Consider the following 57671-nt stretch of genomic DNA (forward strand, 5'->3'; position numbering starts at 1 on the left):
CACCCGCCGCGCAAAGGACCGCGCCACGACGGTACTCGCTGAGGCCTACACGGCCTACCAAAAGCGGCTCCATGAGGCCAACGCCATGGACTTCGATGACCTAATTATGCAGGCGGTTCTCCTACTCGAAAACCACCCCGATCTTGCGGAGCACTACCGGCGGCGCTTCCGTCATATTTTGGTGGACGAATATCAGGACACCAACACGGCCCAGTACCAACTGGTGAAGGTGCTCACCGGTAGTGGTGATCAAGGTGAGGATCCGTCGTCGGCGGTAGTACCTCAAGCTGATCTCATGGTTGTTGGGGACGCGGACCAGTCAATTTACGCGTTCCGTGGCGCAACAATCCGGAATATCGAGGATTTTGAGAACGATTTTCCGAACGCCACCAGTATCTTGCTGGAACAGAATTACCGTTCCACGCAATCCATCCTTTCGGCCGCGAACGCCGTGATTGCGAATAATCAGGGCAGGCGGCCAAAGAAGCTGTGGACTGATCAGGGCGGCGGCGAGAAGCTAGTCGGATACGTCGCGGATTCCGAGGCTGACGAATCGAACTTCGTGGTGGAGGAGATCGATCGGCTGCGCGAGACTTCAGGGTACCGATACGGCGATATTGCTGTGTTTTATCGGACGAATGCGCAGTCGCGTGCGGTTGAGGACATGTTTGTACGCTCCGGCATTCCGTATCGGGTGGTCGGCGGAACGCGGTTCTATGAGCGCCGCGAGATCAAGGACGCGATGGCTTACCTACATGCCGTCGCAAATCCGGACGATACGGTGTCAATTCGCCGCGTCATCAACATGCCCAAGCGCGGGCTTGGCCAGAAGGCCGAGGATCATGTGGCGCAGCAGGCCGCGCGTTACGGAATTTCGTTTGGGGCTGCGCTCGCTGATGTGGCTCATCCGGGCGTTTCCGGGCGCGAGGAGATAGAGGGGCTGACCGTCCGCGCGCGCAAGGCGATGGTTTCGTTCGTGGAAATCCTGGAGAATGCACGGGAAGTTGCGGCTTCCGGGGCGGGGCCCGCCGAGGTTTTGGACGAGGTTATGGACGGCGCCGGCTACCTCGCGATGCTTCGCGAATCGACCGATCCGCAGGACGAATCGCGCCTCGAAAACCTAGCCGAACTGCATTCTGTGGCTTCTGAGTTCCGGACGATCAACCCGGAGGGCACGCTGGAAGAGTGGCTGGATCAGGTTTCGCTGGTTGCCGATTCCGATCAGCTCCCCGACGAGGCCGCCGAAGCCGCTAACGAAGGCGAAGTCACCCTCATGACTATCCACACCGCGAAGGGACTGGAATTTCCCGTGGTGTTCGTGACCGGTCTCGAAGACGGCACCTTCCCTCACATGCGCTCGCTCGCCGACCCAAAGGAACTCGCCGAAGAACGCCGCCTCGCCTACGTTGCCCTCACGCGTGCACGGCAGCGCCTGTACCTCACGCGCGCGGCCACCCGGTCCGCATGGGGCGCCCCACAAGAATTCCCCGCCTCGCGCTTCCTCGAGGAAATTCCGCGGGAGTTGGTGGATTGGCGGCGGGAAGAATCCAGTCAAGACGTTGTGCGGTCCCGATACGGCGGGCAGGGCCGGTTTGGCCGACGCGGCGGGTTTTCCGATGATTTTGTGGACGACGACGGGCCCGTATTCGGGTCCCGTACTTCCTTTGTTCCTGGACGCCTTGGGGCAGGTTCGGGCGCTAGTGGTTCGGGTGACGCTGGCGATACGGCGACTAGTGGCGGCGCTGGGGGTTCCGGTGATTCGGGCGCTTCTGGAGCTGGTGCGGGCGGCTCGGTTGGAGGCACGCAGACCGGAGGCTTATCCGTCGGGGACACTGTGCGGCACAAGAGTTTCGGCACCGGGAGGGTTGTGGCCTTTGAGGGTTCCGGTAAATCCACGGTGGCCAAGGTGAACTTCCGCGGCGGAAACACCAAGCGGCTCATGCTGCGTTTCGCTCCGCTAGAGAAGGCTTAGTCGCCCGCGACTCTCTGTAGTTTGAGGGAACCGCGTTCCCCTCACGCACGCACCCACGTCAGCGAGCGCTCAGCTTGGTGCGTAGGTGCGGGGGGTGAGGCTTCGTCGTCGTTCTTAAAGGTTGCAACTGATCTCTGGCTTTCGCGGGTTTTCTATGGCTCTTAGGTCTATGTCCTACCTTAGTTGAAGTGTGAGTTAGATCATATTTTAGCAATTTGCGGCTTTTCGGGATCTGGTGGAAAAAGGTGTGGGAGGGGGTGGATAGGCTCGAGTAACGAAGAAGAAGTTCAGGGCCGGCCGATTGTCGCGAGGAGGTGAGCGGCGTGGACTCTCTCGATCAGTTCCGGGGTGCGGTGAAGCAGGTGTTCGGGCAGTGCGGATCGCTGGAGTTTGAGGGTGCCGGTGTGTCCGAATGTGTTGAGGTGATAGCTGAGTTGAAGGAGCTTCGCCTAGCCGTGGATGGTCTGGTGATCGCTCTCATGGGGCACGTGGACGCGGCGCAGGTCAAGGCTCGCGAGCGTGCCGCTGAATCAGAGGGTGGAGCCGAAGGAGACTCGGCCTCGGGATCGAAGGCAACGCTATTGCCGGGGCGGGATGCGACTTTGTCGGAGCTTATGGCCCGGACGGGTAAGAAGTCCAAGCGTGGTGCCGCCAATGAGGTCCGTGCCGCTCAAGCGGCAAATGAATCGTTCCCGCGTTTTGTGGATCTGATGCGGCGAGGCAAGATTTCGGAGGATCATATCGATATCCTTCGGGGCGCGGCGAAATCGCCGGGGATGGCCGAGGTTATTCAGTCCGACGAGGAGAGAATTCTGGCCCTCGCCGAGGAACAGAGCGTGGACGAGTTCCGGACCTCTATTCGTACATTGTTGTTCAAGCATGCACCCGCGGTTGCAGAGCGGGAAGTCCAGGCCGCTGAGCGCCGGGAGAAGCTCGCTCTGTATCCCGATGCTAATGGGTATCGCGTGCATGGCTGGTTTACGGCGTTAAACGGTGCGGTGCTGAAGAACGCGATCCGCCAGCAGGTTGGTGTTCCAGCCCAAGGGGACCGGCGCGATCAGGGCGAACGCAACGCTGAAGCCATTGTTCAGATGGCCCATATTGTGCAGGGTGCTAGTGATTCTCCCAGCCTTGGCGGCGGAAGTGCCGGTGGTTCTGGCGCAAGAGAGACCAGTGGTTTGGAAGGTGGTTCGGCGGACGGGTCCGGCGCGGGTGCTGGCGTGCTTCGGAAGAGCGGCAGTTCGGTGCGGCATCAGGTGCTCGTGCACGTTCCGCTATCAACGCTCATCCGAACTGAGGAAGCCATTGAGGTTGGGTGTCGAGTGATTTCTAGCGGCCGCGTAGGCGATGAGGGTTCTGCGGAGGTGGCGAACGGTCAGCGTGCTAGGGATGCTAGCGGAGGGCCCGAGGGGCATATCGCTGCGGATGGGAACGGTGACCCTTCCGGTTCGGGTGTTGCTCCCACGTACAGCATCGGTATTCGGGCGGACTCGAGTGGTGCTCGGGCAGAGTTTGGAGATTTTGGTCTAGATTCTGATGCTGCACCTCCTCAGGGTAGGGGATTCTCATCTCGAAGTGGGCGGCAGCGGCCAGCGCGTGCACCAGACCTGTTCGATACCGGCGGGCCGCCGCCTGATTGGGCGGTGGGACCAGACGAGCTGGCGGATTCTGGCCCGCCCGAGGACATCGGTTCCCGTGCGGGGCTACGGCCACCAAGCAACGCGATGCCGCCGCGTAGGATGCCGCCGCGTAATTCGACGGCAGCGGCTAGACCGACACGACCGCGCTGGCAGGATCCCTTGGAAGCTGGACTCGACTGTCCGGCGGACGGCGGTGGATTGGGGCAGCGGGGTGTGTGCCTCGATTCTCGGGAGGAGCTTGAGCATGACCTCGGCACAATGCTGGGAATGATTCGGTCCGGAATCGATATCTCGATGCTGGATGGGTTCGCGCCGGCACGGCTGTCGGATGGCTCACCGCTTGCTCCAACCCAGCTTGCTCAGATGCTGTGTGATTCCGATCTGGCAAGAATCGTCATGACGGCTTATGGTGAGCCGATCGATGTCTCGCGCAATCAGCGGTTGTATGGGGCACGGCAGACGAAGGCCGTAATCGCTCGGGATATGCACTGTCGGTTCCCGGGTTGCTCCCGTGGGCCCGAGTTGGGGCAGGTGCATCATGCACAGGAGTGGGAGAAGGGTGGGGCCACTGTTATAGACAACGCGGTTCTCCTGTGTTTTGCGCATCACCGGTACGTGCATGCAAAGCAGATCACGATCGCGCACCACGCCGGAGGGTTCCTGTTCACTGAGAGGGATGGATCGGTTGTGGGTATCACTCACCATGCAAAGCTGCTCGCGGCGTGACCACGCTCTTGTGCCGCTAGACCTGTTCTGGCGTCAGCAAGTAGTACGCATCCCGTGCCCATCCGGTACTTGGTCCCAGATTCGTTTCGAGGCGCGAGGGGAGTGTGAAGCTCTGCGAGCCCGCCCGCGGCTCCGGACCAGACTGAATGAATCCAACGAAACTGGGTGAAATCGAATAGGCTGAAAGTTGGGTACCCAGCGGTGATATTGGGTACACTCCAATTATCTTGACGTCGAGATTTTGGCAGGGGAAATCCGACCGAGGAAAGGACACCGCGAGTGGATCTCTACGAGTACCAAGCGCGTGACCTCTTTGAGCAGCACGGCGTACCCGTGCTTGCCGGGATGGTTGCGAGCACACCAGATGAGGCCGCCAAGGCAGCGGAACAGCTAGGCGGCCTCGTTGTTGTTAAAGCCCAAGTGAAGACAGGCGGGCGTGGCAAAGCCGGCGGCGTGAAGCTTGCCCACAACCCAGAGGAAGCCAAGCAGGCCGCCGAGGCTATTCTCGGCATGGATATTAAGGGGCACACCGTTCACCGCGTTCTCGTGGCGTCTGGGGCCGATATTGCTGAGGAGTATTACTTCTCCATCTTGCTTGACCGCTCTGAACGTCGCTATTTGGCGATGTGCTCAACAGAGGGCGGAATGGAGATCGAGCAGCTCGCTGTTGAACGGCCCGAGGCGCTGGCGCGCGTCCCAGTCAATCCGCTCGTCGGGATTGATGAGGAGAAGGCACGTGAGATTACCGCTCAGGCAGGGTTTAGTCCCGATGTAGCAGAGCACGTGATTCCCGCGATCCAGCGGTTGTGGGACGTGTACAAGGGCGAAGACGCCACTCTGGTGGAAGTGAATCCGCTAGTGAAAACAGCAGACGGCACAATCATCGCGTTGGACGGCAAGGTGACGCTGGATAACAACGCTGCCTTCCGTCACCCCGATCATGCAGGATTCGTGGATAAGGCCACTGAAGATCCACTCGAGGCGCGTGCCGCCGAACTTGGGTTGAACTACGTGAAACTCTCCGGCGAGGTTGGTGTAATCGGCAATGGTGCGGGCCTCGTGATGTCCACGCTGGACGTCGTGGCCTATGCGGGCGAGCAGTATGGCGTTGGCCCGGCCAACTTCCTTGACATTGGAGGAGGCGCATCTGCCGAGGTTATGTCCAACGGGTTGAGCGTTATTCTTTCGGATGAGGAGGTGCGATCAGTCCTCGTCAACGTATTCGGCGGAATCACCTCATGTGATGAAGTTGCCCGTGGAATCGTGGGAGCACTTGAACTACTCGGAGAAGAAGCCACGAAGCCCATCGTGGTACGCCTAGATGGAAACTCTGTTGAGGAGGGTCTGGCGATCCTTCGCCAAGCCCAGCATCCTCTGGTCAGCGTGATCGCCACCATGGATGAAGCTGCCGCTGAAGCTGCACGGCTTGCGGGTAAGGGAGCATAAGTATGTCGATCTTTCTCAACGCTCGGTCACGAGTGATCGTTCAGGGTATGACTGGCTCAGAAGGCCAAAAGCACACTCGTAGGATGCTTGGTTCTGGCACCACAATCGTTGGCGGCGTGAATCCCCGCAAGGCTGGCACGTCGGTTGATTTTGACGTGGAGCCCATCGGACCGGGAGCGAAGGAGCGCTCCGCCGGCACTGTGTCCGTTCCGGTTTTCGGGACCGTTGCCGAGGCCAAGGACGCAACTGGAGCGAATGTTTCAGTAATCTTCGTACCGCCGGCTCACGCTAAGGGTGCCGTCATTGAAGCTGTGGACGCCGCACTTGACCTCGTGGTGATCATTACCGAGGGAATTCCAGTAGCTGATTCCTCAGAGTTCTATGCTTACGCAGCTTCCAAGGGAGTTCGCCTCATCGGCCCGAACTGCCCCGGGATCATCACTCCGGGGGAATCGAACGTGGGTATTACCCCCGCTGACATTACGGGAACGGGCAGACTCGGTCTGGTGTCTAAGTCCGGCACGCTCACCTATCAGATGATGCACGAACTCTCCGATATTGGCTTTACCACCTGCATCGGTATCGGCGGTGATCCGGTTATTGGAACCACGCATATCGATGCGCTTGAGGCATTCGAAGCTGATCCAGACACCGAGCTCATTGTCATGATCGGGGAGATCGGGGGCGATGCCGAAGAGCGCGCGGCCGCCTACATCACCGATCACGTGACGAAGCCCGTTGTGGCCTACGTGGCTGGTTTCACCGCACCGGAAGGCAAGACAATGGGTCACGCCGGTGCCATCGTTTCCGGCTCGGCCGGTACGGCTGCCGCGAAGCAAGAGGCACTTGAGGCGGTGGGTGTGAAAGTGGGACGTACCCCTTCCCAGACCGCGCAGATTGCTAGAGAACTACTCCTTCGCGGATAACCTGAATGACTCGATAATCGGCGTCAAGCACCACAAAGTTGGGCTTGGCGCCGATTTCGTAATCGATCGTGATTCCGCGTGCTTCGCGTCCTTCCCTCAGAAGTGAAGCGGCACGCGCGGGCCCAGCTACGCACGCCTCAACGGTTTGACCGAGGCTCAGCAGCCCCCGCCCGGCCATCAGCTCAACCTGATCCGCCAGCATGGTGCAGCCACCAGCGATAGTATCCGAACCCGAGAGCCGGGCTGCGCCGTCCCGAACTTGCACGGATAGCCCGCCAAGCTGATACGAGCCTTCGGGCATTCCGGCCGCAGCCATCGCATCCGTTACAAACACTGCCGTGCCAGCCGAACCTACATAACTAACCACGTCCTCCACGAGTTCAGGCGCTAGATGCACCCCATCGGCGATGAGCTCTACGGCGATCTCACCCCGCCGGGCGGCTTGAATGTACTCCCGCACGGGGCCCGGAGCTCGGTGTCCAAGGGCAGGCATGGCATTGAAGAGGTGAGTGGCAGTTTGGCGGATACCTTGAAGGCGAACAGGTCCAGACGAAAGACCAGCCTGCAGTGCGCTTGCGGTGGGCTTCGCTGTGTGGGACTCCGCGGAGTTGTAGCTTGGGGAGTCGGAGCCTGCGGAGACCGGCTCCGCAAGGCCCAGAACGAACTCGATTGCCGCGGCCGCCTCAGGGCCGGTGGCGTTCGTATGCCCCCAGGAGGGCTTGGCGCCGTGGGCCAGAAGCATGGCCGCGACCTCGTGAGCCCGGGGGATCTCCGGGGCAATTGTCATGGTCCGGATCCAGCCCCGTCCAGCCCGTAACCATGCAGCGAGTTCCTCTAAATCGCCGGCTCGGATGGCCGCGGGGTTCTGTGCCCCCGCCTTGTGAGGTGAGACGAAGGGCCCCTCCATGTGGATCCCGGCAAGCTCACCGTTCTCGCAAAAGGGAACGAGCGCCTCAATCGCGGGCAGTGGATCAGCCATGGAGACGAGGGAGGCAATAACTGCGGTGGTTCCGCGCGCACGGTGGGCGCCAATGGCTAGCTCAATCGATTCGGGTTCCAGATCATCTGGGAAGGAGGCGCCTCCTCCTCCATGACAGTGGATGTCTACAAATCCAGGAACGATGTAAGGCGGACCGGCGCTTCCGGCCCCGCCCACTCCAATCCGCTCCAGTTGCCCTTCATCGTCCAGTGTGATGCCGCTGCCCACATACATGCCGTGTCCGTCTAGCACGCGGCCTTCGAAGTGCTTCATGCTTGTCAAGCCCGGCGTTCACTATGTAGAGCTGACCAGCGTTCGCGGTACAGATCGGCGTGCTCGAGTCCGACTGCGGCCTCCTCATCGGTGAGCACATATACCTCCGGGTGCATCTGCATGATAGTGCAGGGCCATGCGGCACTAACTGCGCCTTCCACCAGATGTGTCACCGCTTCTGCCTTGCCGGCTCCGAAGGCGAGAAGTAGAAGGACCTTGGCCTCCATGATTGTCCCAAGCCCTTGCGTGATACAGGTGGCGGGCACGGCCTCCGGATCATTCCCGAAGAAGCGCGCGTTATCGTGACGAGTGGTCGAAGCCAAGACCTCAACGTGCGTCCGCGAGACGAGCGAACCGCCCGGTTCATTAAACCCAATATGGCCGTCGGAACCAAGGCCCAGAATCTGCAAGTCAACGCCGGCCGCCCCGATTGCAAAATCGTAGGCCGCCGCAGCAGCAACGGGATCTTCGGCATTCCCGTCAGGTGTGTGCAGCGTTTCCCCGGTTAGCCCGGTTTGCCCCAAGAGCTCGCGCCGCAGAACGTTGCGATAGCCTTCCGGATGATCGGCATCAATGCCCACATACTCATCGAGCGCATAAGCCGAAGAGGCACTGAATCGGCCATCCTGCCACGCTTTGCGAAGTTCTGCGTATAACCCAAGGGGCGTTGACCCTGTTGCTACGCCAAGTGTGCTGTGTGGCTTCTCAATGACGATCTGTGCCGCGGCCCTCGCAGCCTCGTCACTGGTATGGAAGATGCCGATATCCATGCTTTACCTTCTCTTCGCTGAGTAGTGAACGCCCTCAACTATACGGGAAATACGCAGTATTCTGCGGACTGACGGGGTATGTGGCGTCGCTCGCCAGCGCGGGAACAGAGATTTGACGCAATCCCGATTTTCTAAGGAACCGGACCCTGCTGTATACGTCCAAAGGCGGCAAGGTAACACCAACAAGCCGAGTGGGCGACACGCCGCCGCCACATAGGCGGCCGCTACCCAGATGCAGGGAACCATTAGAAGCGATGGAAAATGAGTATGTGCGCCGAGCCGGTATGAGCGTCATCGCGGTAATCCAGCCGATCGTCTTCAGCTGGGTCATAGCCGTTATCCTTGCTGTGTTCTGCTTTACGATCACGGCATCGGCCCCCGTACTCAGCGAAGTTCATTGGCAGGATGCGGCCCGGGTAGGTACTTCGATCTGGATTCTTGCGTTCGGTGGCCCACTGAGTATTGCTGGCTCAACGATCGGCCTCATGCCGTTGTGCGTCACTGCGCTCCTGATCTGGTTCATTCACCGCTCGATGCGCAGGTATATGGTGACCGGGTGGGTGGCAATTGCTGCCGGTGCACTCGCCGCCTTCGCCGTCACGTCGCTGATCGGGATGCTTGCGCTCCCGGGGTCTATCCAGTGGCTGGGCGGCCTCGGTGCCGCGGTGATTGTGGTGTTCTGCGGGCTGCTCACCTTCGAACGTCCCGCATGGCTTCGTCAAGGTTGGCGCATAGCCTGGCCGGCGCTCGCGGCGCTCGCGATCCTTGCCGCCGTACTTCTTGTAGTCGGCTTAGTCACTGGCTGGAGCCGCGTCCAGGAGATTCAGAACTATTACCTCCTGAACGGCTTCTCCACGGTGATCTTCGCGCTAGCTCAACTGCTGTATCTCCCGAACGTCCTCATATGGGCTCTTGCCTACGTCTCGGGCATAGGGTTCGCGATCGGTGAGGGCACAGCGTTTTCTCCGTTTGGCATCGAATCGGCGCCGCTCCCAGCGGTCCCGATCTTGGGTACGCTTCCCGATCCAAACGTAAGCATGCCGTGGATTATCGCCGTCCCGATCGTCCTTGGTATCGCGGTGGGCCTTTGGCGTTCGGCCCCAACGCCCAAGGATATCGCCCTCCACGGTCTGCCTGCCTTCGGTATCATCCTGATCGCGGCGGCGCTCGCGGGTGCGCTAGCAAGCGGCGGTATCGGAACTGGGCGCATGAGTACGGTAGGCATTAATCCGCCGCTCTTCGCGATTGCCCTTGCGGGTGAAGTGGGCGGCGGCCTCCTCATTGGCCTTGGCGTCCCACATTTGATTGAGAAGATCCGCGCCTCACGCCGAAGCGATGATACTCTGCCGGAGTGAAGCAGCTCTTCTCCTCCTCGGATCCCGCCCGCATCGTCGTGATGGTTTCGGGCGCTGGCTCGAATATGCAGGCACTGCTTGATGCCTCGCGCGATCCCGCCTTCGGCGCCCAAATCGTGGCCGTTGGAGCGGACCGGGACGGCACCCGCGGCCTAGAGATCGCTCGCGAGGCGGGAATCCCCACCTTCGTGGAGAAATTGGGTGATTACCCGACCCGAGAGGTTTGGGACCGGGCGCTGACCACCGCCGTCACCACCTTCTCTCCGGATCTGGTTGTCTTGGCTGGCTTTCTCAAGTTGGTGGGCCCAGAGTTCCTTGGCGCGTTCCCCGGTCGCGTCATTAACACCCATAACGCCCTTCTCCCTTCCTTCCCCGGCATCCATGGCCCCGCGGACGCCCTCGCTTACGGCGTGAAGATCACCGGCGCCTCCCTGTTTATCGTGGATCCGGGAGTAGATACAGGTGCGATTCTTGCGCAGGTTACGTGCCCAGTTTTGGACGACGACGACGAAGCCTGCCTTCTCGACCGCATCAAATCTGTGGAACGCGATCAATTGGTTGATGTGGTGGGTGCCATGGCCCGTCAGGGCTGGTGGATGGATGGCCGCAGGGCTGGACTTTGCTAGACTGACTCTGGCCGCAACTGGCGTAGAAGATGGATACCATCGGGGAGCGGCATAACGAGCAAGCCGCGCGCCTGGGCATGAAAGGTAGATCATGCCAAAGGCACTCGTTTCCGTATATGACAAGACCGGCCTAGAAGAACTTGCTGTTGGCCTGAACTCCGCCGGATGGGACATCATCTCCACCGGCTCCACGGCAAAGACGATCTCCACCGCGGGCGTACCTGTGACCCCAGTTGAGGATGTTACCGGCTTCCCTGAGTGTTTCGAGGGCCGCGTTAAGACCCTTCACCCCAAGATTCACGGCGGTATCCTCGCTAAGCGGGCCGAGCACGCGGATCAGATGGCAGAACTCGGGATTGAACCCATCGATCTTGTGATCGTGAACCTCTATCCTTTCGAAGAAACGGTGGCTTCGGGGGCATCGCGAGCCGAGTGCATTGAGCAGATCGATATTGGCGGCCCGGCGATGGTTCGTGCGGCGGCGAAAAATCATGCGAGTGTTGCCGTCGTCGTTAATCCAAATCAGTACCCTGAGATTCTGGAAGCGGTAGCGGGGTCTGGATTCACGGACGAACTCCGAAGCGAGCTGGCCGCGAAGGCGTTCGCGCACACCGCGGCGTATGACATGGTGGTGGCCGGTTGGATGAGCGAACCGCTGCGATACGGCGAGAATCCCCACCAGGGTGCCGGTGTGTACTCCACGGGGAGCGCGGGCTTGGCCAACGCCACGCAGTTCGGCGGCAAGGAAATGAGCTTTAACAATTATCAAGACACGGATGCGGCGATTCGCGCGGCGTGGGATCACGAGGATCCTTGCGTGGCCGTGATTAAACACGCCAATCCGTGCGGCGTGGCGATCGGGAGCGATATTGCCGAAGCCCACCGCAAGGCTCACGCGTGCGATCCCGTGTCCGCATATGGCGGTGTTATCGCCACGAACCGTGAGGTGAGCCTTGAGCTTGCCCAGCAGGTTAAGCCGATCTTCACCGAGGTGATCGCGGCACCGTCTTTCGATCCGGAGGCGCTCGCCCTCCTTCAGACCAAGAAGAATCTGCGTATCCTACAGGTGGAGAATCAGCAGGCGGCCTTTGACTACAAGCCGATTTCTGGCGGCATGCTGGTCCAAGAACGCGATACGTTGCAGGCCGCGGGCGATGACCCGGCAAACTGGACGCTCGCGGTTGGGGAGCCGGCCGATGAGGCCACCCTCGCAGATCTTGAGTTTGCGTGGCGGACCGTGCGCGCCGTGAAGTCCAACGCCATCCTGCTGGCCCACGACGGGGCAACCGTTGGCGTTGGTATGGGGCAAGTGAACCGGGTGGATTCGTGCCACTTGGCCGTGGACAGGGCAGGGGACCGGGCGCCGGGGAGTGTGGCCGCATCAGACGCGTTCTTCCCGTTTGCTGATGGATTCGAGGTGCTGGCGCAGGCCGGGATCCGCGCTGTAGTGCAACCCGGTGGGTCAATCCGCGACTCCGAGGTTATTCAGGCCGCGCAGGCGGCTGGCATCACGATGTACCTGACGGGTTCGCGCCACTTCTTCCACTGAGATTTCGGGGACTTTTTTCGGCATTGTTGGTGGTGGTTCTCCGCTAGGGTAGGTGTAGCGAAAACAGAGAGGATCACCCAATGACGTCACCCTTGATCGACCGCTCCATTGAGCAGGCAAATGCTTGGATCGAAGCCTCACAGGCGTATCCCAATTCCCGTGCCGCAATCCTTCTTGCCGATGTGTTGCATCACGAGGATGGCTTGGACTACACGGTCTCCTTTGTGGATGGGGTGATCCGGCCTGAGGATCCGGGGGTGGCTTCTCACAACCTGAAGAAACTGGCCACGCGCGACGTCTCGTTCCTTCCCGGGTGGCTTGCTGCGCCCGCGAAGCTTGGCGGATCAATCGCGCCGGGCGCGCCCAAGCTTGCCGCTAACGCTGCCCAGAAAGTGTTCTCCGCGCTTGTGGGGGACCTCGTGGTGGACGCGACCCCGGAGAAGTTGGGGAGCGCGATCAGTAATCTGCGAGAGGACGGCTCGCGGCTCAACATCAATCTGTTGGGTGAGGCCGTAATGGGGGATCGCGAGGCAGATCGCCGCATGGCGGCCACTCGTGAGCTCATCGAGCGCGACGATGTCGATTACGTTTCGCTCAAGGTCTCTGCGGTGATCGGGCCGCACGCCGCGTACGGCCATCGGGAAGCCGTGGCGAATGCGGTGGAAAAGCTTGTGCCGGTGTTCCGGCTGGGGGCGGAGACTGGGACCTTCATCAACCTGGATATGGAGGAGTATAAGGATCTCGATCTCACCATCGATGTGTTCACCGCGATCTTGGATCGAGATGAATTCCTTACCTACCGCGCTGGTATCGTGCTCCAGGCATATCTGCCGGACGCGCGGGGCCGCCTCGCGGACCTGACAGAGTGGGCGCAGGAACGCAGGGAGCGCGGCGGAGCGCCCATTAAGGTGCGTCTGGTTAAGGGAGCTAACCTTGCCATGGAGCTCGTGGACGCCGCGATCCACGGGTGGGAGCTGACCGTTGAGCCGTCTAAGGTGGCAACAGACGCGAACTATATGGCAGTGCTGTCCGATGCACTTACTCCCGAACGGCTGGATTCGGTGAACATTGGCGTTGCCGGAATGAACCTGTATTCGCTGGCCTACGCGCTTACCCTCATGGAGGATCGCGGCATCGGGTTGGACGGGCGCGTGGACGTGGAGATGCTGGCCGGGATGGCTACGCCGCAATCTCGCGCCGTACGCGATTCGATTGGCCCGCTTCTGTACTACGTCCCCGTGGTGCGGCCCACCGAATACGATGTGGCTGTTGCCTATCTTGTACGCCGCCTCGAAGAGAATTCGGCTCCGGCGAACTTCATGTCCAACGTTTTCGATCTGGACAAGAGCGAGGTGCGGCGCCACGAGGCCGAATGCTTCAAGGCCGCCGCCGAGCTTATGGAATCGGGCGAACTACACTTCGGTCCGAATCGTCTTCAGGACCGCCACACTCCGGCCACGATCGCCGAGGGTTTCGCCAATGCCCCAGATACCGATCCCGCCCTCATGGCCAACATCGCGTGGGCTGAGGAGATCGCTGGGCGGATGAAGGAAAGCACGCTCGGCACGAACGTAGTGGACGTGATCTCCACACCCGAAGAGATCGAGGACGTGCTAGATCGCGTGAAGAAGGCCCAGGTCAAGTGGGCCAAGAAGTCCGGTAAGGAACGCGCCGCCGTTCTGCGCGCCATTGGTCAGGGCTTTGAGAACCACCGGGGCGAACTCATCGAGGTGGCCGGCTCGGAGGCAGGCAAGCTGTTCGATCAAGGAGACGTCGAGGTTTCTGAGGCAACCGATTTCGCGCTTTACTACGCGAGCTTGGCCGAGGAGCTCGACGATCTTGACGGGGCAACGTACAAGCCCGTCCAAACAACGCTCGTGACTCCGCCATGGAACTTCCCGATGGCAATTCCAGCGGGTGGTGCGCTGGCGGCGCTCGCGGCTGGCTCCGGTGTTCTATTCAAGCCCGCCTACCTGACCCGGCGCACTGGTGCGCTTTTGGCCAAGATCATGTGGGAAGCAGGAGTGCCTAAGGATCTTCTCGCGCTGATCGATCTTGATCGCGTTCACTCCAGCTCGCTTGGTGAGCAGCTAGTCCGTGAGGCTGATCAGGTGATCCTCACGGGAAGCATTGAGACGGCCGAGCGTTTCCGCTCGTGGCGGCCCGATCTCCGGCTCTTCGCCGAGACCTCGGGTAAGAATGCCATCATCGTGACTCCTCAGGCAGACATGGATCTGGCTGTGCGTGACGTAGTGACCAGCGCTTTTGGGCACGCGGGGCAGAAGTGTTCGGCATCTTCACTGGTGATCCTTGTAGGATCGGCGGGATTCTCCAAGCGTTTCCAGCGTCAGCTCGTTGATGCCGTCCGCTCGATGAAACCGGGATACCCGTGGGATCTTTCTACCCAGATGGGGCCGTGTGTTGAGGAGCCGCGCGGGAAGCTGCTGTCCGGCCTCACCCAGCTTGGGGCAGGGGAACGCTGGATCATCAAGCCGGAGCGTTTGGGCGATCGGCTCTGGAGCCCCGGTGTTCGCACCGGTGTGAAGCCCGGCAGCGAGTATCACCTCACCGAGTACTTCGGGCCGATCCTCGGCATCATGCGGGCAGACACTCTGGAAGAGGCCGTTGAATGGCAGAACGCCGTTGAATTCGGCCTAACCGCTGGAATTCACTCGCTCGACACTGATGAAATCGGATACTGGCTGGAGAACGTTCACGCCGGAAACGTCTACATCAATCGCACGATCACCGGCGCGATCGTTCGCCGCCAGCCGTTCGGCGGCTGGAAGCGTTCCAGCGTGGGTGCGGGAACCAAGGCGGGCGGCCCGAACTACCTCATCGGTCTGGGGCACGTTGAGCCGGACTTCAGTGGTGAACTGCCCAAGCAGGTCCATATCGCCAGCGATGTGCTCTGCAAGTCCCGCTCCGTTGCCTCGACGATGTCCTTCATCGATCAGGACCGCTACGTCCGGGTGATTCGCGGGATGGATGCGGCGCGCGAGGCTGAATTCTCTCAGGTGCACGATCCCTCCCAGCTGGGCGTGGAGAAGAACTGCTTCCGCTATCTGCCCGCCACGGGCGTCATCATTCGCTTGAGCGAAAATGGGAACCTTGGCGATCTGTTGGCCGTTGCCGCCGGGGCGCTCTCGGTTGGATGCCAGCCCCAGATCTCCAGCGCTGTGTCCCTTTCGCGCCAAGTTGCGGAGTTCTTGGGAAGCGTTCCCGTGACGATCGAATCGGATGCGGCCTTTGAGCAGTACATGAGCGGGCATCGCACCACAGCCGATGGCCTGCGAGTTCGCCTGCTTGGCGGCGACGCCGCGAGCTTGGCGAACGCCGTCCAGGGAAGCGTGGACGTGGCCATCTACAGTGAGCCGCTCACGGCCTCCGGCCGCGTGGAACTCCTTCCATTCGTGTTCGAGCAGGCGGTTTCGGCTACCAACCACCGGTTTGGAAACCCCACCAAGCTCCTTGAAGGAGTGCTCTAGGCGTTCAGCGCCTTACGGAGTGCCTTTCTGGCGCGTGACGTTTCGCGAGGAGCGTCGATGCCCAGGAAGGCACCCGTATCCCAACGGATGCTCAGGCCTTCGCGCACGCCCGGATCACCGGCCGGGACCTCGCCGATCAGCGTGATCTCATGGCCGAACTGGGTGGAAAACACCTCGGAGGGCTCCACCCTCGGGGCGTCCAAGCCAAGGATCGCCGCGGTAACCCACTTGGCATCACTGAGCGCCTGAGTCCAGTGCCCGCCCGGGCGCCCGTCCAACTCCCCGCAGTCTCCGGCCGCGTATAGGCCCTCGATGACCTCGCCGGACACGTTCAAGGCCCGCCCGAACTGGTCCGCCACGATGGCGCCCCTGCGCGAACGGGTGCCCCACTCCAAGAAATCCACATCGGGAAGCGCGCCGGTAGCCTGGACCACTGCATCCGCGGGCCCGCCCGGATACGGCTCGCCCAAATGAACGCGAACGCCGGCCTCTTCGCACCACTGGTTCCAGATATCGTCTACAGTCCCGTGGAACGTCCGGTTTAAGAAGTGCTCGCTTGCCTCCCACACGTCAACGCTGGCACCAATGGAACTGGCCGCGGAAGCCACCTCCATCCCGATCCAGCCAGCGCCAACAACGTGCACCGTGCTTCCGGGAGTGATGGACGTACGGAGGGCTTCGGCATCGTCGGCAAAATATAACGTCAGTGCCCCGGGAATGGAGCGAACGGGACGCGCCCCAGTAGCCACGATCACGGCATCGACCGGCACATCGTCCACAAACCACGAACCGTCCCGGCGAACCTGCCCGGCGGTCCCACGCAGATCGACCCCAAGTTCGTCGAGATCGCCGAGGCCGTCATCGGCGAGAGGATGGAGGTAGTCTCCGAAAAGTTCCTTGGAGAGCGGAGGACGATCGTAGGGGATGCCGGATTCGGCGCTCCACCCAATGATTTGGCCGGTAAATCCGCCGGCTCGCAGTTCGGCCGCGCAGCGCAGCCCGGCCAGTCCGATCCCAATGATTCCGATGGTTTGCACTCCTACATGCTAGCTTGGTGGTTATGGAACGAGTACCCCGCGACGGAATCTATGTTGGCCTAGCAGTCTGGGTCCTCTTCATCACCGGCCTGACGTTCGCGATGTCCGCGGTGGTTTCGATGCGTGTGTTGGCCGGCTCCCTCGTGGTGTTCGGTTTGCTACGGGCGTTCCTGCCCTCGGGTGAGGTACCAGTGATTCGCTCGAAGGCGTTCGATGTTTCCACCTACCTGATTCTCGCACTAGCGTTGGCCTACTTTTCCAATTGGGCGGACGTTGCGCTGCGGGTGTGAGCTGGGCTAAATCGCCCTAGGTTCTGCTCTAGTACAATATCGGCGTGGACCCGATCAACATCCTCTTTGTCCTCCTCTTTACGCTAATCGGCGGGATATTCGCCGCATCCGAAATGGCGTTTGTTTCCCTGCGTGAATCCCAGATCGATGAGATGGCCAAGAAGAGCAGGGCAGGGGAGGCAGTGGGGCGGCTCACCGCGGATTCCAATCGCTTCCTTTCCGCGGTGCAGATTGGCGTGACCGTTGCTGGATTCTTCTCCGCGTCCTTCGGAGCCGCCCAGATCGCGCCGGGCGTGGCGCCGGTGTTTGAGGAGCTGGGGATGGCGGCATCGGCGGCCTCCACCACGGCCTTTGTGTTGGTAACCGTTGTGATCGCCTACATCTCCATCGTTTTCGGAGAGCTCGTGCCCAAACGCATCGCGATGCAGTCCGCCGAACGCCTTGCCCTCCTTGTTGTGTATCCACTTGCCGCCATCACGTTCCTGTTGAGACCTGTTATTTGGTTCCTCGGTGTGTCCGTGAATGTAGTTTTGCGGATTCTTGGGCGAGACCCCGCGGAGAAGCACGAGGTAATGGGGGCGGCAGAATTGCGCGCCTTCGTGGCCGGGCAAGAATCGATCGCGGCTCAAGAGCGGACCATGCTGGTGGATATTCTTTCCGCGCAAGACCGGTCCGTTCAGGAGATCATGACCCCGCGCACGGAGGTCGAATTCTTCTCCGCCGATACTCCCATTGAGGAGGCCCAGCGCGAGATTGCGAAGTTGGAACACTCCCGGTATCCGGTTCGGCAGGGTATTTCGGACGACGACGTTATTGGCTTCATCCACATCCGCGACCTTCTGGTGCCTGCCGCAGATGTGAAGCGGGTGGGCGATCTGGTGCGTCCCATCATCTTCTTTCCCACCGGTAAACCGGTGCTGGAAGCCCTCACTGAGCTTCGGAGTGCCCACGAGCATCTGGCCGTGATTGTTGACGAATACGGCGGAACCGACGGCATTATCACGCTCGAGGATGCCGTGGAGGAATTCGTTGGAGAAATCCGTGACGAATACGATCAGGAAGCCCCCAAGTTCATTAGGCGAGGGGACCACCGCGATGTGGACGGGCTAGCTGGGCGCGCCGAAGTGGTCAAGATCCTCGGGGTGGAGCTGCCGGACGGGCCCTTCGACACACTGGCTGGGTTCGTTGTTGACCTTCTTGGGAGGATGCCCGAGTTGGGCGACAGCGTGGAATGGGGCGGATTCCGGTTCACAGTGCGGTCCCTAAATGGGCGCCGGATCGAGTGGCTTGGCGTTGAGGATGTCCCGGAGGAAGGTGATGACGTCGCGGTCGAAAAAACTGATCCGGGGAACTAAATTCGCGGAAGTGCGCGCAAAATATCTTCACGTCGAGTAATCTTTCCTCTGTAGCTTGAGTCAACGTACGTAAGTAGCAAGGAGATCGCGATGGCGAAAATCAAGGTGAACGGCCCCGTTGTGGAGATCGACGGCGATGAGATGACCCGTATCATCTGGCAGGACATTCGGGAGAGGCTCATCCTTCCCTATCTGGACGTGGACCTGCGCTACTACGATCTATCCATTCAGAACCGTGATGCGACCGATGATCAGGTAACGATCGACGCTGCGAACGCGATCAACGAACACAACGTGGGTGTGAAGTGTGCAACGATTACGCCGGACGAGGCTCGGGTGCAAGAGTTCGGGCTGAAGAAGATGTGGCGTTCGCCGAACGGGACCATCCGCAACATTCTGGGTGGTGTGGTGTTCCGCGAGCCCATCATCATGAACAACATTCCGCGCTTGGTGCCGGGCTGGACCAAGCCGATCGTCATCGGGCGTCACGCGCACGGCGATCAGTACAAGGCCACTGACTTCAAGGCGCCCGGCGCGGGTACCGTCACCATCACGTACACGCCGGAGGACGGCTCCGAGCCGATCGAAATGGAAGTGTGTCAGATTCCCGAGGCCGGCGGCGTTGTTATGGGTATGTACAACTTCAACGAGTCCATTCGTGACTTCGCGCGGGCTTCCTTTAACTACGGGCTGATGCGCCACTACCCGGTGTACCTTTCCACTAAGAACACGATTCTTAAGGCATACGACGGTGCGTTCAAGGATCTGTTCCAAGAGGTATTTGATAACGAGTACAAGGAGAGGTTCGAGGAGGCCGGACTTACCTACGAGCACCGGCTCATTGACGATATGGTTGCGGCTTCCCTGAAGTGGGAGGGCGGATACGTGTGGGCCTGCAAGAACTATGACGGTGACGTTCAGTCCGATACGGTGGCTCAGGGATACGGTTCGCTCGGGCTCATGAAGTCCGTACTTATGTCACCCGACGGCAAGACCGTTGAGGCCGAGGCCGCGCACGGGACCGTGACACGCCACTACCGCCAGCACCAGCTTGGGAACCCGACCTCCACGAACCCGATCGCATCGATCTTTGCGTGGACTGGCGGCCTGCGCCACCGCGGCACTCTGGATAACACCCCGGAGGTTGTTGGCTTCGCAGATGCGCTTGAGGAAACCATCATCGATACCGTTCAGGGCGGCAAGATGACGAAGGATCTCGCACTGCTGGTTGGTCCCGATCAGGGATGGCAGACCACCGAAGAGTTCATGAACACGCTGGATGAATCCTTGAGTGCTCGGCTCAAGTAAGTCCGTTCGTCTCAAATAGTCCCAAAAGCCCACGAGGATCCCAGTTCGTCCCGTAGCCTTGCCGTGCAGAGTCTTTCACCACCTTTGAGAGGGCACAAATGTCGTGGCTTAAACGAGCTGGGATCCTACCGTGGGTACTCCTAGCGATTGTTCTTGGTATCCTGTGCGGACAGTTCTTCAACGATCCCATCGCGAAAATCTTCGTCACCTTTAATTCAGTTTTCTCGCAGCTACTCAACTTCTCAATCCCACTGATCATCGTGGGTCTGGTTATTCCCGCGATCGCTGATCTAGGGCGCGGCGCGGGCAAGTGGCTGGGCATCACGGCTGGGATTGCTTACACCTCGACGGTTATCGGCGCGTTCCTGACGTACTTTACGTGCAAGGCCCTCTATCCTCACATCCTCAACGCTGGCGCTTTTGACAACGTTGAAGAAGCATCGGACGGGTTGGAACCGTACTTCACCATAGAGATTCCGGCCGTTTTCGATGTGATGACGGCCTTAATTCTTTCCTTTGTTGTGGGGATCGGGATCGCCTTGGTTCCCAAGGGTGTCATGCGGAAGGGCTTCATCGAGTTCCGGGAAATTATCACCGGCTTGATCGAGAAGGTCATCATCCCGCTGCTGCCGCTGCACATCTTCGGAATCTTCCTGAATCTCACGATGACGGGCGAAGTAGTTGAGATCATCTCCGTTCTGCTCAAGGTTGTTGTCCTTGTGATCGCCCTAGAAGTTGTCATTCTGCTTCTGCAGTTCGGCGCTGCAGGAGCGGTTGCTGGCCGCAATCCTTTCAAGGCACTGTGGACAATGCTGCCCGCCTACATGACGGCACTGGGAACTTCATCCTCCGCGGCCACAATTCCGGTGACGCTGCGTCAAACCCTGAAGAATGGTGTATCGCATCCCGTTGCGAGTTTTGTTGTGCCGCTGTGTGCCACCATCCACCTTTCGGGTTCGGCCTCGAAGATCACCGCGTTCTCTTTGGCCATCATCACGGTGAACAGCCTGCCCGTGAGCACCGCGCAGCTCATCGGCTTCATGTTTATGCTGGGCATCATCATGATTGCGGCGCCGGGTGTTCCAGGCGGTGCCATTATGGCGGCCGTGGGCCTCCTCCAAAGCATGCTCGGCTTTGGGGACGCGGATGTGGCCCTGATGATTGCTACTTATATTGCTCTGGATTCCTTCGGCACCGCCACCAATGTGACCGGTGATGGCGCTATCGCTTTGGCCGTTGATCGCTTTGCGAAGAAGGAACTCGAGGAGAATCACCGGCAAGACGCCGAGGAGTTTGAACCGGAGTCATACCTCGAAGAGGTCAGGGCTGGAGGTTCGCCAGCTAAGGCTGGGAATGCTGAGGCCGAGTCCGGGAGCCAAAGCTAGGTCTGGCAGTGCGGGCAGTCGCGCCGAATGTGGCTAGCTAGCTTTCGAGAGTGAAGTCCGTGAGGTGCTTGGCGTAGCCGGGGTCTGCCACGGTGTAGAGGACCTCGGTGAGCTGGGCCCACCACGGATCGTAGGGAAGGCGAGTATCCATATCAATCTGCTCATCCATATGGGTGATGGGATAGATACGGGTCTCGCCTTCTTCCATACCCACATAGGAACTCTTCACCTTGCCCGTGCTGAATTGGCGGGCAAGCTCATCGATGGCCGCCGCTGTGAGCTGGAGAGCGAGGGTGCGATCGAATGGTGACGGATTCCCGCCCTGCTGCATGTGGCCAAGGATCGCGGGGCGGACGTCAAAGATGCCGTCCCCCTCGGCAGCGAACACTTTGGTCATGAGGTCAGTGGTGTAATACGGCGAGGCCTCTTCGTTACGCACCACAAGGTAGAGGTTGCGGCCCCCTTGGAAGCTGGAGACCATACGCTTGGCCTCCTCAGAGAGCTGCTCTAACGTGATACCGGTTTCGCTGAGGTACACCTGCTCAGCGCCACTGGAGATTCCGCCCATGAGTGCGAGATAGCCGCAGCGCCTGCCCATCGTCTCGGCCACGAAACAGCGGCGTGAGGCCGATGCAGATTGCTTGATCCGATCCAGAACTTCCGTGATGTTGTTCAGTGCCGTGTCCGCGCCTATCGAGAGCTCGGAGCCCGGCAGGTTATTGTCTATCGACGCAGGTACGCAGATAAACGGGATGTTGAACGCGGGGTAGCGGCCGCGTTCCTTGACGATGTTCCACGCTGCTTCGTACCCTGCAAATCCGCCAAGGATTAGGACGGCATCGATCTCATTGGTTTCTAGCACCTTGCTGAGGGTGTAGTACTGATCGATCGAAGGGGCAGTGCGGCGGGTGCCCAGTTCGGCGCCGCCAGATCCTGCCCAATCGTCAACGTCTGCCCATGTGAGAGTCCGGATGTTTCCTTCGATCAACCCGGGGAAGCCACCTTCCACGCCCAGCATTGTGAAACCCCGGTCCTCCCCAAGGCGAACCGCCGCGCGAGCTGCAGTGTTCATGCCCGGAGCGAGGCCGCCGGCGTGGAGTATGGCAACGCGGGGTGCACGGCCGAGCGCGGGGCTTGGCGTTTGCGGTAGGTGCACAGGGGAGGAAAGCGTTGCGAAGGAATTGATCATGGAGCTATAGCTGGCCCCGCGCGATGCCACGGCCCGTTCGTAATTCCCGTCCGCCAGATGGGAGGCGATGGCTCGCGTGTTTGCCACAGCCTCCATCATGGGGATGGCCGTGACGCGGTTGTGCTTAGTGGCGAGGATATGGGATTCGTGTGTCTCATCGGCGCGCAGCACGTCTAGGGCGGCCGAATAGCCGAGGAGTGTAGACATCCACCTGTCGTAAGCCGATGGTGTGCCGCCTCGTTGAACGTGCCCAAGGGCCGTCACCCGGACGTCTTCTCCCAGGGTATCGGCTAGAACATCGCGAATATCTGTGGCGTGGATCGCCTGGCCGTGGCGATCCTTGGCGCCTTCGGCCACCACGATAATGGAGTCACGCCGCCCGGCCGCCCGGCCCGCACGCACCTTCTGGCACAGTGCATCCTGCCATCCATCGTCAGGCGGCATCTCAGGGATAAAGACCTCATCGCAGCCACCGGCCATGGCGCTCATTAACGCGAGGTAGCCGCAGTTCCGCCCCATCACTTCCATGACGAACGTGCGTTGATGAGATGCGGCCGTGGAGGAGATGGCATCGATGGCTTCGAGGATCCGGTGGAGCGCGCTGTCGGCGCCCACCGTCATATCGGATCCCACCAGATCGTTATCGATCGATCCCACAACGCCAGCTAGGTGAGCAGTGTGGTGGGTGGCAGCCGTTTCGGAATCGATCTCCCCGGCTTCTAGCAGCTCATCTACCAGCGTGGGCCACTCGGCGCGAAGGGCGTCTGCCCCCGTGAGAGTGCCGTCCCCGCCGATGGCGATGATCCGATCGATCCCAAGCTGGACAAGATTCTTGACTGCCTGACGGCGCCCCGAGCGCTCGCGGAACTCCGCGCATCTGGCCGTGCCAATCGTAGTTCCACCCAGATTGAGGATTCCCGATACGTCGGACCAGTGCATCTCGCGGATGAGATCGCCGCCCTCAACGGCGCCTCGCCATCCCTCGTGAACTCCGTAGGGAACGGCCCCTTCGTGGATCGCAGTGCGAACAACAGCGCGCACCACGGCGTTCATTCCCTGAGCGTCACCGCCGGACGTTAGTACTGCAATCTTGGGGTGCTTGGAGCCATTGGTGAGGCCGGAGTTGTCCATGGGTTCATCTTAGCGGGCGCGGCGGTCACGATAGGTGGGAGAGTGTAAGATGGTGCACAGATTGTTCGCTGACATGGAGGAATCATGACAACTGATCCCACAAGCACCTCCGCTTGGAGCAAGCTGCAGGGTCTTACAGAGAATTTCGAGCCGGATTTTCGGAAGCGTTTTGCGGAGGATCCGCAGCGGGCCGATCGCTATACGCTATCCGCGGGGGATCTGTACGTGGACCTCTCGAAGAACTTCGTGGATGAGGACATCTTGGACTGGCTCGTCCAGCTTTCCGAAGAAGTGGGGCTGGCAGAGCGCCGCGCAGCGATGTTCGCGGGCGAGCACATCAACGTGACCGAGGATCGGGCGGTCCTGCACACGGCCCTGCGGCGTCCAGCCACTGACACGCTGGTTGTGGACGGCCAAGATGTCATCAAAGACGTCCACGAGGTTTTAGATCGCATCTACGCTTTTGCGAACAAGGTCCGCTCGGGTGAGTGGACCGGTGTCACTGGCAAGAAGATCGAAACTGTTGTGAACATTGGCATTGGCGGTTCGGACCTAGGGCCCGTCATGGCATATGAGGCGCTGAAGCCTTACGTGGATCTTGAGGCCCGATTCATCTCGAACATCGATCCCACGGATGTGGGGGAAACCCTCAAGGGAGTGGATCCCGAAACCGTCCTGTTTATCGTGGCGTCCAAGACTTTCACCACGCTGGAAACCCTGACGAATGCGAAAGCATGCCGCAGTTGGCTCCTGAACGGCCTCGAGGATCGCGGCATTTCTGCCGACGGCGCGGTGTCCAAGCACTTCATCGCCGTCTCCACAAACCTAGAGAAAGTGGCCGAATTCGGTATCGATCCGGACAACGCCTTCGGTTTCTGGAATTGGGTTGGTGGACGTTACTCGGTGGATTCCGCCGTAGGGACGGCCCTCGTCTTGGCAATCGGGCCGGAACGTTTCACGGAGTTCCTCGAAGGATTCCACGCGATGGATCAGCACTTCCTTGATGCTCCAGCGCGCGAGAACGTGCCGCTCCTCATGGGGCTGCTCAACGTTCTATACGTGAACTTCTTCGGGGCTGGCTCGCACGCAGTGCTGCCGTACTCTCAGTACCTCCACCGGTTCCCCGCCTACCTTCAGCAGCTCACCATGGAATCCAACGGCAAGTCTGTGCGCTGGGACGGTAGCCCCGTCACTACGAAGACGGGCGAAGTATTCTGGGGCGAACCAGGCACCAACGGCCAGCACGCCTTCTATCAGCTCATTCATCAGGGCACTCAGCTGATCCCCGCGGATTTCGTAGCATTCGCTAACCCGGAGTTTCCTCTGACTGATGGCGATACGGACCAGCACGAGCTCTTCCTCGGTAACTTTTTCGCGCAGACCAAGGCGCTAGCACTGGGCAAGACCGCGGAAGAGGTTCGGGCCGAAGGTACGCCTGAGGCCATCGTATCCGCGCGCGTATTCGCAGGTAACAAGCCCACCACATCGATCATGGCACCCGATCTGACTCCATCGGTGCTGGGTCAGCTCATCGCCCTCTATGAACACATTACTTTCGTTCAGGGCATTGTGTGGGGTATCGATTCGTTCGATCAGTGGGGCGTGGAACTCGGCAAGCAGATGGCTAATGATCTCGGGCCGGCGATCGCGGGCGATCCCGCCGCGTTGGCGGCTCAGGACCCCTCCACAAAGGGCCTTATTGCCTACTACAGGGCTAATAGGCGCTAGACAATTAGGCCCTATGGGCCTGCTCAGGTGCGCTCTGCACCACTAAGCTGTAACCCGTGGGCACAACGTTGCTCAACCTCGACTCGAAGGAGCTAACGCATGGCTAAGACGCCTGTAACCGTTACTGTCACTGGAGCCGCCGGCAACATCGGCTACGCTCTTCTGTTCCGCATCGCCTCTGGTGGCCTGCTCGGACAGGACGTTCCTGTTCGCCTCAACCTTCTGGAGATCCCTCAGGCAGTTAAGGCCGCTGAGGGCACCGCAATGGAACTCAACGATTCCGCATTCCCATTGCTCGAATCCGTGAACGTGTACGACGATGCGAACAAGGCGTTTGCCGGAACCTCGGTTGGCCTGCTCGTCGGAGCCCGTCCCCGCACCAAGGGCATGGAGCGCGCCGATCTGCTCGAAGCAAACGGTGGGATCTTCGGACCTCAGGGCAAGGCAATCAACGATAACGCTGCTGATGACGTCAAGGTTCTGGTTGTAGGCAACCCTGCCAACACCAACGCCGTGATCGCCATGCAGTCCGCACCCGATGTACCGAACGATCGCTTCAACGCCATGATGCGTCTTGATCACAACCGCGCCATCGCCCAGCTCGCTGCAAAGACTGGCTCTGCTGTCGCGGACATCAAGAAGATGCTCGTGTGGGGCAACCACTCCGCCGATCAGTACCCGGACGTCTCCTACGCGACGGTTGCGGGCAAGCCTGCCCCCGAGCTTGTGGACAGCGAGTGGCTCGATTCCTACTTCGTGCCCACCGTTGCCAAGCGCGGTGCTGCCATCATCGAAGCTCGTGGCGCCTCCTCGGCTGCCTCGGCCGCCTCGTCCGCTATCGATCACGTATACAACTGGGTCAACGGAACGACCGAAGGCGACTGGGTCACCGGTGGCGTCTACTCCGATGGCTCCCACTACGGTGTTCCCGAGGGCCTCATCTTCGGCCTTCCCGTCACCTCCAAGGGTGGTTCATGGGACGTTGTGGACGGCCTCGAGATCTCCGCGGCAACGCAGGCGGGTATTGATCACAACATCAAGGCTGCCCAGGAAGAGCTGGATGCGGTTCGCGCCCTCGGCCTGATTAAGTAGTTCTGTAGTTGAGAGAACCGGGTGTGCCACTTGGGTGGTGCGCCCGGTTCTTCTATTTTTGCCGACGACGACGTTCAACATTCACCTTGTCGTTCCGCTCGAGGGATATAACCAACATGCTGAGCTACAAGGTGAATGTTGAACAGCTGATGCAAAGCACACCCGGGGTGAGAGGGGAGCGGTCGAGGGAGAGAAGGGACGTTCGTCGCTGAGGGGAGCAACACACCTCCTGCAAGTTACTTTACGGTAGGGTAACCTACTGAGCAGTAAGGTACGCGAGAGTAACTTAGAGGTGGTTATGGACTGGTCTCTCACCAGCGCGCAGGCGGCGGTGTTCCTCCACACGGAGTCCACCGGCTCCACACAGGACGATCTGGCTGCACTGTGGCAGCAGACGCCAACCTTCACCGTACTCGTTGCAGATGATCAAACGGCGGGCCGGGGCCGCGTTGGCCGCCTCTGGCACTCGGAGCCTGACAACTCGCTCCTCGTCTCCGTGCTGGTGTCGCTTCCGGCAGCTCTGCGCGATCACCTGCATTGGCTCACGCTGATCGGTGGGGCCGCCGCCCGTGCCGCCATCGGCAGCGAGCGGGTGGGTTTGAAGTGGCCAAATGACGTCGTCGTCGATAATAAAAAACTCGGTGGAGTTATCGGCGAATACTGCGGCGAAGCGGACGCACTTCTCACCGCAGTACTCGGGCTGGGACTCAACCTTTCAATCACGGATTTTCCAACTCCGACCGCGGCGTCCCTTGCCTCGGCCGGGCTGCCCGTCCCAAGCCGGGACGAACTTGCCGCCGCGTGGATCGCGGGCCTACGGGAGCGAATCGCCGCATTCGAAGCGGCAAACGGCGATCCGGAAGCATCAGGCGTACTGGCCGAAATCAACAGACATTGTGACACGCTGCGCCCCGGAATCATGGTGGGACGTCCCGACAATTCTCCCGTGTACGGGACCGGGCGCGCAGTTCTTGCGGACGGATCTCTGGAGGTGGCCACGGATAGCGGCCTCGTCACGGTGACCGCCGGCGAAGTCTCACTCTTCAACTAAGGAAGGCACCTATGATCTCACGAATCCTCGTGGCGAACCGCTCCGAGATTGCGCTCCGCGTGATCCGCACGGCTCGCGATATGGGCATTGAATCCGTGGCTATCTACACGGATTCCGATATCAACGCACAGTTCGTGGCGCAGGCGGATGAAGCTTACGCACTCGGCAGTGACTACATGGATATCGATCGGATTGTTACCATCGCGAAAGAAGCGGGCGTGGACGCGGTTCATCCCGGATACGGCTTCCTCTCGGAGATCGAAGAGTTCGCGGCGGCAATCATCGATGCGGGGATCGCGTGGATTGGCCCGGATCCGACCGTGCTTGCACGGCTGGGAGACAAGATCCAGGCGCGGCGTTTGGCTGAATCCGTTGGGGTATCGCCGGTTCCAGGCATTTCTGATCCGGTTTCTGGCCGTGAGGTTGTTGAGGACTTCGTGGCTAGCCACGGCTTCCCGATCGTGACGAAGAAGGCCGACGGCGGAGGCGGACGCGGCATCACCGTCATCGATTCGGATGCAGATATCGCCCATTTCTTCGCCGCGCATGGCGGTGAGGCTGACAAGTTCTTCGTGGAGCGGTTTATTCGGACCGCGCGCCACGTTGAGACGCAGTGTGAGAGGGATTCTGCCGGGAACTTCGCCGTTGTGTCCACGCGCGATTGCTCCGTCCAGCGCAGGAACCAGAAGCTGATCGAAGAGGCGCCGGCGCCTCAGCTTCCGGGTGATTCGGATGCCACGATTCGCGATTGGTCCAAGCGGCTGTTTGACGCCGTAGGCTACGTTGGCCTTGGCACGTGTGAGTTCCTCGTGGAGCCCGATGGGCGTGTCAACTTCCTCGAGGTGAACCCACGTCTCCAGGTGGAGCACACTGTCTCCGAAGAGGTGACGGGGCTGGACCTAGTTCGGGAGCAGATCACGATTGCCGGGGGCGGTGTGCTTTCGCCGGTGCCAGCCGCGCGGGCCCACTCCTTCGAGTTTCGCATCACCTGCGAGGATCCCGCCAACGGCATGATTCCTTCAACCGGGACGATTTCGCGGCTGCGCTGGCCACTGGGCCATGGCGTTCGCATCGAGTCCGGCATTGTCCAGGGCGATGTGGTGACCAACGGATTCGATCCAATGCTGGCCAAGCTGATTGTGACGGCCCCAGATCGCGAGCAGGCGATTGCGCGCTCGCGGCGGGCCCTCGAAGAGATGTTGGTGGAAGGCTTGGCCACCCCGGCAGCCCTGTACTCAGACGTGATCTCCATGGATGATTTCGCCGGGGCTCCGATTTCTACGCGTTGGTTCGAAGATTCGGTGTTGCCGGAGAAAGTGTCCGAGGAAGGTGCTGCGGGCGCTGGAGGCACGGCCAATGGATCTCACGCCGCGATGCCAGCAACGCCGGAAGAGCGGATCTCCTTCGTGGCCGAACTCAACGGCCAACGGATGAACGTGACGATTCCACGGGATGTTCTGGTGCCAAACGGGCCACGAACAAATAGCCGCGGACACCAGCCCTTGCGTGGGGGAGTCCGCCGGGCGGCCACTGCGGCTGGTGGCGAGCAAGTGGATTCGAAGGGCATGGTGAACTCGCAGATTCAGGCCATTGTGGTCCGTGTGTGCGTGGAAAAGGGCACCGAGGTTCAGCAGGGCGATCTTCTTGTGGTTCTCGAATCAATGAAGATGGAGAGCTACGTGTACGCCCCGTATGACGGAACTGTCACGGAAATCGCGGTTGAGGGTGGCGAAAACGTTGCTGCCTTCCAGCCGCTCGTCCGAGTAGATCGGAAGGAAGACTGATGGTGAGCAAGCGTGGCATCCGGGGACTACCGGATGAATCCCAGACTATTGATAGGACGTCGCGGGTAGTCAATCGCGCGGATTTTGCGGCCTATCAGGAGGAGCTCTCAGAGACGGCCGAATCCAAGGCCCGCTCCCGCCAGCACCCGAAGTCCAAGCAGACGGCGCGCGAACGCATCGATATGTTCGTGGATAACTTCACGGAGATCGGCCAGTTCGTGGGCGGAAACATGGCACAGGGTTTCCTAGGTGCCGCCGTTGTCACGGGTATTGGTGAAGTGGATGGGCGTCCGGTTGCCGTGTACGCTCAGGACTTCTCCATCTCCGGTGGAACTCTTGGCCGCACCGAGGGCGATAAGATCATCGCTCTCATGGATAAGGCGCTGGAGTTGCGCATCCCGATAGTGGCAATGCTCGATTCGGGCGGCGCACGCATCCAAGAAGGTGTGCTAGCGCTTTCCCAGTACGGGCGCATCTTCCGCAAGACCGTTGAGGCCTCCGGAGTGATCCCGCAGATTTCTGTGATCCTTGGGCCGTGTGCGGGTGGGGCGGTCTATTGCCCGGCGCTCACGGACTTCATCGTCATGACGAAAGATCACGCGCATATGTTCGTGACGGGGCCGGACGTTGTGAAGGCTACAACGGGCGAGGAAGTATCCTTTGAGGACCTTGGCGGCGCCGCGATCCATAACTTCCAATCCGGCGTTGCTCACTATCAGGCAGAGGACGAAGATGACGCGCTGGACTATACCCGGGCGCTCCTAACCTATCTGCCTTCGAACTGTGATGGGCCCACCCGGCGCTGGGACTACGAGGAAGGCCCGGAAGACGCGGCCAGCGCGGCCGCTATCGCTTCGTTGATCCCGGAATCATCCAAGCAGCCATACGACATGGTGGAGGTTATTCGCCACCTTGTTGATTACGGGGAGTTCGTTCAGGTCCAGGAGCTTTTTGCTCCCTCGATCGTGGTGGGGTTCGCCTGCCTGAACGGGGAATCCGTGGGGATTGTGGCGAACCAGCCACTGAACGAGGCCGGCACACTGGATGTAGACGCCTCGGAGAAATCCGGGCGATTCGTCCAGTTCTGCGATGCCTTCAATCTCCCAGTCATCACGCTCGTGGACGTGCCCGGTTATCGGCCCGGCACTGAGCAGGAGCAGGCCGGCATCATTCGCCGTGGCGCTAAACTCATTTGGTCCTACGCCAACGCTACGGTTCCGCTCGTGACGGTGGTGCTGCGCAAAGCTTATGGCGGTGCGTACATCGTGATGGGCTCCAAGGCGCTCGGTGGCGATATGAACTTTGCTTGGCCAGGTGCCGAGATCGCCGTGCTGGGAGCCGATGGAGCGGTGGCGATCACCGGGCGCCGCGAGCTGAAGGCGGCAGAAGCTGAAGGCCGCGACGTTGCCGCGATCAAACAAGAACTTATTGAGGATTACACGCGAGAGAACGTGAATCCCTACCTCGCGGTGGCTTCCGGTGAACTGGACGCCATCATCACCCCCGAATCAACCCGAACACACATTGTTTCTGCACTGCGCATTCTGCGCACGAAAGATAGGTCCCATACCGGCACGCGCCGGCACGGCAACATGCCGATGTAGGGAGAAAGACGAGAAATGATTACGCACGAAATTAACTCTGGGACTCCCTGGATCGTACAATTTGCGGGCCAGTCTTCACCTTGGCGCCGCGAGCTCGGCGAATTGACCGGTGCAGCCGGAGAAATCCGCCAGCAGCTGGTACAGATTGATGGTCAGGCTGAGGAGCTTCTTGCCCCCGTCCTGCCCGAACTGACTGTTATCAGCGCGGGCCGCCTCGGATTGACAGATAACCCGGCCACCGCAGAGGGCCCCGCCAGCGAAGCCTCCGCAACTGGTGCAACCACCGCGACGGGCGCTTTTGCCTCCGTTCCCGGTATTCTCTTGGCCCAGTATGGGGCTTGGCTGGACGTTTCGCGAGTAGTGACGGCAACCCCGCACGCCGTGATCGGTCACTCCCAAGGAGTGCTCGCCGCGGCCATGATCGAGTCCGATCAGCCAGCCTCGGTGCTGGCCCTTGCCCGCCTCATCGGTGCGGCCGCTACCAAGGCCACCCGAGCCTCCGGCGCCGAGCGCGGTGAAAACTCCGCCATGCTCTCCGTACGTGGCGTCCCGCGCGATATTTTGGCAGAGCTCGCTCAGTCAGTAGACGCGGACCTCGCGATCGTCAACTCTTACAACTCGCTCGTGGTTTCGGGCCGGCCCGCTGATTTGGCGCGCCTGACAGGCAAACTGGATTCGGTTGCCGAAGAGTCCGCCGCAATCCGCGCCGCCAAGAAGACCGGGGGCGCCCCGATCACTCCCGTTGCTGAGTTCCTTGACGTGGACGCCCCGTTCCATTCCCACCTGCTGGAGCCCGCTGTGGCTATGGTGGACGATTGGGCAGAGCGCTGCGGCATCTCTGTGGAGAATGCCGATAAGCTGGCACGCGCCGTCCTGACCGATTCGCTCGATTGGGCAGGCGAAGTTGCCGAAACAGTAGAGGACTTCGGCCGCGGCTACGTGGTGGATCTTGGTCCGGGTAACCTCCAGCGTCTGACCACCGAAAACCTTGCTGGCACCGGCATCACCTACGTGGACGCAGGAATCGCCGCAGCACGTGACGAGTTCATCTCCGGCGGGCCGCGCATGGTGCGCGCCGAAGACTGGTCGGTTTACGCTCCCGAGCTCGCCACAGTGGCGGGCCACCGGGTGCTTCAAACTGCGTTCTCCCGCCTCACGGGCCGTTCGCCCATCATCCTGGGTGGCATGACCCCCACAACCGTGGACCCGGAGATCGTGGCCGCCGCGGCCAACGCCGGGCACTGGGTGGAGCTTGCCGGTGGCGGTCAGGTAACCGAAGAGGTCCTGTCCATGCACCTCGTTGACCTACGAAAGATGCTGGAGCCGGGACGCACTGCCCAGTTCAACGCGATGTTCTTGGATCGCTACCTGTGGGATCTGCAGTTCGGTGCCCGCCGCCTGGTTTCGCGCGAGCGCGCTGCTGGAGCCCCTCTTGACGGCGTGACCATCTCCGCCGGTATCCCGGACCTCGAGGAGGCTGTTGAGCTCATTGAGCGCCTGCGCGGCGAAGGCTTCCCTTATCTGGGCTTCAAGCCGGGCACGGTGGATCAAATCCGCCAGGTCCTCGCGATCGCCCGTGTAACTGAGGGGATGCCCCTCATTATTCAGGTGGAGGACGGCCACGCCGGAGGCCACCACTCGTGGGTGGATCTCAACGATATGCTTCTGGCCACCTACCGCGAGATCCGCGAGGCTGGCGTGATCCTCACCGTCGGTGGCGGCATGGGCGTTCCCGAGCGCGCGGCCGCTTACCTGACGGGTGAATGGTCTCGTCAGTGGGGCCGCCCGCCCATGCCCGTGGATGCCGTGTTCATCGGGACCGTTGGCATGACGGCTTTGGAGGCCAAGACCAACCGCGACGTCAAGGAGCTTCTTGTTGCCACGCCGGGCGTTGCTGCCGAGGACAAGGGCGGCTGGATCGCCAGCGGTGCCGTTCGCGGTGGAGTCACTTCCGGTTTGTCCCAGCTTCGCGCCGATATTTACCAGGTGGAGAACTCCTCCTCGGCCGCCGGACGTTTGTTGGTTGAGGTTGATGGCGATGAAGAAGCTATCGCCGCCCGCCGGGATGAAATCATCGAGGCGATCAACAAAACCAGTAAGCCCTACTTTGGCGATCTCGAGGCCATGACGTACGCGCAGGTTGTGCGCCGCTACACCGAGTTGTCCTATCCGTGGACCGACGACGGTCTGGTCACCCGCCTCTTTGAGATGCTCCAGAGGTTTGAGGCTCGCCTCAGCCCGGCCGATCACGGGGAGATCGCGACGATCTTCGCCGATCAGGAGGCCGTGCGTGATCCTCACGCAGCCATCGATGCTCTTGTTGCTTCCTACCCGAACGCAGAGACCACTCTCGTGACCGCGGTGGATGCAGCTTGGTTCCTCTCGCTGTGCCTGAAGTTCCCGAAGCCCGTTCCGTTTGTCTCGAACATTGGTAAGGATGTACTGCAGCGCTGGGGTAGCGATTCACTATGGCAGTCCCATGATTCGCGCTACAGCGCCGATGAGGTCAGCATTATTCCCGGCCCCACTTCGGTTGCAGGCATTACGTCTGTGGACGAGCCGATTGCGGACATTCTGGCGCGCTACGAGGATTACACCGTCGGGCTGCTCGACGGACCGGCGCCCGAGCTGTTCTCGAGGCAGGCGGCCGAACGCGACGAGTACCTGCGGACCGTTCCCTACGTCATGTGGCACGGACAGCTGGCCGAGAACCCGGCCGCTCTCGTGGAAGAAGTGGAAATCCGCGAGTTGGAGGCCGGCCTTGAGCTGCGCGTTCCGCTCGATACCTTCTGGGACGGAACCAATGCCGTCCAGCACGCGGTGCGCGAGTTGATTATCCCGATCACCCTGCCCGAATCCGTACACAACGGTGGGCTTCCGGTGGTGGACGATGCCCGCTTGGCAGATGACATGCGCAAGATGCTTGCAGTCACCGCCGGTGTAGGCACCACGACGATCGGTGGAACTCCCATCGAATCCCTCCCCGAGTTCGTGGATGGGGAAGCACACTTTACCTTCGCCGTTTCTCCCGAGATCGGGTCCCTGCACGCAGGTGTAACGGCACCGGGTTCTACCAAAGTGGCGCCCTCCTCGATCCTCGGATCGTGCTGGCCAACCATCTACGCCGCTATCGGCTCTGGCTGGGCGAACGATTACCCCGTCATTGAGGGCCTGCTCTCGGCAGTCCACCTTGATCACTCGGAGAACCTTCACGAGTCCATCGAAGAGATTCTGCGCGAGGGCGAACTGACCTCGCACTCGCACTGCGCGAGCATCGAGGAGTCTTCGGCCGGCCGCGTGGTGACTATCAAGACCCGTGTGACCAGTGCCGATTCGGTGGTTATCGAATTCGTGGACCGTTTCGCTATGCGTGGCCGCGTCACCACCACCGATTTGCCGGCCGATCCGGCCGCCCGTGGTGGGCACGTGGGAGAGGTTGTTGATACGCCTCGCTCTACCCTCAATAAGATCACGGTGACCGCACCGGAGAACATGACGGCATTCGCCATTGTCTCGGGAGATTTCAACCCGATCCATACCTCCACTCGCGCCGCGAAGATGTCCGGTATGGACGCAGCCCTTGTACACGGCATGTGGCTGTGCGCCGCCGCCCAGCACGCGGTTCCGGATCTGGAGCTTACGGGCTGGACCTACCGTATGTTCGGCATGGTCAACCTGTCCGATGACGTGGAGATCACGGTGGAGCGTGTTGGACGCATCCGCGGTGGCGGGCTGGCACTCGAGGTCACCTGCCGCATCGAGGGCGAGGTTGTGGCGCAGGCCAGTGCCTCTGCCGCTGCGTCCTCAACCGCGTACGTGTACCCCGGTCAGGGCATTCAGGCGGCTGGCATGGCGCTGGACGAGCGGGCCGATTCGCCCGCCGCCCGCGATGTGTGGGAGCGCGCGGACAGCCACACCCGTGAGAACCTTGGTTTCTCCATCCTCGCGGTGGTACGGGATAACCCGAAGTCTGTTACGGCAAAGGGTGTCACGTACTTCCATCCAGAGGGCATTTTGAACCTCACCCAGTTCACTCAGGTAGCACTTGCTACCGTTGCGATCGCTCAGACTGAGCGCTTGCGGGAACAGGGCGCGCTGGTTGATGGTGCTGCGTTTGCTGGCCATTCGCTCGGCGAATACACGGCGCTCTCTGCCTACGGCCAGATCTTCACACTGGAGAACGTGCTGGAGATCGTGTTCCAGCGCGGTTCCACTATGCACCATCTGGTTCCCCGCGATAGCGAGGGCCGCTCCAACTACCAGCTCGGAGCCTTGCGCCCGAACCAGTTTGGAGTGGACGATTCCGGCGTGCTCGATTACATCGCCGAGGTCTCCAAGACGTCTGGCGAGTTCCTTGAGGTTGTGAACCTCAACCTTGCGGGTCAGCAGTACGCTGTTGCTGGAACCATCGCCGGGCTCAAGGCGCTCGGGGCCGATTCGGCTCGCCGCGCCGCAGCCTACGGCGGCAAGCGTCCGTTCATGCTCATCCCTGGTATCGATGTTCCTTTCCACTCTTCGGTTCTACGCGATGGCGTGCCGGACTTCCGCCAGCTCCTTAAGGGCCTGCTGCCCGAAGATGTCCGGCTGGACACCCTCGTGGGTCACTACGTCCCGAACCTCGTGGCGCGCCCGTTCGAGCTCACAACCGATTTTATGGATGCGATCCTCGAGGTTGTGCCCTCGGATTCAGTTGCACACCTGCGTGATCACTTCGATGAGGTTATGGCCAACCCTGGTGTGGTAGCCCGCGAGCTCCTCGTGGAGTTGCTCGCTTGGCAGTTCGCTTCACCGGTCCGCTGGATCGAGACACAGAAGGCGATCCTCGATGCCGGTATCCAAGAGATTGTGGAGATCGGCTTGGCGGCATCGCCAACCCTCGCGAACCTCGCGACGAAGACTCTGGCTCTCCCGGAGAACGCCGGCGCCGACGTGACGGTGTTCAACGTCCAGCGCGATGCCAAGCGCGTCCTGCACGAAGATGTTGCCAAGGTGGCCGCGCCTGAAGTGGCAGCTCCTGAGACTGCTGCCCCTGAGGCGGCACCGGCACCGGTTGAAGAGTCCGCTCCTGCGGAATCGATGACATCCCCGGCACGCCCACCGGCACAGTCCGCTGTTCCGGCCGGCAATTCGGGGCCCGTTGCCGATCTTCCGTTCCGTGCTGGCGACGCCCTTCGGATGCTGCTTGCTCAACAGACGAAGGTTCGCGTGGATCAGATCGTGGACGGCGATACGGTGGAGACACTGACCAACGGCGTGTCCTCCAAGCGGAACCAAATCCTCATGGACATGACGGCCGAGTTCGAGCTGTCCGCACTGGACGGTGCGGCTGAGGCAACGCTCTCCACGCTGGTTCCCACGATCAACTCGCAGGCTCACGGCTACACGCCGTTCGGTCCAGTGCTGTCCGAGGTGTTCAATGAACGCCTTCGCGCCATCACGGGTGCGGCTGGCGCTAAGCCCGCCCGCATCAACGATCGAGTCTCCACGGTGTGGCAGCTCGGTGAGGGTTGGGGAGCCTACGTACGCGCCACCGTCGTGTTGGGAACCCGCGAGGGCAAGTCTCTGCGCGGCGGTGAGCTCGCAACGCTCGCCACCCCGAAGAACGGCGCCGAACTCGATTCGGTTATCGATGCGGCCGTTGCAGAGGTAGCTGCGGCCTTCGGTGTGTCCGTCTCCATCCCGAGCGCCGGAGGCGCCGGCGGGGCAGTGGTTGATTCGGCCGCGCTTGACGCGTTCTCCGAGGAGATCACGGACGTATTAGCCGATACGGCCTACGAGCTCCTTGCCAAGCTGGGCAAGAAGCCAGAAGCCGCCGAATCAGAGGACAATTCTGCTGAGCTCGCACTTCGCGAGGCCATGACAGCCGAACTCGGTAATGGCTGGGAGAAGTTCGTGACACCCGGCTTCGATGCTCGCCGCACGGTTCGCCTGTGCGATCGCTGGGCAACTGCCCGCGAGGACGTTGCGCGCATCGCCGCCGGTTACCCGGTAGAGGCAAACTTCCGCGGTGTGGGTGAAGAGGTGGCGCGTCAGGCCGAATGGCAGAACGCGCGCCAGAACAACCCGCGCTTTGCGGAGATCGCTGCCGCGGCTCGTGATACCACCCCGGGCGAATTTGAGGGCCAGGTTGCCGTCATCACCGGAGTGACCCCGAATTCGATCGCTGGTGCCGCGGCCGGGCAGTTCCTTGCGGGCGGAGCAACCGTCATCATGACGGCCTCCCACATCAACACGGCGCGGCTCTCCTTCGCAAAGGAGCTGTACCGCACCAACGCCACCGGATCGGCCGAGCTGTGGCTGGTTCCCGCCAACCTCGCGAGCTTCCGCGATATCGATTCGCTCATCGAGTGGATCGGAAACGAGCAGCGCGAAACCGTTGGAGCAACGTCCAAGCTGATCAAGCCTGCGCTGACCCCCGATATCCTCCTGCCGTTCGCCGCACCCGGCGTGCGCGGATCGCTCGTGGATTCTGGCTACGAAACCGAGAATCAGGCCCGCGTGCTCCTATGGGGCGTTGAGCGCTTGCTCGGCGGACTTTCCGCCGTGGGCGGCGAAACGAACGTTGATCACCGCCTCCACACCATCCTCCCGGGCTCCCCGAATCGTGGAACCTTCGGTGGGGACGGCGCATACGGCGAGGTCAAGGCCGCATTCGATGCGATCTGCAACAAGTGGAGCTCCGAGCCGTGGGGGGCCAACACCTCCATTGCGCACGCGAAGATCGGCTGGGTCCGGGGCACGGGCCTCATGGGCCACAACGATCCTCTCGTCTCAGCCGTCGAGGCCGCTGGCGTTCACACCTGGTCCACCGCGGAAATGGGAGAGCAGCTTGCTCGCCTCGCGTCCGCGCAAACCCGTGCCGAAGCTGCGAACGGCCCCGTAGAAGCCGATCTCACAGGCGGCTTGGACAAGGTGGATTTGAAGGCGCTGGAGGCCTCGCTTCCGTCGTCGTCGGTAGAAAATGAATCCGAGCCCGCCATCAAGGCACTGCCCACCCCAGAAACTGTTTCTCAGGTTGGTGCGGATAGTGCCGACTGGAGTGGCGTGACCGCCCGGCCTGAGGATCTCGTAGTCATGGTGGGCGTGGGCGAGGTTGGCCCGTGGGGCTCCTCGCGTACCCGCCTACAGGCCGAACTGGGCATCACGGATGACGGCGATGTGGAGCTAACCGCCGCCGGCGTCCTTGAGCTTGCCTGGATGATGGGCCTGCTGCAGTGGCACGAGACCCCGCAGCCCGGTTGGTATGACCAGGACGAGAAGTTCGTGGACGAGGCCGAGATCTGGGAGCGTTTCCGCGATCAGGTTGTGGCACGTTCGGGTGTTCGCGCCTTCGTGGACGACGGCGTGCTTGCCGATCTTGGCACTGTTGACGTGGCTCCGGTTCGGCTCGAGTCCGATGTGACCTTCGCGGTTGCGGACGAGGCTGCCGCCAAGGCGCACGTTGAGGCCGATCCTGAAGGAACCTCCGCCGCGTTTGTGGACGAGGAGTGGCAGGTGACCCGCAAAGCGGGATCGCTCACCTACGTGCCGCGGCGCACCACTCTTTCGCGTACCGTTGGCGGCCAGTTCCCCACCGATTTCGATCCGTCGCACTGGGGCATCCCGGCGTCCATGACCGAATCGATGGACCGCATGGCCATTTGGAACCTGCTCACTGCGGTGGACGCGTTCGTGGCCTCCGGCTTCACGCCGGGCGAGCTTCTGGCGAACCTGCATCCGGCCGAGGTGGCCTCCACGCAGGGCACCGGTTTTGGTGGCATGACCTCCATGCACCGCCTGTACGTGGACCGCTTCAAGGGCGACGATTACCCGCAGGACATCCTGCAGGAGACCCTGCCCAACGTGGTGGCGGCACACACGATGCAGAGCTACATCGGCGGCTATGGTTCCATGATTCACCCGGTAGGGGCCTGCGCCACCGCCGCGGTGTCCGTGGAAGAGGGCGTTGATAAGATCACCGCTGGCAAGGCGACCTTCGTGGTGGCCGGCGCCATCGACGATCTCCAGATCGAATCCCTCATCGGATTTGGGGACATGAACGCCACCGCTAATTCGCAGGCGATGCGCGACAAGGGGATCTCCGAGCGTTTCTTCTCGCGGGCCGGCGACATTCGCCGTGGAGGCTTCGTGGAGAGCCAGGGCGGCGGAACTATCCTGCTGGCGCGCGGCGATCTGGCTCAAGAGCTGGGGCTGCCCGTGCTTGGCGTAGTTGGATTCGTGCAGTCCTTCGCGGACGGCATCCACACCTCGATTCCGGCTCCCGGGCTTGGGGCGTTGGCCGCTGGACGCGGCGGGAAGAACTCGCGGTTGGCGCGCAACCTTCAGGCGATGGGTGTCGAGGCGGACGATATCAAGGTGCTGTCCAAACACGATACGTCCACCAACGCGAACGATCCGAACGAGGCCGAGCTGCACATGCGGCTGGCAAACGCCCTCGGGCGCTCCGAGGGTAACCCGCTGTATGTCATCTCCCAGAAGACCCTGACCGGGCACTCGAAGGGTGGCGCGGCTCTGTTCCAGATGTCCGGGCTCACCCAAGTGTTTGCCAACTCCACGGTTCCCGGCAACAAGTCGCTTGACTGCCTGGATCCCGAGTTCGCCAGCGATTCCTTCCTCGTGTGGCCGCGCAAGCCAATCGAGGTGGGCACCGTCAAGGCGGCGTTGTTGACCTCGCTCGGCTTCGGGCACGTCTCCGCCATCGTGGCGCTGGTTCACCCAGGTGCTTTCGAACAAGCCGTAGCGAATGCCTCCGGGCAGGAAGCGGCCGGTGAGTGGCGCTCACGGGCCAGTGAACGGTTGGCCAGCGGTCACCGCCAGTTGGCCAAGGGAATGATCGGGCACGCGCCTCTATTCGAAGAGGCCGGTGGGCGCCGGTTCGATGGCGACGCCCACGAGCAAGAGGCCGCCATGCTTCTTGATCTGGATTCTCGTCTAGGAGAGAGCGGCGTGTACTAAGTAGCGATCGCGCTAGGCAGTGCGTATGTGCTGCCTAGCGGGTGCGTTGCGGCCCGGGTCGGGTGAGACTTATTGTCTTGTCTGGCCCGGGCCACATTCATGTTTTGGAGGAGCGCTCCCGCGTTCGCAGGCTTGACGCAAAATTCGGGAAGGACGACGACGAAGCCGCGCCTCCGCATTCAGTTACGCAGGCTTGACGCAAACTGGCTGTTGCTTCTGCAGGTTTGACGCAAAATTCGGGAGGGCGAACGTTAGATTTGATCGTCCGCGGCCACGATATCGATCTGCCAGAGCCGGCTATCGGGATCAGACTTATCGGCAGTCTCGCGTGCCTGATCGACTCGGTCACTAAAGTCTTTCAAGATCTCCTCGAACTGTGCGGGCGTCAGGCGAACAGACATGCGCGTGAAGGTTCCGTGAACCTCGGCGTCACGGCCCGCGACATATTCGGGGGCCCACGCAACTAGGCGGCTGAGCACCTGCTGATGATCCTCGGCGAGGCTTTGTAGAACAGACAGGCCCAGAGCTTCGTCGGCAACGGGGGCCGTTGGGCTGCCAATGGACTGCGATCCACGCGTGGCTGCCCACACCCTATCCCTACGATCTCGAGCGTATTCGGGAGCCTCGTGAATGAGGCCGGCGTCGGCCAAAACGCGAAGGTGAAAGCTGAGCTTATTGGCGGGAATCTCTAAATCTTTGGAGAGGTCAGCGGCTCGTGCGTACTCATACCGGTTCAGGGCCGTGAGGATTTCGCGGCGCAGTGGATTAGCCATTGCTTTCAGCATCGCCGTTGTCATCGTGGAATCTTCGAGAGCCATACCCGCATGCTACCAACTAAACAATAAACATTGCGCAATAATAGTTGCGCAAAATAAGTTGCGGAAGTATTGTGAAGTCATCGCATTCAGCCAGTGCTCGTGGAAACCGTCCTGAGCCGGCGGGCGTGAGTGATTGGAGTGACTGATGTCTGAGACAACTGAAACCGCACAACGCGGCGAACCCACGGGGACTCAAGTTTCGGACGCCACGCCAGAGCTTCCTTCACCGAAGGAGCGCTTGTGGGCTAACAAGCGCTATGTGACATGGCTGGTCTCGGACACAAGCAAGGGCCTTGCTGGCACGCTCCTCAACTTTGCAATTCCGCTACTGACGCTCATGGTGACGAACGATCCGGCACAGGCGGGAATTATTGGTGGAGTGGGGCTGGCGGTCCAGATTGTGTGCACGCTCTCGGGCGGCGTTCTGGCAGACCGGCACTCGCGAATCCGTCTTATGGTGTTAGGTGGGTTGAGCGGCGCGATTATCTCTGCTGGATTCGCTGCGATCGCGTGGTTGGGGAACCTGACCTTTACGACGCTGCTAGTGATCGAGGTTCTCCTCGCCATCCGCGGCGGCATATTCAATTCAGCGGGGGAGGCCAAGCTTAAGAGCATCGTTCCGGCTGAAGCCCTCGGAAGGGCGCAGGCCGCGAATCAGGGGCGCGACGCGGCACTTATGATCGCGGGCAACCCGATTGGCGGCTTTCTGCTAGCAATCGGCGGGTGGATGGTTGGTGTTGCCATGTGTGTTGCCCACCTTATTGCCGCGTCCACCGCATGGGTACTCGGCCGAATGGGCGATTTGGTGGCCAGCTCAAAGCTCCAGCACAATACTGAATCGCCTACGGCAAAGAGCAGTGAGCATATTGTAGGCTGCACGGCGCAGGATCCAGACGATGCTTCGGCTAGTTCTAATGCTCATGCTAGCGACTCGCTTCCCACGCCTGCCAAGACGGGCGCATTTGGCGAAATGAAAGAGGCCTTTGCGTGGCTCTTTTCCCGTCCTGACCTCCGCAACGCCATGCTCATCGCCACGATTATTAACCTGGGGCAAAATGCCGCTATCACTACGGCTATCTATGTGCTACAGCAGTCTGGGCATACGCCTGTGCAGATCGGTACGGTGTCCTCGACGATGGGTATCGTCATGCTCATTGGAGCGTTGATTGCGCCTTTCCTCGTCCAGCGGGTTGGAGCTGGCATCCTCGTTGCTGGTGGCCTGGTACTGCTCACTGTGGGAGTCGGTGGCTTGACTGTCGCCCACTCCATCGCGGGCATCGCGGTGCTATTGGCGGCCTCGACCGTGCTTACCCCAGCCCTGAACTCCGGGTTGCTTGGCTACTTCATGGTGGCCGTCCCGACCGAAATGCTTGGGCGGGCAACCAGTGCCATCGGGGTCCTCGCCATGGGCGCGATGCCTATCGCCCCCTTAGTTGCGGGATTCGGGCTAGCTTGGATAGGCCGCACGGGCACGATCCTCCTGTGTGCGGCTCTCTGCGCGACGTCCGCAGCGATTGCGCTCTTCAGCCCCAGTGTGCGTAAGATCCCGAAGGAATCTGGGTGGACAGAACATGCGGAGCGTTACGAGTAGGCGAAGTCCCGCCGCTGTCCCTTTATGAAGTACCGGAAGTTCGGCAGGATCTTGGGGTGGAGCGAGTCTCACGGTTCGATTGGTGGTTTTGGCCCGTCCGCGTGAGCCGCAGGTCTGTGCAGCATCCCGGATTTTGGAACGACGACGATTTTCCCTTCCTCAGTGAGGCTGGCGTGGCCATCCACGATGAGGGTCCAGCCGTGGCGCTCGCGAGGCTGCCAGACCAAGGTGGCGTGGGAGTTTGCTGCGAGGTTCGCGGTGGTTGACTTAGACGGATTCGCGATGGTGATGGTGCCTTCCGGTGCGATGTCAGGGTCCACGGTGAGGACCTTCGCAAATCCGCTGGCGGGCAGGGTGATTAGGGTTGCCGAGCCGTAACCCGCGGCAACACGGGCGAGGTCTTGGGGTGGGACGGGGATGCTCATAGCTGCGGGCTTTCGGGGAGAACGGCGGTGAAGCGGTGGGTTGCACTGCGCATCTTGGGCATGTGTTGGTCCGATGCGATAAGCTCGCGGGCCGCCTCTGCATCAGATATATAGGCGGTGGCCAGCTCGGTGACGCCGCGGTTGGCGAAGACTTCCGGCGCGAATGGGACGGAGGCGCCCGTCAGGATGATGCGCGCCCCAGCAGCCAGCTCGAGGAGCCGAGGTAACGTCTTGTTAGCAACGGTCATGCCAGTGATGAACACGGCGTCAGATCCGGGAAGGGCATATTCGCAGGCGGAATCGGGTAGATCGCCGGGGTGTGGGTCGCGTTCAAGAATGGTTAGTTCGGCCGCGTCCAGTGCGGTGATTCCACGGGAGAAGTGTCCAATCATCGCCACCTTCTTGCCCGCCAGCTCGGGAGCCCGGGTGGTGAAGACGTCCGTGTCGAATGTATCGATCCGCAGGCCTGAGGATTCGAGGCGTTCGGCAGAATTGAGCCAGGAGTTGAGGGCAGCGACGCCCACACTTGCTTTGGAAAAGTCCCACGATTTGACGAGTGCTGCGGCGTCGCGCAGTGGCCACCCTCTGATCTGGTCCCAAGGTTCTGACGGGGCATTCAAGTAATCGTCGCGCTGCCCGCCACGGTCATGCGAGGCGATCCCAGCGCCACCGGCGCTGTTGCACACGAGGGCAACGTGACCCAATGACGTTGAAGTTACCGTAGTGTCGCGGGGGATGAGATCGATGAGCTCGTCATAGAGCTGCCACTTGTTGCTCGGGACTCTGCCGTTCACGTGTTCTCCTCGTCGAAATCTCGACGGACGCTAGTCGGGAATGTTGGTGGGCTCCCATCTCGCAACTCGATTCAACGGGCGTGGGACCTAGGCACTAGGCTAGCCTAGAAAGGCCGCTACAAGCGGCGTGGCCTACTTGAGCCATGAATTTCAGCGAAAAGTTTCGCCCTTGCAGGAGGATGCATGTCCGAGCTGAACGAGCATATTGCCAGCCTTGACCCCGACGTTGCGGCAGTTCTTGACGGAGAGCTGGAACGCCAACGCGATTACCTTGAGATGATCGCCTCGGAGAATTTCGTGCCCCGCGCGGTCTTGGAGGCGCAAGGTTCGGTTCTCACCAATAAGTACGCCGAGGGTTACCCGGGCCGCCGCTACTACGGCGGCTGCGAGGAAGTGGACAAGGTGGAGGCTTTGGCCATCGAGCGCGCGAAGTCCCTCTTTGATGCAGATTACGCCAATGTCCAGCCCCATTCCGGCGCGCAGGCCAACGCAGCCGTGTACCACGCCCTCGTCAAGCCGGGCGATACCGTGATGGGTCTTGAGTTGGCCCATGGTGGCCACCTCACCCACGGCATGAAGATCAACTTTTCGGGTAAGAACTACAACATGGTGGCTTACGGGCTGGACCCGGAGACCTACCGAATCAACATGGACCTCGTCCGTGAAAAGGCCCTAGAAACCCGCCCCAAGATGATCATCGCCGGCTGGTCCGCCTACCCGCGTCACCTTGACTTCCAAGCATTCCGCGACATCGCGGACGAGGTGGGTGCCTACCTCTGGACGGACATGGCACACTTCGCCGGGCTGGCCGCAGCGGGCCTGCACCCCAACCCGGTCCCTTATGCGGACGTCGTGTCTACCACGATCCACAAGACTCTTGGAGGCCCCCGTTCGGGCATGCTGCTTTCTCGGGACGCGGCAACCTTCGGGCGCAAGCTCAACTCGGCCGTGTTCCCCGGCCAGCAGGGTGGCCCGCTCATGCACGTGGTGGCGGCGAAGGCAGTGGCCCTCAAGCTGGCCGCAGGTGAAGGTTTCAAGGATCGTCAGCGCCGCACGGTCGAGGGTGCGAACATCCTCGCCGAGCGCTTGACGAATCAGGACGTCCGCGATGCGGGCGTCTCACTCGTGACGGGTGGAACCGACGTTCATCTAGTCCTCGTGGATCTTCGTGATTCGCCGATGGACGGACAGCAGGCCGAGGATCTCCTGCATGATGTGGGAATCACCGTGAACCGCAACGCTGTTCCGTGGGATCCGCGCCCAGCCGCAGTCACCTCCGGCCTGCGCATCGGCACTCCGGCACTGGCCACCCGAGGCTTCGGCGCGGCCGAATTCACCGAGGTAGCCGATGTGATTGCTACGGCGCTGGTGGACGGCAAGAACGCGAACGTGGATGCGCTCGCCGCCCGAATCCACAAACTCACTGAGAAGTTCCCACTCTACGAGGGGCTGAATCAGACGGGAGCGGCCTAAATGGCACAGATTCTTGATGGGAAGGCAACGGCTGGCGCGATTAGGACGGAGCTGACCGAACGTGTTTCTGCGCTCGCGGCGCGCGGGGTTACCCCCGGGCTTGGCACGATCCTTGTGGGGGAGGATCCCGGATCTGTCTCCTACGTTGCTGGAAAGCACAGGGACTGTGCGCAGGTGGGCATCGCCTCCATCCGCGTGGACCTGCCGGAAACGGCTAGCGAAGCGGACGTTCGCGCTGCCATCGAGCAGCTCAACGCAGATTCAGCTTGCACAGGTTACATCGTCCAGCTTCCGCTGCCTAAGGGAATGCCAACGAACGATCTGCTAGAACTGATCGATCCGGCCAAGGATGCGGACGGCCTGCATCCTACGAACCTCGGCCGGCTGGTCCTGCGCGTGAACGAGGAGATCACCTCCCCGCTTCCGTGCACTCCGGCCGGGATTATCGAGCTGATCGATCGCCACGGGCTGGACCTGCACGGCAAGGACATCTGCGTGCTTGGCCGAGGGGTCACCGTGGGCCGTTCGATTGGGCTGCTCCTGACCCGCCGCGCGATCAATGCAACCGTGACCCTCTGCCACACCGGCACGAAGGACGTAGCGGAGAAGGTCCGGACGGCGGACGTGGTGATTGCCGCGACCGGTCAGACTCATATGGTTAAGGCCCATTGGGTTAAGCCGGGCGCCATTGTCCTAGACGTGGGCGTGTCCCGTGTATATGACGAGGCCGCTGGCAAGTACCGCATCGCCGGAGATATTGATCCGGCCGTGGGCGAAGTGGCCTCGTGGGTTTCCCCCAACCCGGGAGGAGTGGGGCCGATGACTCGCGCGATGCTGCTCGCCAACGTGGTTAAGGCCGCCGAACAGGCCGCAACGCCTAGCTAACAGCGCGAGGCAGGCAACTAGCAGTGCTCTTCACCTGGCTAGCCGAGCAAGCATTGCATCCAACGAAGCGCAACCCCAGCGCAACAAGCAAGGAGAGATGGTTTGAGAATCGCCACCTGCAACGTCAACGGTATCCGGGCTGCGGCCCGCAAGGGTATGGGGGAATGGATCGCCGCCACCTCACCGGATGTACTTCTCCTACAGGAGGTCCGCGCCCCTGAGGATATCGCCGAATCACTGATTGGCTCGGACTATCAGGTCTTTACTCGCGCGTGCGATATCAAGGGCCGTGCGGGAGTGACCGTGGCGGTACGCCACGGCATCGACGTGGGCGAGGTCCGCGATGGCGTTGCTGTTCATACCGTAGATGAGCCACCCGTGGATACGGGCAGGTGGCTGGAGGTGGACCTGCCGGAGCTGACAGTGGTATCCGCCTACCTCCACTCTGGCGACGCCAAGAACGAGGAAAAGATGGCGGCCAAGTATGCCCATCTTGAGCTAGTTTCGAAACGTCTTGAAGAGTTCGCTTCCTCGAACGTCCTGGTAGCTGGCGATTTCAACATCGTCCATACCCCGCTAGACATCACCAACTGGAAGTCCAATCACAACCGCACCTCGGGTGTGCTGGATTCCGAGATCGCCTACGTGGATCGGTGGCTATCACTGGGGTACGTTGACGTTCAGCGCTCCCTGACGGGTGAGGAACAGGGCCCCTACACGTGGTGGTCCCAGCGTGGGAAGGCCTTCGATAACAACGTGGGATGGAGAATCGATTATCAAATGGCTAGCGAAGCCGTTGCTTCTAAGGCCCGAAGCTTCAAGATCGATCGCGCTGCCGCATACGATGCGCGATGGTCCGATCACGCCCCGCTCATAGTAGATTACGAAGACTAGGGCGTCCGTACGCCCTCAATAGAGAGGACAACTCGTGGAAACGGAATCTGCTGTAGCAAAGGCCAAGACATTCGCTGAGCGCGTCCAGGATCTGCGGATAGTCCGATCGCTCTCGCGCTATGGTGCCGCCAGAGGCGGCCTGCTCTCGGGCGGAATCGCCTACTCGGCGCTGTTTTCGATCGCCGCTGGCCTGACAATTGCTTGGACCGTCTTTATGTCGGTGTTGGGCAACAATCAAGAGCTTAAGGATCAGGTTCTCGATTCGATTGATAGTGCGCTGCCCGGGATCATCGATACAGGTGATGGATCGGGTGGCATCATCGATCCGGACGCTCTCGTGCTTGATTCGGCGGTGAACCTAGCCTCTATTATTGCTGCGGTTGTGCTCTTGTGGACGGCCATGTCCACGATGGGTGCTTTCGCGAATTCGATCCGCGCGATGTTCGGCATCCGTAAGGTCAAGGAAAATCCAGTCTTGCTCAACCTGCGCAATCTCGGCGGTTTCGTCGTCTTGGCGGTGGGGATCGCCTCCTCCTCGGTCATCTCAACTGGCGCCGGGAGCCTGAATTCCACAGTGCTGGACTGGATTGGTATCGAGGGAGCAGCCTCCCGGTTCCTCATCCGTGTCGGAACGCTGTTGATCTCGGTTGCCGTGGATGCTCTGATTCTGGCATTCCTGGTGCGCATCATGTCCGGAGTGCGCGTCCCACGCCGTGATCTGTGGGTGGGCAGCGCGATTGGCGGCGTGGCCATGTCTGTGATCCGGCTGCTGGGAACATCGGCCGTTGGCTCGGTGGCAGACAACGCTCTGTTGGCCTCGGTGGCCGCTATCGCCACCTTGCTCCTTTGGCTCAACCTCTGCGCTCGCGTGGTGCTCATGGCGTCAGCCTTCATGGCGAATCCGCCCCGTCCTGAGAAGATCGAGTCTCCCGAGGAGCTTCACTTCAAGGAGACGCCCAACTACATCACCCTGACCGAGCCGCAGACTTTGAACTGGAACTTCAACCCGGTCACGGGAGACATGATGGTTCAGCCCGTTGAACACACTGAACCAAACGATCACGGAGTCAGCGTGTCAAAGATCGATTATTCCGACCGCACGAGTGAAGGAGAGTAGTGGATTTTTACCCGATTATTCCCGCCGGTGGTGCCGGCTCGCGCCTGTGGCCGCTATCCCGCAAGGCAAGGCCTAAGTTCCTCACGGATCTCACCGGGAGTGGGAAGAGCCTGCTCCAACTCACCTTAGATCGTCTGGCACCGCTCTCTTCCCGCCCGGTGATCGTCACTGGCGCCTCACATGCAGATGATGTGAGGGAGCAGGCTGGGGAGGCTGACGTCGTCGTCGAACCTAAAATGCGCGGAACTATGGCCGCAATCGGACTTGCGGCGGCGATAATCGAGCATCGGCACGGGGACGCAATCGTGGGTTCGTTCGCTGCCGATCACGTCATTACGGATGAGGGTGCTTTCAGGGAGGCGGTGCGCGGTGCCATCGAGGCCGCGGAGGCCGGTTATGTGGTGACCATCGGGATTTCTCCGGATGGTCCGTCCACCGCGTACGGCTACATACACGGAGGGGCTGATTTACCGACGACGACTCGAGCCGCGGCCCTTTCCGTCTCCGAATTCGTGGAAAAGCCTCAGGCGGAGGTAGCCGCGCGCTATCTGGCAACCGGTGAGTATTTCTGGAACGCGGGAATGTTCATCGCCAAGGCCTCAGTTTTGCTAGACGCGCTGCAACGCTTTCATCCAGAGATCGCCGAACCCTTACGGCAACTTGGCCGAAGCTGGGACGGTCCAGATCGGGAGAGAACCATCGAACAGTGTTGGGAACCTCTTCCAGTAGAAGTGATTGATAGGGCCGTTGCTGAGCCGCTGGCTGCCGAGGGTGGCGTGGCCGTGGTTCCGTGCGAAATGGGTTGGTCTGATGTGGGCGATTATGCCTCGTTGGGGGACGTCGTTCCCGAGGCGGGCGGTGCTCATGCGGCACCCGGCGGTGTAAGTCAGCCGACAGTGATCTTAGACTCACCTGATTCACTAGTTTATACGTCAACTAAGCCTGTTGTAGTGGTGGGCGTTCCAGATGCTGTTGTGGTTGAGATGGACGATGTCATCTTAGTGACGCAGAAATCTGCATCACAGCAGGTAAAAGGGGCTGTTGATACTCTCGAGGAATCGGGCTTGGGTTACCTACAATAGGTTAGGCTTATAGCCGCGAATTCACGTTAAATACTAAAGCTATAGTGACTAGACTGTTTTTCTTAGGGCGAGATTTCCTTTTGGCTTAAAAAAGTGCTCGTGGGGCTTTAGACTTAGAGCGTCTGGTGCTGCATCAGCGGCACTGAGGGCTTACATTTACAGGAGATACGCGTGAAGTACACGAAGTTCGCAGCTGCCATTGGTGTAGCAGCTCTGGCTCTCTCCGCCTGTGGCGGGAGCGACGATAGTTCCGACGGGGCGACGGATTCCACCAACCCGCCTGCCGAGCAGATCGATTACCTCGCCTGCATCGTTTCCGATGCTGGCGGCTGGGATGATAAGTCATTTAACCAATCGGCCAAGGAAGGCCTCGATCGCGCTGAGAATGATCTTGGCGTTCAGGTCAAAACAGCTGAGTCCAAGGATTCCTCGGACTTTGAGGACAATGTTCAGGCTATGGTCACAGCCGGTTGTGACCTAACCATTGGCGTTGGCTTCATGCTTACCGAATCTGTTGAGGGCGCCGCAACGGACAATGAGGATCTGAACTTCGCTCTTGTTGACGCGACGTTCGAAGAGCCCACCGGCAATGAGCGCGCACTTGTGTTCAACACCCAAGAGGCCGCTTACCTCGCAGGCTATGCCGCCGCTGCCATGACCGAAACTGGCAAGGTTGCAACGTTCGGTGGCGTGCCGATCCCGTCCGTCACGATCTTCATGGATGGCTACGTGGATGGCGTTGCCAAGTACAACGAGGATAATGACGGCGATGTTGAGGTTATTGGCTGGGACAAGGACAAGCAGTCCGGCCAGTTCACCAACGATTTCGATGATCAGACAAAGGGTACCCAGGTTGCTCAGCAGCTGATCCAGCAGGGTGCAGATATCATCATGCCCGTGGCCGGCCCGGTTGGCTTGGGTGCGGCAGCCGCTGCTCAGTCTGATGGCTCCACCTACATCATCGGCGTGGATTCGGACTGGTACGAGTCCGCAGCCGATTACAAGGATATCGTGATCACGTCCGTCCAGAAGGACATCAATAACGCTGTATTCGACACCATCCAGACCGGTGCCGAAGGCAACTGGGATGGCACGAACTACGTTGGCACTCTCGAGAATGGCGGCGTTGGTCTAGCTCCGTTCCATGACTTCGAGGATCAGCTTCCCGATGGTCTGACTGATGAGCTCGATCAGCTCGAGCAGGACATCATCGACGGCACGATCGTTGTTGAGTCTGAGGCAGCTTTCGAAGTTGAGTAAGACGCACTGAGATAGTCCGGGCGGCCGCCTTGGGGAGGCTGCCCGGACTTTCTTGACATTGGCAGCGTTTCCAGAGGCCTACCCGGCGGCTGGAACACGACGAAAGGCAGGCTGTAGTGCAGCTGGAGCTACAGGGAATCACCAAGAGATTTGGTTCCCTCGTTGCCAACGATCATATTGATCTCGTGGTAGAACCCGGGGAAATCCGGGCGCTACTCGGTGAGAATGGCGCTGGTAAATCAACACTAATGAACGTCTTATACGGCATTTACGATGCCGATGAAGGCGAGATCCTGCTTGACGGCAAACCCGTCAAGTTCTCTTCCGCCGGAGACGCCGTGGCCGCGGGAATTGGCATGGTGCATCAGCACTTCATGCTGGTGCCGGTCTTCACGGTGGCGGAATCCGTTGCGCTCGGCTATGAGCCAACCAAGAAACTTGGGCTGATCGACGTTAAGCGGGCACGTCAGCACGTGATCGAGGTGTCCGAGCGATTCGGCTTTGATATCGATCCCGATGCCCTCATCGAAGATCTGCCGGTCGGTACTCAACAGAAGGTGGAGATCGTTAAGGCGCTCTCACGCGACGCCTCTGTTCTGGTGCTCGATGAGCCCACCGCTGTGCTCACCCCACAAGAGACTGACGAACTGATGACCATCATGCGGCAATTGGCCGAAGAGGGTACATCCATCATCTTCATCACGCATAAGCTTCGCGAGGTACGCGCGGTGGCCGATAAGATCACCGTGATTCGCCGCGGAAAGGTTGTGGGAGAGGCATCCCCGCAGTCTTCTCCGGAAGAGTTGGCCACGATGATGGTGGGCCGTCCCGTGTTGTTGCGTGTGGATAAGGGAGCGGCTAATCCGCAGGGTGCAGGCCTTGAGATGAACAATCTCTCGCTGCTGGCACCCAATGGGACGATGGTGCTCGACCACCTTGACCTGACAGTGGAAAAGGGCGAGATCGTTGCCATCGCCGGTGTTCAGGGCAACGGCCAGTCCGAGCTAGCCGATGTTATTTTGGGCATTACGCGGCCCAATTCCGGTAGCGTCATTCTGGACGGCGAGGACCTCACGCACGAGAACGTCCGCCGTAGGTTGGATTCGGGGATCGGGTTTATTCCTGAGGACCGCTCCACCGAGGGCATGATTGCCAAGTTCACTATCGCCGAGAATCTGGTGCTGGACCAATACAAGAAGGCCCCCTTCGCCAAGGGTCCGGCAATGAGTCCGGATGCCGTGGCTAAGAATGCCGATGAGCGTGTCAAGGAATTCGATATCCGAATCGGCAAGGCTAGCGATCCTATCTCCACGCTTTCCGGCGGAAACCAGCAGAAGGTAGTTGTTGCCCGCGAGCTGTCGCAAGATCTGAGCCTGCTCATGGCCAACCAGCCCACCCGTGGTGTTGACGTTGGATCGGTGGAATTCATTCATCAGCGCATTGTCGAGGCGCGCGATTCCGGTGCGCCCGTGATCGTGGTGTCCTCGGAACTCGATGAAGTTGTGGGATTGGCCGATCGGATCGCCGTGATGTATCGCGGAGGAATTATTGGCATTGTTCCCGCGGATACTGATCGTGCGGTGCTCGGCCTCATGATGGCCGGCGTCCCCTACGAAGAAGCTGTGGCTAGTGATAAGTCTATGGAGCACGAGGAGGTTTTGAAGGATGAGTGAGGATACCTCTCAGAAGCCGTCGCGTGCGTCCTTCGGCCAGTGGGTTAAGGCCGCTTGGCACGTTGGGGTGCGTTCGAACTGGCTAGTTTATGTTCTAGCTGTTGTTGTGGCGCTCATTATCGGGGCCATCCTGATTCTGATTGCCGGGGCAAGTGTGGGCGATGCCTACGCCGCCATGTTCCGTGGAGCAATCTTCAACTATGAGGCCGATAGCTTGGCCGGGATGCTGGCGCCGCTGACTTCGTCAATCCACGCCGCATCTCCGCTGATTATTGCCGGTCTTGGGCTGGCGCTCGGATTCCGGGCTGGGCTCTTTAACATTGGTGGTAATGGCCAGGTCATGATGGGGGCGATCGCCGCCGCTTACTTCGGTTTCGCCTTCTCGATGCCGCCCGTGATCCACATGCTGGTGTGCATTGTGGCTGCGATCCTCGCAGGGTCTATCTACGCCGGAATCGTCGGCGTGCTCAAGGCGCGTACGGGAGCTAACGAGGTCATCTTGACCATCATGCTTAACTCCATCGCGTTGCTGTTCCTGCGTCACATTCTGACCCTGCCTACCTTCCAGCAGGCCGGGTCCGCCAATCCGCGTACCAAGACAATCGACGCTAATGCCCAGCTCCCCGAGCTTCTTCCGCGTCCCTTCCAGCTGAACCTTGGCATCGTCATCGCCATCTTGGCTGCCATTTTCGTCTGGTGGTATCTGGAGCGTTCCACGTGGGGCTTCGAGCTTCGTGCGGTGGGAGCCAACCCGGATGCTGCGCGCACTGCCGGTATGAATATCGGGAAGGTCACCGCTCTGACGATGGCTCTGTCCGGAGCCCTAACTGGCCTTGCCGGTGGCGTTCAGCTCACGGGAACCATGAAGTACTTGGATGCCGGCGTGGCCGGATCTTTGGGCTTCGATGCGATTACTGTGGCGCTGCTCGGGCGCAATTCGCCCATTGGGACCGTCTTTGCTGGTTTGCTGTTCGGCGGCTTCAAGGCTGGCGGGCGCATTATGCAGGTTCAGGCGGGCGTTCCGATCGATATGGTGCTGATTCTGCAGTCTGTGATTGTGCTCCTCATCGCGGCACCGCCTTTCGTCAGGTGGCTGTTCCGATTGCCCAAGCGCGATCGTGTGTCAATGCGTAAGTACCTAACTCTTCAAGCGGAGAAGGAGGTGGCGGCATGAGCGTCAAGACTCCAGCAATGGGTGTGACTCTCTCCGAGCACAGCGATGTGACCGCCAAGATGAGCTGGAAGATGCCCATCACATATTTGGTTGCCACGCTGATTTCTCTCTTCTTCGCGCTCCGTGCCGAGGGTGAAGCGGTCTTCCGTTGGAACCTCAACCGCAAAGATCGGTTCCAGCTTCCGGATTGGACCGTGGATTCAAACATGCTGTGCTGGGTGGCCACCGCCATCTGCGCACTGATCTTCGTGTACTCACTGGTTCGGGCTCTTTCACGCAAGAAGTCCGGCGTGATTCCAGCCGTCGTAGCCGGCCTTGCCGTTGTGTTCGCACTGCTTGCTTGGCAGGGCGGCGGATCCGCTGGTTTCATTACCGTGACCGCCACGCTGGCATCGGCTCTGGCGTTGTCCACCCCGCTGATCTTCGGATCGCTTTCGGGCGTGGTGGCCGAACGCGTAGGAATCGTCAACATCTCGATTGAAGGTCAGCTCCTGACCGGTGCGTTTGCCGGCGTTGTGGTGGCTTCGGCTTCCGGCTCAGTGTGGGCTGGTCTCATCGCTGCGCCGATCGCTGGCGCCCTCATGGGCGCACTACTTGCTCTATTCGCTGTTCAATACAACGTGGATCAGATCATCGTCGGTGTTGTGCTCAACGTGTTCGCACTGGGCCTGACAACCTTCTTCTTCTCATCGGTGCTCTCCGATAAGCCAGAACTGAATTCCTCAAGCATGAATCTTCAGAACATCAAGATCCCGCTGCTTGCGGATATACCGATCATTGGGCCGGTTTTCTTCAATCAGACCGTGCTGACGTATTTCATGTACCTCGTGATCATTGTTCTGACGATCTTCCTATTCCGCTCGCGCTGGGGCCTGCGCATGCGTGCGTGCGGCGAGCATCCTCATGCCGCCGCATCCGTGGGCATCAATGTTCGGCGGACCCGGGTGCTCAACACGCTGCTCTCCGGCGCGCTTGCGGGCCTGGGTGGCGCCTACTTCACCATCGGTGCAAGTATCGGCCACTCGTTCAACAACAATATGTCCGCCGGTAACGGGTACATCGCATTGGCCGCCATGATCCTCGGAAAGTGGCATCCGCTCGGTGCCGTTGGTGCCGCGCTCATGTTCAGCTTCGCAAACTCGGTGGCAATCCTGCTGCCCAGCCTGAACCTCAACGCACCGTCCAACCTCATCAACATGATCCCGTACGTGGTGACCGTGTTCGCCGTGGCTGGATTCGTGGGTAGGTCGCGGCCGCCGGCCTCGGAGAACACCCCCTACGTGAAGGCGTGATATGGAGATCCAGTGGGAAAAGCTTCATGCCGAAGCCGTAGCCGTGATGAAGCACGCCTACGTGCCCTACTCCGGTTATCCCGTTGGGGCCGCTGGCTTGGCCGCTGATGGAACCATCTACACCGGCTGCAACGTAGAAAACTCCAGCTATGGAGTTGGGCTGTGTGCGGAGTGCGGGATGATTAGTGATTTCGTGAGGGGAGGCGGCGAGCGTCTGGTGGCATTCGCCGCCGTGAACGGAAACGAAGAGCCGGTTGTCCCGTGTGGGCGCTGCCGTCAGCTACTTTTCGAACATGGAGGAAACGCGCTTGAAGTGGCGATGCCTCGGGGCATCATGCCAATGAGCGAAGTTCTTCCCGATGGTTTCGGCCCGGCGGACCTCACCGAGGTACCAACGGCCACATTCAAGGAAGTGGACAATGGTTGAACGATTTGACGCCGTAGATGTCATCCGGACCAAGCGTGATCGCGGCGTTCTCGCCGATGATCAGATCGATTGGGTGATAGATGCCTACACAAGGGGCGTCGTGGCGGATGAACAGATGGCTGCACTTGCCATGGCGATTTTCCTCAACGGGATGAATCGTCACGAGATAGCCCGATGGGCGAACGCGATGATTGAATCGGGCGAGCGCATGGACTTCAGTTCGCTTCCGCGCCCCACAGCCGATAAGCACTCGACCGGGGGAGTGGGGGACAAGATCACGCTGCCACTGGCCCCGTTGGTTGCCGCATTCGGCGTGGCAGTCCCGCAGCTTTCTGGCCGCGGACTCGGGCACACCGGCGGAACGCTGGACAAGATGGAGTCTATCCCCGGCTGGCAGGCGAATATCTCTAACGAGCAGATGTATCGTCAACTCGGTAGCGGATCTGGTGCCATTATCTGCGCCGCCGGATCGGGTTTGGCGCCCGCGGATAAGAAGCTCTACGCGCTGCGCGACATCACGTCCACGGTTGAGTGCATTCCCCTCATCGCCACCTCGATCATGTCCAAGAAGATCGCCGAAGGCACGGGATCACTTGTGTTGGACGTCAAGGTTGGTTCGGGTGCTTTCATGAAGGACATTGACAATGCCAGGGAGCTCGCGCACACGATGGTTGATCTGGGAACGGATGCCGGCGTGAAGACAGTGGCTCTGTTGTCTGACATGTCGGTTCCACTCGGTCTGACAATCGGCAATGCGTTGGAGGTCCGCGAATCCGTGGAGGTACTGGCCGGCGGAGGCCCTGCAGACGTTGTAGAGCTGACTGTTGCACTCGCGCGTGAGATGCTCGCGGCGGCTGGCCAGCCCGACGCGGATCCCGAGGCGGCCCTGAAGGACGGCCGCGCCATGGATAAGTGGCGTGAGATGGTTCGCGAACAGGGCGGCGATCCCGATGCTCCGCTACCCGTGGCAGACCACCAGAAGGACGTCGTGGCTGAGGCCAGCGGCGTTTTGACTGATATGGATGCGCTCAAGCTGGGCGTGGCCTCGTGGCGACTGGGAGCCGGCCGCGCACGCAAGGAGGACCCGGTTCAGGCTGGAGCGGGTATCGAGTTGTTCGCTCGGCCCGGGGACAGGGTGGAGAAGGGGCAAAAGCTGCTCACTCTGCACACCGAAACCCCGGAGCGCTTCGAGCGCGCGGAAGAATCGCTTGAGGGAACTCTCACGATCGATCCAAACGCTCAGCCCTCCACACCCGGGTCCGTAGTACTCGAACGTATCGGATGACGGATCGAGGAGCGAGGCTCCTCAGCAAAGAAAGGAAACTCATGGCATACACGAAGGATCAGGTGGCTCACCTGATCGATCACACGTTGCTCAAGCCAGAGGCCACCGAGCAGCAGATCCGCGACCTCGTTGATGAGGCCAAGCGTGTCGGGACATATTCGATCTGCATTTCGCCGAACCAGTTGCCGCTTCCTGACGGCGTGGAACTTGGCGAGGTCAAGCTCGCCGTTGTGTGCGGCTTCCCGTCTGGGGCCCACCACAGCGAGATCAAGGCTCGCGAGGCTGCTCTGTCTGTTGAACAGGGTGCGGACGAAGTAGACATGGTTATTAACATCTCGGACGCAGTACAGAACCGCTTCGATGCCGTTCAGACGGATATCAAGGCAGTTCGCGACGCGATCCCCGGTGCAGTTCTCAAGGTCATCATCGAGTCCGCGGCGCTCACGGACGAACAGATCGTTGCGGTTTGCGAGGCGGCCAAGGCAGCGGGAGCCGATTTCGTTAAGACGTCAACGGGCTTCCATCCAGCAGGCGGTGCCTCGGTACACGCGGTTGCTCTCATGAAGCAGACCGTTGGAGATGCCCTCGAGGTCAAGGCCTCGGGTGGTATTCGCGATGGCAAGTTCGCTTCCGAGCTGCTGGATGCTGGCGCGACTCGTCTCGGGCTCTCCTCCTCGCAGGCGGTGCTAGACACTCTATAACCTGCACGGGTGAGTGATTCACTCGTTTGTTTCACCCTTGGATACGGGCTTTGCTTCATGGAGGCAAGCGCATCGTCCAAGGGTGAAACCCTTTCTGGGGTAGGATCCCGTGGGACAAAGGTGCGCTTTGACCCACACATCATTCAAGGATATTCAGATTTAACACGTAGAACACCGTGATTAAATTGCTCTACGGACGCCGCAGCCCGTAGCCTTCCTGTAAGGGATACCTAACAAGGAGGCATTATGGCGGCGACGCCCGCAACACCATCAACGCAGTCACAGGTGCACACAGATCTGATCTCGGACCTTCCCATCATCAAGGAGGCAACCACCAGCCGGGTGGTTGTGAACAACGATGTTTTGAGGTTTGTCCTCTTCTCCTTTGATGCCGGCCAGCTTCTGACGGAGCACGCCAGCCCGAAAGCCGTGATTGTGCAGCTGTTGACGGGCAAGCTCGAGTTTACGGTCGCGGGTGAAACGGCGGTTCTGGAGGCCGGAGATATCGTATATTTGGCGCCTGGTGATCGCCACGCTTTGGTGGCGATTGAGCCCTCTCATTTGGCCCTCACGATGGTCAATGTGGATGGGGAGGGCGATCAGTGACGGCTCACGAGAATCCTGCCCCCGCCGCGAACGTCGTGCCGCCCGTCCGCGGGCAGCGTTCAGGCCCGGAAGAGCAGAGGCTACAGGGCCACTGGCTGCTGGCAAAGATGGGCAAGCGCGTCCTGCGCCCCGGTGGGATGGAGATGACTCGCAGAATCCTTGACGCCGCCAAGCCCGGAGCCGGTGATCGTATCGTCGAATTTGGGCCGGGAGTGGGAAAAACGGCGGAAATCTTGCTAGCGTCGCAGCCAGAGCGTTACTGGGGAGTGGATGTCCGGGACAACGCGGATAGTCCCATGGAGCGAGTGATCGTTGGCCGTGATGGGGCAGAGCTGGTGCAAGCAGACGCACGGGACACGGGCCTACCCGATGGCGCTGCCACCCTCGTTGTTGGTGAGGCCATGCTGACGATGCAGACGGATCAAGGCAAGCGCGCCATTATGGCCGAGGCCTACCGCGTCCTCGCACCCGGCGGCCGATACGCTATCCACGAGATGGGCTTCAAACCGCAGGTA

General features: G+C 60.6%; 40 protein-coding genes and 1 riboswitch (2 of these 41 running past the window's edge). Of the genes, 33 read left to right on the plus strand and 7 right to left on the minus strand.

What is annotated here, in order from left to right; genetic code table 11:
• The 4 genes from DD236_RS04065 to sucD all read left to right on the plus strand — a co-directional run.
• Positions 1–1972: the 3' portion of a UvrD-helicase domain-containing protein gene (locus tag DD236_RS04065; RefSeq protein ID WP_109093057.1), read on the plus strand. It extends 662 nt beyond the left edge of the window; 1972 of the gene's 2634 nt are visible here — the last part of the coding sequence; its start codon lies off the left edge, out of view; its stop codon occupies positions 1970–1972.
• Between the two features lie 323 nt (positions 1973–2295).
• Positions 2296–4338, plus strand: a complete 2043-nt coding sequence (locus tag DD236_RS04070) for an HNH endonuclease signature motif containing protein (RefSeq protein WP_109093058.1) — start codon at positions 2296–2298, stop codon at positions 4336–4338.
• A gap of 279 nt (positions 4339–4617) precedes the next feature.
• Positions 4618–5784, plus strand: a complete 1167-nt coding sequence (gene sucC / locus DD236_RS04075) for an ADP-forming succinate--CoA ligase subunit beta (RefSeq protein ID WP_109093059.1) — start codon at positions 4618–4620, stop codon at positions 5782–5784.
• Positions 5785–5786: 2 nt separating this feature from the next.
• The gene (sucD, locus tag DD236_RS04080) at positions 5787–6710 is read left to right on the plus strand and encodes a succinate--CoA ligase subunit alpha (protein WP_109093060.1); all 924 of its coding nucleotides are present in this window, start codon (positions 5787–5789) and stop codon (positions 6708–6710) included.
• Here the strand turns inward: sucD and DD236_RS04085 are convergent.
• Positions 6685–7962: an N-acetylglucosamine-6-phosphate deacetylase gene (locus tag DD236_RS04085; RefSeq protein WP_109093061.1), complete on the minus strand. Its 1278-nt coding sequence runs from the start codon at positions 7960–7962 to the stop codon at positions 6685–6687. The genes sucD and DD236_RS04085 overlap by 26 nt on opposite strands.
• Before the next feature lie 5 nt (positions 7963–7967).
• Positions 7968–8732 (minus strand): glucosamine-6-phosphate deaminase, encoded by a 765-nt coding sequence (locus DD236_RS04090; protein WP_109093062.1) that lies wholly within the window; start codon positions 8730–8732, stop codon positions 7968–7970.
• 254 nt (positions 8733–8986) lie between these two features.
• Here DD236_RS04090 and DD236_RS04095 point away from each other — a divergent pair, with 254 nt between their 5' ends.
• The 4 genes from DD236_RS04095 to DD236_RS04110 all read left to right on the plus strand — a co-directional run bounded on the left by DD236_RS04095 (position 8987) and on the right by DD236_RS04110 (position 15750).
• A complete protein-coding gene (locus tag DD236_RS04095; protein ID WP_109093063.1) occupies positions 8987–10087 on the plus strand; it encodes a cell division protein PerM in 1101 nt (366 codons plus the stop codon).
• The gene (purN, locus tag DD236_RS04100; protein ID WP_273487312.1) at positions 10084–10713 is read left to right on the plus strand and encodes a phosphoribosylglycinamide formyltransferase; all 630 of its coding nucleotides are present in this window, start codon (positions 10084–10086) and stop codon (positions 10711–10713) included. Before DD236_RS04095 ends, purN begins: the two co-directional genes overlap by 4 nt.
• A 3-nt stretch (positions 10714–10716) precedes the next feature.
• Positions 10717–10797, plus strand: a riboswitch (ZMP/ZTP riboswitch).
• Between the two features lie 7 nt (positions 10798–10804).
• Complete coding sequence (gene purH, locus DD236_RS04105) at positions 10805–12262, plus strand: bifunctional phosphoribosylaminoimidazolecarboxamide formyltransferase/IMP cyclohydrolase (RefSeq protein ID WP_109093064.1); 1458 nt, start codon at positions 10805–10807, stop codon at positions 12260–12262.
• An 80-nt stretch (positions 12263–12342) separates the two neighbouring features.
• A complete protein-coding gene (locus DD236_RS04110) occupies positions 12343–15750 on the plus strand; it encodes a bifunctional proline dehydrogenase/L-glutamate gamma-semialdehyde dehydrogenase (protein WP_109093065.1) in 3408 nt (1135 codons plus the stop codon).
• Here the strand turns inward: DD236_RS04110 and DD236_RS04115 are convergent.
• Positions 15747–16787, minus strand: coding sequence for an FAD-dependent oxidoreductase (locus DD236_RS04115; RefSeq protein ID WP_109093066.1), 1041 nt, complete (start codon positions 16785–16787; stop codon positions 15747–15749). The genes DD236_RS04110 and DD236_RS04115 overlap by 4 nt on opposite strands.
• Before the next feature lie 23 nt (positions 16788–16810).
• Here DD236_RS04115 and DD236_RS04120 point away from each other — a divergent pair, with 23 nt between their 5' ends.
• The 4 genes from DD236_RS04120 to DD236_RS04135 all read left to right on the plus strand — a co-directional run bounded on the left by DD236_RS04120 (position 16811) and on the right by DD236_RS04135 (position 21125).
• Positions 16811–17077, plus strand: coding sequence for a DUF3017 domain-containing protein (locus tag DD236_RS04120; RefSeq protein ID WP_109093067.1), 267 nt, complete (start codon positions 16811–16813; stop codon positions 17075–17077).
• Positions 17078–17121: 44 nt separating this feature from the next.
• The gene (locus DD236_RS04125; RefSeq protein WP_109093068.1) at positions 17122–18432 is read left to right on the plus strand and encodes a hemolysin family protein; all 1311 of its coding nucleotides are present in this window, start codon (positions 17122–17124) and stop codon (positions 18430–18432) included.
• A gap of 90 nt (positions 18433–18522) precedes the next feature.
• The gene (locus DD236_RS04130) at positions 18523–19740 is read left to right on the plus strand and encodes an NADP-dependent isocitrate dehydrogenase (protein ID WP_109093069.1); all 1218 of its coding nucleotides are present in this window, start codon (positions 18523–18525) and stop codon (positions 19738–19740) included.
• A 98-nt stretch (positions 19741–19838) separates the two neighbouring features.
• The gene (locus DD236_RS04135; protein ID WP_109093070.1) at positions 19839–21125 is read left to right on the plus strand and encodes a dicarboxylate/amino acid:cation symporter; all 1287 of its coding nucleotides are present in this window, start codon (positions 19839–19841) and stop codon (positions 21123–21125) included.
• A 37-nt stretch (positions 21126–21162) separates the two neighbouring features.
• Here the strand turns inward: DD236_RS04135 and DD236_RS04140 are convergent, their stop codons facing one another.
• On the minus strand, positions 21163–23445 hold the full coding sequence (locus tag DD236_RS04140; RefSeq protein WP_109093071.1) for a 6-phosphofructokinase: 2283 nt from the start codon (positions 23443–23445) through the stop codon (positions 21163–21165).
• 84 nt (positions 23446–23529) lie between these two features.
• On the opposite strand from DD236_RS04140, the gene pgi reads away from it, so the two are divergent.
• The 6 genes from pgi to DD236_RS04170 all read left to right on the plus strand — a co-directional run bounded on the left by pgi (position 23530) and on the right by DD236_RS04170 (position 39659).
• Positions 23530–25173, plus strand: coding sequence for a glucose-6-phosphate isomerase (gene pgi / locus DD236_RS04145; protein ID WP_109093072.1), 1644 nt, complete (start codon positions 23530–23532; stop codon positions 25171–25173).
• Between the two features lie 99 nt (positions 25174–25272).
• On the plus strand, positions 25273–26265 hold the full coding sequence (locus DD236_RS04150; RefSeq protein ID WP_109093073.1) for a malate dehydrogenase: 993 nt from the start codon (positions 25273–25275) through the stop codon (positions 26263–26265).
• A 298-nt stretch (positions 26266–26563) separates the two neighbouring features.
• Entirely contained in the window at positions 26564–27316 is a 753-nt protein-coding gene (locus DD236_RS04155) for a biotin--[acetyl-CoA-carboxylase] ligase (protein WP_109093074.1), read from the plus strand.
• Positions 27317–27327: 11 nt separating this feature from the next.
• The gene (locus DD236_RS04160) at positions 27328–29100 is read left to right on the plus strand and encodes an acetyl/propionyl/methylcrotonyl-CoA carboxylase subunit alpha (protein WP_109093075.1); all 1773 of its coding nucleotides are present in this window, start codon (positions 27328–27330) and stop codon (positions 29098–29100) included.
• On the plus strand, positions 29100–30704 hold the full coding sequence (locus tag DD236_RS04165) for an acyl-CoA carboxylase subunit beta (protein ID WP_109093076.1): 1605 nt from the start codon (positions 29100–29102) through the stop codon (positions 30702–30704). The genes DD236_RS04160 and DD236_RS04165 overlap by 1 nt, the downstream gene beginning before the upstream one ends.
• Before the next feature lie 15 nt (positions 30705–30719).
• Positions 30720–39659: a type I polyketide synthase gene (locus DD236_RS04170; RefSeq protein ID WP_109093077.1), complete on the plus strand. Its 8940-nt coding sequence runs from the start codon at positions 30720–30722 to the stop codon at positions 39657–39659.
• A 251-nt stretch (positions 39660–39910) separates the two neighbouring features.
• Here the strand turns inward: DD236_RS04170 and DD236_RS04175 are convergent, their stop codons facing one another.
• Positions 39911–40477, minus strand: coding sequence for a winged helix-turn-helix domain-containing protein (locus DD236_RS04175; protein ID WP_109093078.1), 567 nt, complete (start codon positions 40475–40477; stop codon positions 39911–39913).
• A gap of 145 nt (positions 40478–40622) precedes the next feature.
• Between DD236_RS04175 and DD236_RS04180 the strand changes: the two genes are divergently transcribed.
• Complete coding sequence (locus tag DD236_RS04180) at positions 40623–42068, plus strand: MFS transporter (RefSeq protein ID WP_109093079.1); 1446 nt, start codon at positions 40623–40625, stop codon at positions 42066–42068.
• Positions 42069–42136: 68 nt separating this feature from the next.
• Here DD236_RS04180 and DD236_RS04185 read toward each other — a convergent pair whose 3' ends face one another.
• A complete protein-coding gene (locus DD236_RS04185) occupies positions 42137–42493 on the minus strand; it encodes a pyridoxamine 5'-phosphate oxidase (protein WP_109093080.1) in 357 nt (118 codons plus the stop codon).
• A complete protein-coding gene (locus DD236_RS04190) occupies positions 42490–43287 on the minus strand; it encodes a DUF364 domain-containing protein (RefSeq protein WP_109093081.1) in 798 nt (265 codons plus the stop codon). Before DD236_RS04190 ends, DD236_RS04185 begins: the two co-directional genes overlap by 4 nt.
• Before the next feature lie 183 nt (positions 43288–43470).
• Here DD236_RS04190 and glyA point away from each other — a divergent pair, with 183 nt between their 5' ends.
• The 14 genes from glyA to DD236_RS04260 form a co-directional block, all read left to right on the plus strand.
• Entirely contained in the window at positions 43471–44760 is a 1290-nt protein-coding gene (gene glyA / locus DD236_RS04195) for a serine hydroxymethyltransferase (protein ID WP_109093082.1), read from the plus strand.
• Entirely contained in the window at positions 44761–45645 is an 885-nt protein-coding gene (locus tag DD236_RS04200) for a bifunctional methylenetetrahydrofolate dehydrogenase/methenyltetrahydrofolate cyclohydrolase (protein ID WP_109093083.1), read from the plus strand. It abuts the gene before it with no gap.
• A gap of 102 nt (positions 45646–45747) precedes the next feature.
• Positions 45748–46539: an exodeoxyribonuclease III gene (locus tag DD236_RS04205; RefSeq protein WP_109093084.1), complete on the plus strand. Its 792-nt coding sequence runs from the start codon at positions 45748–45750 to the stop codon at positions 46537–46539.
• A gap of 34 nt (positions 46540–46573) precedes the next feature.
• Positions 46574–47656 (plus strand): YihY/virulence factor BrkB family protein, encoded by a 1083-nt coding sequence (locus DD236_RS04210; RefSeq protein WP_109093085.1) that lies wholly within the window; start codon positions 46574–46576, stop codon positions 47654–47656.
• A complete protein-coding gene (locus DD236_RS04215) occupies positions 47656–48738 on the plus strand; it encodes a mannose-1-phosphate guanylyltransferase (RefSeq protein WP_109093086.1) in 1083 nt (360 codons plus the stop codon). Before DD236_RS04210 ends, DD236_RS04215 begins: the two co-directional genes overlap by 1 nt.
• A gap of 171 nt (positions 48739–48909) precedes the next feature.
• Entirely contained in the window at positions 48910–49998 is a 1089-nt protein-coding gene (locus DD236_RS04220; protein ID WP_109093087.1) for a BMP family lipoprotein, read from the plus strand.
• A gap of 116 nt (positions 49999–50114) precedes the next feature.
• Positions 50115–51671 (plus strand): ABC transporter ATP-binding protein, encoded by a 1557-nt coding sequence (locus DD236_RS04225; RefSeq protein ID WP_109093088.1) that lies wholly within the window; start codon positions 50115–50117, stop codon positions 51669–51671.
• The gene (locus DD236_RS04230) at positions 51664–52845 is read left to right on the plus strand and encodes an ABC transporter permease (protein WP_109093089.1); all 1182 of its coding nucleotides are present in this window, start codon (positions 51664–51666) and stop codon (positions 52843–52845) included. The genes DD236_RS04225 and DD236_RS04230 overlap by 8 nt, the downstream gene beginning before the upstream one ends.
• Positions 52842–54137 carry an ABC transporter permease gene (locus DD236_RS04235; protein WP_243409902.1) on the plus strand — a complete coding sequence of 432 codons (1296 nt, stop codon included), beginning with the start codon at positions 52842–52844 and terminating at the stop codon, positions 54135–54137. The genes DD236_RS04230 and DD236_RS04235 overlap by 4 nt, the downstream gene beginning before the upstream one ends.
• A gap of 1 nt (position 54138) precedes the next feature.
• Complete coding sequence (locus tag DD236_RS04240) at positions 54139–54564, plus strand: cytidine deaminase (protein ID WP_109093090.1); 426 nt, start codon at positions 54139–54141, stop codon at positions 54562–54564.
• Positions 54557–55849, plus strand: coding sequence for a thymidine phosphorylase (locus tag DD236_RS04245; protein ID WP_109093091.1), 1293 nt, complete (start codon positions 54557–54559; stop codon positions 55847–55849). Before DD236_RS04240 ends, DD236_RS04245 begins: the two co-directional genes overlap by 8 nt.
• 41 nt (positions 55850–55890) lie before the next feature.
• The gene (deoC, locus tag DD236_RS04250) at positions 55891–56550 is read left to right on the plus strand and encodes a deoxyribose-phosphate aldolase (RefSeq protein WP_109093092.1); all 660 of its coding nucleotides are present in this window, start codon (positions 55891–55893) and stop codon (positions 56548–56550) included.
• A 246-nt stretch (positions 56551–56796) separates the two neighbouring features.
• A complete protein-coding gene (locus tag DD236_RS04255; RefSeq protein WP_109093093.1) occupies positions 56797–57156 on the plus strand; it encodes a cupin domain-containing protein in 360 nt (119 codons plus the stop codon).
• Positions 57153–57671, plus strand: the 5' portion of a protein-coding gene (locus DD236_RS04260) for a class I SAM-dependent methyltransferase (protein WP_243409903.1). The gene runs 321 nt beyond the window's last position; 519 of the gene's 840 nt are visible here — the first part of the coding sequence; its start codon is at positions 57153–57155; its stop codon lies off the right edge, out of view. Before DD236_RS04255 ends, DD236_RS04260 begins: the two co-directional genes overlap by 4 nt.

Source organism: Ancrocorticia populi (assembly GCF_003123745.1).
Classification (GTDB): domain Bacteria; phylum Actinomycetota; class Actinomycetes; order Actinomycetales; family Actinomycetaceae; genus Ancrocorticia; species Ancrocorticia populi.

Bases quoted from the DNA above. Each gene is read 5' to 3' on its own strand.
- DD236_RS04110 (WP_109093065.1), top strand. From the start codon at position 12,343: ATGACGTCACCCTTGATCGACCGCTCCATTGAGCAGGCAAATGCTTGG.
- DD236_RS04230 (WP_109093089.1), top strand. From the start codon at position 51,664: ATGAGTGAGGATACCTCTCAGAAGCCGTCGCGTGCGTCCTTCGGCCAG.
- DD236_RS04255 (WP_109093093.1), top strand. From the start codon at position 56,797: ATGGCGGCGACGCCCGCAACACCATCAACGCAGTCACAGGTGCACACA.
- deoC (WP_109093092.1), top strand. From the start codon at position 55,891: ATGGCATACACGAAGGATCAGGTGGCTCACCTGATCGATCACACGTTG.
- DD236_RS04150 (WP_109093073.1), top strand. From the start codon at position 25,273: ATGGCTAAGACGCCTGTAACCGTTACTGTCACTGGAGCCGCCGGCAAC.
- DD236_RS04235 (WP_243409902.1), top strand. From the start codon at position 52,842: ATGAGCGTCAAGACTCCAGCAATGGGTGTGACTCTCTCCGAGCACAGC.
- sucD (WP_109093060.1), top strand. From the start codon at position 5,787: ATGTCGATCTTTCTCAACGCTCGGTCACGAGTGATCGTTCAGGGTATG.
- glyA (WP_109093082.1), top strand. From the start codon at position 43,471: ATGTCCGAGCTGAACGAGCATATTGCCAGCCTTGACCCCGACGTTGCG.
- DD236_RS04120 (WP_109093067.1), top strand. From the start codon at position 16,811: ATGGAACGAGTACCCCGCGACGGAATCTATGTTGGCCTAGCAGTCTGG.
- pgi (WP_109093072.1), top strand. From the start codon at position 23,530: ATGACAACTGATCCCACAAGCACCTCCGCTTGGAGCAAGCTGCAGGGT.
- DD236_RS04245 (WP_109093091.1), top strand. From the start codon at position 54,557: ATGGTTGAACGATTTGACGCCGTAGATGTCATCCGGACCAAGCGTGAT.
- DD236_RS04185 (WP_109093080.1), bottom strand. From the start codon at position 42,493: ATGAGCATCCCCGTCCCACCCCAAGACCTCGCCCGTGTTGCCGCGGGT.
- DD236_RS04160 (WP_109093075.1), top strand. From the start codon at position 27,328: ATGATCTCACGAATCCTCGTGGCGAACCGCTCCGAGATTGCGCTCCGC.
- DD236_RS04135 (WP_109093070.1), top strand. From the start codon at position 19,839: ATGTCGTGGCTTAAACGAGCTGGGATCCTACCGTGGGTACTCCTAGCG.
- DD236_RS04200 (WP_109093083.1), top strand. From the start codon at position 44,761: ATGGCACAGATTCTTGATGGGAAGGCAACGGCTGGCGCGATTAGGACG.
- DD236_RS04095 (WP_109093063.1), top strand. From the start codon at position 8,987: ATGGAAAATGAGTATGTGCGCCGAGCCGGTATGAGCGTCATCGCGGTA.
- DD236_RS04155 (WP_109093074.1), top strand. From the start codon at position 26,564: ATGGACTGGTCTCTCACCAGCGCGCAGGCGGCGGTGTTCCTCCACACG.
- DD236_RS04140 (WP_109093071.1), bottom strand. From the start codon at position 23,445: ATGGACAACTCCGGCCTCACCAATGGCTCCAAGCACCCCAAGATTGCA.
- DD236_RS04180 (WP_109093079.1), top strand. From the start codon at position 40,623: ATGTCTGAGACAACTGAAACCGCACAACGCGGCGAACCCACGGGGACT.
- purH (WP_109093064.1), top strand. From the start codon at position 10,805: ATGCCAAAGGCACTCGTTTCCGTATATGACAAGACCGGCCTAGAAGAA.
- DD236_RS04170 (WP_109093077.1), top strand. From the start codon at position 30,720: ATGATTACGCACGAAATTAACTCTGGGACTCCCTGGATCGTACAATTT.
- DD236_RS04085 (WP_109093061.1), bottom strand. From the start codon at position 7,962: ATGAAGCACTTCGAAGGCCGCGTGCTAGACGGACACGGCATGTATGTG.
- DD236_RS04090 (WP_109093062.1), bottom strand. From the start codon at position 8,732: ATGGATATCGGCATCTTCCATACCAGTGACGAGGCTGCGAGGGCCGCG.
- DD236_RS04165 (WP_109093076.1), top strand. From the start codon at position 29,100: ATGGTGAGCAAGCGTGGCATCCGGGGACTACCGGATGAATCCCAGACT.
- DD236_RS04175 (WP_109093078.1), bottom strand. From the start codon at position 40,477: ATGGCTCTCGAAGATTCCACGATGACAACGGCGATGCTGAAAGCAATG.
- DD236_RS04240 (WP_109093090.1), top strand. From the start codon at position 54,139: ATGGAGATCCAGTGGGAAAAGCTTCATGCCGAAGCCGTAGCCGTGATG.
- DD236_RS04130 (WP_109093069.1), top strand. From the start codon at position 18,523: ATGGCGAAAATCAAGGTGAACGGCCCCGTTGTGGAGATCGACGGCGAT.